This is a genomic window from Bacillus sp. hwrm1 (assembly GCF_040207805.1).
GTDB classification, from domain to species: Bacteria; Bacillota; Bacilli; order Bacillales; family Bacillaceae; genus Bacillus; species Bacillus velezensis.
The window spans coordinates 3,960,853-4,017,600 of record NZ_CP157943.1; the positions used below are offsets into that span (position 1 = coordinate 3,960,853).

The 56,748-nt window shown below is 46.3% G+C and carries 61 protein-coding genes, 5 tRNA genes, 6 rRNA genes and 1 pseudogene (2 of these 73 cut by a window edge); 8 read left to right on the forward strand and 65 right to left on the reverse strand.

All coding sequences use genetic code 11. The features are described from left to right. The 4 genes in view from ABK447_RS19835 to ABK447_RS19850 are tightly spaced (at most 19 nt apart) and all read left to right on the forward strand, a layout consistent with a single transcriptional unit that may run on beyond the window. Positions 1-636, forward strand: the 3' portion of a protein-coding gene (locus ABK447_RS19835) for an ABC transporter substrate-binding protein (protein ID WP_094031446.1). Its footprint begins 321 nt before the window's first position; the window shows 636 of its 957 coding nt (coding positions 322-957); its start codon lies beyond the left edge, outside the window; the stop codon is at positions 634-636. A 19-nt stretch (positions 637-655) separates the two neighbouring features. Continuing rightward, entirely contained in the window at positions 656-1,663 is a 1,008-nt protein-coding gene (locus ABK447_RS19840) for an iron ABC transporter permease (protein WP_007408022.1), read from the forward strand. 1 nt (position 1,664) lies between these two features. Further along, complete coding sequence (gene feuC / locus ABK447_RS19845) at positions 1,665-2,675, forward strand: iron ABC transporter permease FeuC (RefSeq protein WP_032870282.1); 1,011 nt, start codon at positions 1,665-1,667, stop codon at positions 2,673-2,675. Then, entirely contained in the window at positions 2,672-3,424 is a 753-nt protein-coding gene (locus ABK447_RS19850; protein WP_032870174.1) for an alpha/beta hydrolase, read from the forward strand. Before feuC ends, ABK447_RS19850 begins: the two co-directional genes overlap by 4 nt. Here the strand turns inward: ABK447_RS19850 and ABK447_RS19855 are convergent. From ABK447_RS19855 to ABK447_RS19875, 5 genes are all read right to left on the reverse strand, one after another. After that, complete coding sequence (locus ABK447_RS19855; protein ID WP_094031904.1) at positions 3,413-4,354, reverse strand: bile acid:sodium symporter family protein; 942 nt, start codon at positions 4,352-4,354, stop codon at positions 3,413-3,415. The two genes, ABK447_RS19850 and ABK447_RS19855, sit on opposite strands and share 12 nt — an antisense overlap. Before the next feature lie 150 nt (positions 4,355-4,504). Next, positions 4,505-5,938, reverse strand: a complete 1,434-nt coding sequence (locus ABK447_RS19860; protein ID WP_043021532.1) for a SulP family inorganic anion transporter — start codon at positions 5,936-5,938, stop codon at positions 4,505-4,507. 231 nt (positions 5,939-6,169) lie between these two features. After that, positions 6,170-7,216 (reverse strand): zinc-binding dehydrogenase, encoded by a 1,047-nt coding sequence (locus tag ABK447_RS19865; RefSeq protein WP_076425732.1) that lies wholly within the window; start codon positions 7,214-7,216, stop codon positions 6,170-6,172. Then, positions 7,191-8,141 (reverse strand): inositol monophosphatase family protein, encoded by a 951-nt coding sequence (locus ABK447_RS19870; protein ID WP_043021534.1) that lies wholly within the window; start codon positions 8,139-8,141, stop codon positions 7,191-7,193. The genes ABK447_RS19865 and ABK447_RS19870 overlap by 26 nt, the downstream gene beginning before the upstream one ends. Beyond that, positions 8,138-9,406: an aspartate aminotransferase family protein gene (locus ABK447_RS19875; protein WP_007408029.1), complete on the reverse strand. Its 1,269-nt coding sequence runs from the start codon at positions 9,404-9,406 to the stop codon at positions 8,138-8,140. The genes ABK447_RS19870 and ABK447_RS19875 overlap by 4 nt, the downstream gene beginning before the upstream one ends. A gap of 228 nt (positions 9,407-9,634) precedes the next feature. Here ABK447_RS19875 and ABK447_RS19880 point away from each other — a divergent pair, with 228 nt between their 5' ends. Continuing rightward, positions 9,635-10,846 (forward strand): MFS transporter, encoded by a 1,212-nt coding sequence (locus ABK447_RS19880; protein WP_170919562.1) that lies wholly within the window; start codon positions 9,635-9,637, stop codon positions 10,844-10,846. Between the two features lie 95 nt (positions 10,847-10,941). Here the strand turns inward: ABK447_RS19880 and rrf (ABK447_RS19885) are convergent. The 11 genes from rrf (ABK447_RS19885) to ABK447_RS19935 all read right to left on the reverse strand — a co-directional run bounded on the left by rrf (ABK447_RS19885) (position 10,942) and on the right by ABK447_RS19935 (position 21,701). Further along, positions 10,942-11,057: ribosomal RNA gene (gene rrf / locus ABK447_RS19885) — 5S ribosomal RNA — on the reverse strand. Positions 11,058-11,107: 50 nt separating this feature from the next. Then, positions 11,108-14,037, reverse strand: a 23S ribosomal RNA gene (locus ABK447_RS19890). Positions 14,038-14,212: 175 nt separating this feature from the next. Next, positions 14,213-15,762: ribosomal RNA gene (locus ABK447_RS19895) — 16S ribosomal RNA — on the reverse strand. A gap of 302 nt (positions 15,763-16,064) precedes the next feature. Further along, positions 16,065-16,141, reverse strand: a tRNA-Pro gene (locus ABK447_RS19900). 16 nt (positions 16,142-16,157) lie between these two features. Further along, positions 16,158-16,234: transfer RNA gene (locus tag ABK447_RS19905), tRNA-Arg, on the reverse strand. A gap of 32 nt (positions 16,235-16,266) precedes the next feature. Continuing rightward, positions 16,267-16,341, reverse strand: a tRNA-Gly gene (locus ABK447_RS19910). Between the two features lie 343 nt (positions 16,342-16,684). Then, positions 16,685-16,757: transfer RNA gene (locus tag ABK447_RS19915), tRNA-Thr, on the reverse strand. Positions 16,758-16,759: 2 nt separating this feature from the next. Next, positions 16,760-16,834: transfer RNA gene (locus tag ABK447_RS19920), tRNA-Asn, on the reverse strand. A 46-nt stretch (positions 16,835-16,880) separates the two neighbouring features. Then, positions 16,881-16,996 (reverse strand): 5S ribosomal RNA (gene rrf, locus ABK447_RS19925). Positions 16,997-17,046: 50 nt separating this feature from the next. Continuing rightward, positions 17,047-19,976, reverse strand: a 23S ribosomal RNA gene (locus tag ABK447_RS19930). A gap of 175 nt (positions 19,977-20,151) precedes the next feature. Beyond that, positions 20,152-21,701: ribosomal RNA gene (locus ABK447_RS19935) — 16S ribosomal RNA — on the reverse strand. Together the 16S, 23S and 5S rRNA genes with 5 tRNA genes alongside form the textbook arrangement of a ribosomal RNA operon. A 339-nt stretch (positions 21,702-22,040) precedes the next feature. Between ABK447_RS19935 and pdaB the strand changes: the two genes are divergently transcribed. Beyond that, positions 22,041-22,805, forward strand: a complete 765-nt coding sequence (gene pdaB, locus ABK447_RS19940) for a polysaccharide deacetylase family sporulation protein PdaB (protein WP_007410421.1) — start codon at positions 22,041-22,043, stop codon at positions 22,803-22,805. On the opposite strand, the gene kbaA is transcribed toward pdaB, so the two are convergent. Next, a complete protein-coding gene (gene kbaA, locus ABK447_RS19945) occupies positions 22,806-23,402 on the reverse strand; it encodes a KinB-signaling pathway activation protein (RefSeq protein ID WP_007410420.1) in 597 nt (198 codons plus the stop codon). A 107-nt stretch (positions 23,403-23,509) separates the two neighbouring features. Between kbaA and gerD the strand changes: the two genes are divergently transcribed. After that, on the forward strand, positions 23,510-24,067 hold the full coding sequence (gene gerD / locus ABK447_RS19950; RefSeq protein ID WP_007410419.1) for a spore germination lipoprotein GerD: 558 nt from the start codon (positions 23,510-23,512) through the stop codon (positions 24,065-24,067). A 32-nt stretch (positions 24,068-24,099) separates the two neighbouring features. Here the strand turns inward: gerD and ABK447_RS19955 are convergent, their stop codons facing one another. The 3 genes from ABK447_RS19955 to ABK447_RS19965 all read right to left on the reverse strand — a co-directional run bounded on the left by ABK447_RS19955 (position 24,100) and on the right by ABK447_RS19965 (position 26,449). Beyond that, positions 24,100-25,152, reverse strand: coding sequence for an Mrp/NBP35 family ATP-binding protein (locus tag ABK447_RS19955; RefSeq protein WP_007410418.1), 1,053 nt, complete (start codon positions 25,150-25,152; stop codon positions 24,100-24,102). 79 nt (positions 25,153-25,231) lie between these two features. Then, positions 25,232-25,945 (reverse strand): N-acetylmuramoyl-L-alanine amidase CwlD, encoded by a 714-nt coding sequence (cwlD, locus tag ABK447_RS19960; RefSeq protein ID WP_007410417.1) that lies wholly within the window; start codon positions 25,943-25,945, stop codon positions 25,232-25,234. Between the two features lie 60 nt (positions 25,946-26,005). Further along, on the reverse strand, positions 26,006-26,449 hold the full coding sequence (locus tag ABK447_RS19965; RefSeq protein WP_011996201.1) for a DUF2521 family protein: 444 nt from the start codon (positions 26,447-26,449) through the stop codon (positions 26,006-26,008). 130 nt (positions 26,450-26,579) lie between these two features. On the opposite strand from ABK447_RS19965, the gene ABK447_RS19970 reads away from it, so the two are divergent. After that, positions 26,580-27,053: a DinB family protein gene (locus ABK447_RS19970; protein WP_025284101.1), complete on the forward strand. Its 474-nt coding sequence runs from the start codon at positions 26,580-26,582 to the stop codon at positions 27,051-27,053. 13 nt (positions 27,054-27,066) lie between these two features. Here ABK447_RS19970 and ABK447_RS19975 read toward each other — a convergent pair whose 3' ends face one another. From ABK447_RS19975 to rpoC, 45 genes and pseudogenes are all read right to left on the reverse strand, one after another. After that, positions 27,067-27,834 (reverse strand): class I SAM-dependent methyltransferase, encoded by a 768-nt coding sequence (locus ABK447_RS19975; RefSeq protein ID WP_007410414.1) that lies wholly within the window; start codon positions 27,832-27,834, stop codon positions 27,067-27,069. Positions 27,835-27,971: 137 nt separating this feature from the next. Then, a complete protein-coding gene (gene rpsI, locus ABK447_RS19980; protein ID WP_003225846.1) occupies positions 27,972-28,364 on the reverse strand; it encodes a 30S ribosomal protein S9 in 393 nt (130 codons plus the stop codon). Positions 28,365-28,384: 20 nt separating this feature from the next. Beyond that, positions 28,385-28,822, reverse strand: a complete 438-nt coding sequence (gene rplM / locus ABK447_RS19985; RefSeq protein ID WP_003225844.1) for a 50S ribosomal protein L13 — start codon at positions 28,820-28,822, stop codon at positions 28,385-28,387. A gap of 159 nt (positions 28,823-28,981) precedes the next feature. Next, entirely contained in the window at positions 28,982-29,725 is a 744-nt protein-coding gene (gene truA / locus ABK447_RS19990) for a tRNA pseudouridine(38-40) synthase TruA (RefSeq protein WP_076425820.1), read from the reverse strand. Between the two features lie 12 nt (positions 29,726-29,737). Next, positions 29,738-30,535: an energy-coupling factor transporter transmembrane protein EcfT gene (locus tag ABK447_RS19995; protein WP_059366897.1), complete on the reverse strand. Its 798-nt coding sequence runs from the start codon at positions 30,533-30,535 to the stop codon at positions 29,738-29,740. Continuing rightward, on the reverse strand, positions 30,532-31,401 hold the full coding sequence (locus ABK447_RS20000; RefSeq protein ID WP_094031444.1) for an energy-coupling factor ABC transporter ATP-binding protein: 870 nt from the start codon (positions 31,399-31,401) through the stop codon (positions 30,532-30,534). The genes ABK447_RS19995 and ABK447_RS20000 overlap by 4 nt, the downstream gene beginning before the upstream one ends. Continuing rightward, entirely contained in the window at positions 31,377-32,222 is an 846-nt protein-coding gene (locus ABK447_RS20005) for an energy-coupling factor ABC transporter ATP-binding protein (RefSeq protein WP_007615256.1), read from the reverse strand. Before ABK447_RS20005 ends, ABK447_RS20000 begins: the two co-directional genes overlap by 25 nt. 131 nt (positions 32,223-32,353) lie before the next feature. Beyond that, positions 32,354-32,716: a 50S ribosomal protein L17 gene (rplQ, locus tag ABK447_RS20010; RefSeq protein WP_003156550.1), complete on the reverse strand. Its 363-nt coding sequence runs from the start codon at positions 32,714-32,716 to the stop codon at positions 32,354-32,356. A 77-nt stretch (positions 32,717-32,793) separates the two neighbouring features. Then, complete coding sequence (locus ABK447_RS20015) at positions 32,794-33,738, reverse strand: DNA-directed RNA polymerase subunit alpha (protein ID WP_003156549.1); 945 nt, start codon at positions 33,736-33,738, stop codon at positions 32,794-32,796. Between the two features lie 176 nt (positions 33,739-33,914). Next, positions 33,915-34,310, reverse strand: a complete 396-nt coding sequence (gene rpsK / locus ABK447_RS20020; protein WP_007410409.1) for a 30S ribosomal protein S11 — start codon at positions 34,308-34,310, stop codon at positions 33,915-33,917. Positions 34,311-34,330: 20 nt separating this feature from the next. Next, positions 34,331-34,696, reverse strand: coding sequence for a 30S ribosomal protein S13 (gene rpsM / locus ABK447_RS20025; RefSeq protein WP_003156545.1), 366 nt, complete (start codon positions 34,694-34,696; stop codon positions 34,331-34,333). A gap of 22 nt (positions 34,697-34,718) precedes the next feature. Beyond that, positions 34,719-34,832, reverse strand: a complete 114-nt coding sequence (rpmJ, locus tag ABK447_RS20030; RefSeq protein ID WP_003156543.1) for a 50S ribosomal protein L36 — start codon at positions 34,830-34,832, stop codon at positions 34,719-34,721. A 33-nt stretch (positions 34,833-34,865) separates the two neighbouring features. Continuing rightward, positions 34,866-35,084: a translation initiation factor IF-1 gene (gene infA, locus ABK447_RS20035; protein ID WP_003156508.1), complete on the reverse strand. Its 219-nt coding sequence runs from the start codon at positions 35,082-35,084 to the stop codon at positions 34,866-34,868. Further along, a pseudogene (locus tag ABK447_RS20040) lies at positions 35,062-35,386 on the reverse strand (RNA-binding protein). Before ABK447_RS20040 ends, infA begins: the two are co-directional and overlap by 23 nt. A gap of 22 nt (positions 35,387-35,408) precedes the next feature. Continuing rightward, positions 35,409-36,155 (reverse strand): type I methionyl aminopeptidase, encoded by a 747-nt coding sequence (gene map, locus ABK447_RS20045; protein WP_007410408.1) that lies wholly within the window; start codon positions 36,153-36,155, stop codon positions 35,409-35,411. Then, positions 36,152-36,805: an adenylate kinase gene (locus ABK447_RS20050; RefSeq protein WP_094031443.1), complete on the reverse strand. Its 654-nt coding sequence runs from the start codon at positions 36,803-36,805 to the stop codon at positions 36,152-36,154. The genes map and ABK447_RS20050 overlap by 4 nt, the downstream gene beginning before the upstream one ends. A gap of 51 nt (positions 36,806-36,856) precedes the next feature. Continuing rightward, entirely contained in the window at positions 36,857-38,152 is a 1,296-nt protein-coding gene (gene secY, locus ABK447_RS20055; protein WP_007615246.1) for a preprotein translocase subunit SecY, read from the reverse strand. 1 nt (position 38,153) lies between these two features. After that, on the reverse strand, positions 38,154-38,594 hold the full coding sequence (gene rplO / locus ABK447_RS20060; protein ID WP_007410405.1) for a 50S ribosomal protein L15: 441 nt from the start codon (positions 38,592-38,594) through the stop codon (positions 38,154-38,156). A gap of 30 nt (positions 38,595-38,624) precedes the next feature. Continuing rightward, positions 38,625-38,804: a 50S ribosomal protein L30 gene (gene rpmD / locus ABK447_RS20065; RefSeq protein WP_003156497.1), complete on the reverse strand. Its 180-nt coding sequence runs from the start codon at positions 38,802-38,804 to the stop codon at positions 38,625-38,627. A gap of 13 nt (positions 38,805-38,817) precedes the next feature. Beyond that, entirely contained in the window at positions 38,818-39,318 is a 501-nt protein-coding gene (gene rpsE / locus ABK447_RS20070; protein ID WP_003156493.1) for a 30S ribosomal protein S5, read from the reverse strand. A 24-nt stretch (positions 39,319-39,342) separates the two neighbouring features. Beyond that, complete coding sequence (rplR, locus tag ABK447_RS20075; protein WP_003156492.1) at positions 39,343-39,705, reverse strand: 50S ribosomal protein L18; 363 nt, start codon at positions 39,703-39,705, stop codon at positions 39,343-39,345. Between the two features lie 34 nt (positions 39,706-39,739). Further along, on the reverse strand, positions 39,740-40,279 hold the full coding sequence (rplF, locus tag ABK447_RS20080; RefSeq protein WP_003156490.1) for a 50S ribosomal protein L6: 540 nt from the start codon (positions 40,277-40,279) through the stop codon (positions 39,740-39,742). Positions 40,280-40,309: 30 nt separating this feature from the next. Continuing rightward, positions 40,310-40,708, reverse strand: a complete 399-nt coding sequence (rpsH, locus tag ABK447_RS20085) for a 30S ribosomal protein S8 (protein ID WP_003156489.1) — start codon at positions 40,706-40,708, stop codon at positions 40,310-40,312. Between the two features lie 31 nt (positions 40,709-40,739). Beyond that, entirely contained in the window at positions 40,740-40,925 is a 186-nt protein-coding gene (rpsN, locus tag ABK447_RS20090; RefSeq protein ID WP_003156488.1) for a 30S ribosomal protein S14, read from the reverse strand. 22 nt (positions 40,926-40,947) lie between these two features. Then, a complete protein-coding gene (gene rplE / locus ABK447_RS20095; RefSeq protein WP_003156487.1) occupies positions 40,948-41,487 on the reverse strand; it encodes a 50S ribosomal protein L5 in 540 nt (179 codons plus the stop codon). 26 nt (positions 41,488-41,513) lie between these two features. Next, complete coding sequence (gene rplX, locus ABK447_RS20100) at positions 41,514-41,825, reverse strand: 50S ribosomal protein L24 (RefSeq protein WP_003156486.1); 312 nt, start codon at positions 41,823-41,825, stop codon at positions 41,514-41,516. A gap of 36 nt (positions 41,826-41,861) precedes the next feature. Beyond that, entirely contained in the window at positions 41,862-42,230 is a 369-nt protein-coding gene (gene rplN / locus ABK447_RS20105; RefSeq protein ID WP_007410404.1) for a 50S ribosomal protein L14, read from the reverse strand. 40 nt (positions 42,231-42,270) lie between these two features. Beyond that, positions 42,271-42,534 (reverse strand): 30S ribosomal protein S17, encoded by a 264-nt coding sequence (rpsQ, locus tag ABK447_RS20110; RefSeq protein ID WP_003156484.1) that lies wholly within the window; start codon positions 42,532-42,534, stop codon positions 42,271-42,273. A 22-nt stretch (positions 42,535-42,556) separates the two neighbouring features. Then, complete coding sequence (gene rpmC, locus ABK447_RS20115; RefSeq protein WP_003156482.1) at positions 42,557-42,757, reverse strand: 50S ribosomal protein L29; 201 nt, start codon at positions 42,755-42,757, stop codon at positions 42,557-42,559. Further along, the gene (gene rplP, locus ABK447_RS20120; RefSeq protein WP_003156478.1) at positions 42,747-43,181 is read right to left on the reverse strand and encodes a 50S ribosomal protein L16; all 435 of its coding nucleotides are present in this window, start codon (positions 43,179-43,181) and stop codon (positions 42,747-42,749) included. Before rplP ends, rpmC begins: the two co-directional genes overlap by 11 nt. Position 43,182: 1 nt before the next feature. Beyond that, on the reverse strand, positions 43,183-43,839 hold the full coding sequence (gene rpsC, locus ABK447_RS20125; protein WP_003156476.1) for a 30S ribosomal protein S3: 657 nt from the start codon (positions 43,837-43,839) through the stop codon (positions 43,183-43,185). 3 nt (positions 43,840-43,842) lie between these two features. Further along, complete coding sequence (rplV, locus tag ABK447_RS20130; RefSeq protein ID WP_003156475.1) at positions 43,843-44,184, reverse strand: 50S ribosomal protein L22; 342 nt, start codon at positions 44,182-44,184, stop codon at positions 43,843-43,845. Positions 44,185-44,200: 16 nt separating this feature from the next. Then, the gene (rpsS, locus tag ABK447_RS20135; protein ID WP_003156472.1) at positions 44,201-44,479 is read right to left on the reverse strand and encodes a 30S ribosomal protein S19; all 279 of its coding nucleotides are present in this window, start codon (positions 44,477-44,479) and stop codon (positions 44,201-44,203) included. 57 nt (positions 44,480-44,536) lie between these two features. Then, positions 44,537-45,370 carry a 50S ribosomal protein L2 gene (gene rplB / locus ABK447_RS20140; RefSeq protein WP_003156470.1) on the reverse strand — a complete coding sequence of 278 codons (834 nt, stop codon included), beginning with the start codon at positions 45,368-45,370 and terminating at the stop codon, positions 44,537-44,539. Between the two features lie 31 nt (positions 45,371-45,401). Then, positions 45,402-45,689 carry a 50S ribosomal protein L23 gene (gene rplW, locus ABK447_RS20145; RefSeq protein ID WP_003156467.1) on the reverse strand — a complete coding sequence of 96 codons (288 nt, stop codon included), beginning with the start codon at positions 45,687-45,689 and terminating at the stop codon, positions 45,402-45,404. Further along, positions 45,689-46,312: a 50S ribosomal protein L4 gene (rplD, locus tag ABK447_RS20150; RefSeq protein WP_007615239.1), complete on the reverse strand. Its 624-nt coding sequence runs from the start codon at positions 46,310-46,312 to the stop codon at positions 45,689-45,691. Before rplD ends, rplW begins: the two co-directional genes overlap by 1 nt. 27 nt (positions 46,313-46,339) lie before the next feature. Then, entirely contained in the window at positions 46,340-46,969 is a 630-nt protein-coding gene (gene rplC, locus ABK447_RS20155; RefSeq protein ID WP_007410402.1) for a 50S ribosomal protein L3, read from the reverse strand. Positions 46,970-47,008: 39 nt separating this feature from the next. Then, the gene (gene rpsJ / locus ABK447_RS20160) at positions 47,009-47,317 is read right to left on the reverse strand and encodes a 30S ribosomal protein S10 (RefSeq protein ID WP_003156464.1); all 309 of its coding nucleotides are present in this window, start codon (positions 47,315-47,317) and stop codon (positions 47,009-47,011) included. 248 nt (positions 47,318-47,565) lie between these two features. Then, positions 47,566-48,531, reverse strand: a complete 966-nt coding sequence (locus tag ABK447_RS20165) for an alpha/beta fold hydrolase (RefSeq protein ID WP_085341675.1) — start codon at positions 48,529-48,531, stop codon at positions 47,566-47,568. A 103-nt stretch (positions 48,532-48,634) separates the two neighbouring features. Beyond that, positions 48,635-49,825 carry an elongation factor Tu gene (gene tuf / locus ABK447_RS20170; RefSeq protein ID WP_007410400.1) on the reverse strand — a complete coding sequence of 397 codons (1,191 nt, stop codon included), beginning with the start codon at positions 49,823-49,825 and terminating at the stop codon, positions 48,635-48,637. Between the two features lie 119 nt (positions 49,826-49,944). After that, complete coding sequence (fusA, locus tag ABK447_RS20175; RefSeq protein ID WP_007410399.1) at positions 49,945-52,023, reverse strand: elongation factor G; 2,079 nt, start codon at positions 52,021-52,023, stop codon at positions 49,945-49,947. 52 nt (positions 52,024-52,075) lie between these two features. Further along, positions 52,076-52,546, reverse strand: a complete 471-nt coding sequence (rpsG, locus tag ABK447_RS20180) for a 30S ribosomal protein S7 (protein ID WP_003156447.1) — start codon at positions 52,544-52,546, stop codon at positions 52,076-52,078. 39 nt (positions 52,547-52,585) lie between these two features. Beyond that, positions 52,586-53,002: a 30S ribosomal protein S12 gene (gene rpsL / locus ABK447_RS20185; protein WP_003156445.1), complete on the reverse strand. Its 417-nt coding sequence runs from the start codon at positions 53,000-53,002 to the stop codon at positions 52,586-52,588. Between the two features lie 115 nt (positions 53,003-53,117). Next, complete coding sequence (locus tag ABK447_RS20190) at positions 53,118-53,366, reverse strand: 50S ribosomal protein L7ae-like protein (RefSeq protein WP_003156443.1); 249 nt, start codon at positions 53,364-53,366, stop codon at positions 53,118-53,120. 168 nt (positions 53,367-53,534) lie between these two features. Further along, positions 53,535-56,748: the 3' portion of a DNA-directed RNA polymerase subunit beta' gene (gene rpoC, locus ABK447_RS20195; protein ID WP_007410398.1), read on the reverse strand. The gene runs 386 nt beyond the window's last position; the window shows 3,214 of its 3,600 coding nt (coding positions 387-3,600); its start codon lies off the right edge, out of view; it ends in the stop codon at positions 53,535-53,537.

Genomic DNA, 56,748 nt, shown 5'->3' on the forward strand with positions numbered 1-56,748 from the left:
AATATGGAAAAAATTCTTGAGCTGCAGCCGGACGTCATTCTGGCATCAACCAAATTCCCGGAAAAAACGTTGAAAAAATTGAGCGGCACCGCTGAAACGATCCCTGTCTCTCATATCTCATCAAACTGGAAAGAAAACATGATGCTGCTCGCCCAGCTTACAGATAAAGAGAAAAAAGCGAAAAAAATCATCGCAGATTACGAACAGGACCTGAAAAAGACAAAAACAAAGATCAACAGCAAAGCGAAACAGTCAAACGCGCTGGTCATCAGAATCAGACAAGGCAATATTTATATTTATCCTGAACAAGTATATTTCAACTCCACGCTTTACGGTGATTTAGGCCTGAAGGCGCCGGACGAAGTCAAAGCGGCGAAAGCGCAGGAACTGATTTCTCTTGAAAAATTAAGCGAAATGAACCCTGACCACATCTTCGTACAATACTCTGATGACGAAAACGCAGATAAGCCGGGCGCTTTGAAAGACTTAGAGAAAAATCCGATCTGGAAGAGCCTGAAGGCAGTCAAAAAAGACCATGTATACGTCAATACGATTGATCCATTAGCCCAAGGCGGAACCGCGTGGAGTAAAATCAGCTTCTTACAGGTTGCGGCTGACAAATTGACTCAAGACTAATAAAGAGTAGGTTTTTCACATGTATGCAAAACGGCGGACACACATGATTATCATTGCTTCACCGATTGCCATTGTTCTGTCACTGCTGCTTTCCGTTTTATACGGCGCAAAGCAGCTTGACATCCATACCGTGTTCTCCGCATTGCTGCACTTTAATCCGGAGAATACCGACCATCAGATCATATGGCATTCAAGAATCCCGAGGGCTGCCGGCGCTATGTTTATCGGCGCCGCCCTTGCTGTTTCCGGAGCGCTCATGCAGGGAATCACACGGAACTATCTGGCCTCGCCTTCGATCATGGGTGTGTCGGACGGCTCCGCTTTTATCATCACCCTTTGCATGGTATTGCTCCCTCAATCGACATCCATTGAAATGATCATATACTCGTTTATCGGTTCCGCATTCGGCGCCGCTCTTGTTTTCGGGCTGGCCTCCATTCTTCCCGGCGGTTTTACCCCGGTGCAGCTTGCCATCATCGGAACGGTGACCAGTATGCTTCTCAGCAGTCTGTCGGCTGCGCTTTCGATTTATTTTCAAATTTCGCAGGATCTCAGTTTTTGGTACAGTGCGAGACTGCATCAAATGAACCCTGATTTTTTGAAACTGGCCGTCCCGTTTTTTGCGATCGGAATCATCACGGCCATGATTCTCAGCAAAAAGGTCACTGCCGTATCATTAGGAGACGACATTTCAAAAAGTCTGGGACAGCAGAAAAGAACCATCAAACTCATGGCGATGGCGGCCGTTGTCATATTGACCGGAAGCTCGGTGGCACTCGCCGGAAAAATTGCATTTGTCGGTTTGGTCGTTCCGCACATCACACGTTTTCTCGTCGGATCGGACTACAGCAGGCTGATCCCATGCGCGTGCATCATCGGCGGCGTCTTCCTGACCCTTTGCGATCTTGCCAGCCGATTCATCAATTATCCGTTTGAGACGCCTATTGAAGTTGTCACTTCTATCATCGGTGTTCCTTTCTTTCTTTATTTGATTAAAAGAAAAGGAGGGGATCAGCGTGGTGCGTAAAATGGCCGGAATTTATATCATTCTGATTGCTCTCATATTGCTCGTAAGCTATTTCAGCATGACAAGCGGTTCTTTTTCCGCAAAGCCGGGTGAACTGCTCAGTACCCTTTTCCGCATCCATCCGAATCCGCAATATGACATTTTGCTGTTTCAGCTGAGGCTGCCGCGCATTGTCATGGCTGCTGCCATCGGGCTCGGATTGGGGATAGCCGGAGCCGTTATTCAGGCCATTACCAAAAACGGTCTTGCCGATCCCGGTATTTTGGGCATTAATGCAGGAGCCGGAGCCGGAATCGTCACGTTTATGCTTCTGTTTCAGGGACAATCTGAAGCGACGGCACTTGCCTCTGCGATGGGTATGCCTGTCTTCGGCCTCATCGGAGGATTGATGGCGGCCGTGCTGATCTATATTTTCGCCTGGCACCGGGGGCATCTGGAATCGGGCAGAATTATTCTCGTCGGGATCGCCATGAATTCCGGATTCAGCGCGCTGTCTTTATTTCTTTCATTAAAAATGGACCCGCAGGATTATGAGATGGCGATGGTTTGGAAAAACGGCAGCATCTGGTCGGCAAACTGGATGACCATTACGGCGATCCTTCCGTGGCTGATCGTGTTCATTCCTCTGCTTATGGCGAAAACGTCATTGCTGGATACCATTCGTTTCGATGAGGACACGGTGAAAAGCCTCGGTGTTTCAACCAATAAAGAAAAAACGATTTTACTCATTGCCTGCATCGCTTTGATCAGCGCATGTGTAACCGCAGCGGGCAGCATGGCATTTGTCGGACTGATCGCGCCCCATATTTCCCGCAGGCTCGCCGGGATTGAGCACAGATACTCATTACCGGTCAGCGGATTGGTCGGTATGCTCCTCGTCATATCCGCCGACTTTGCGGGCAAATTGTTCTTTCAGCCTTCAGAAGTGCCGGCGGGAATTATTCTTGCGATTCTCGGCGTTCCTTATTTCTTTTTTCTTCTGTTTAAGCAAAAGAAGGGGCTGGATGCATGAGAGGCACCCTTACAGAACACCGGATAAACGGAAAGGAATGCACTGTGTATCTTCCTCCCTCCTATTCGGTTCAAACAGGGGCTTTACCCTGTGTGTACGTACTGGACGGGGGTTCTTTGTTTTTAGAACAGATGGATAAGCTTGAATCCCAATTTGCGAACGGAACACTTCCCGAATTGATTTTCATCGGCATCAAACCGGCTGACAGGCTCGATGAGTACACGCCGTGGCCCGCGCCTTCCCTGAGCCCTGCGTTTCATGATTTCGGCGGCAAAGGGAGGCTCTTTCTCGAGGAGCTGACAAATGTCATCATTCCCACTGTTGAAGATATGCATCACATTTCTGCACATCCGGAAACGAGAGGACTGATCGGCGCGTCATTAGGCGGACTGTTTTCGATATACGCGATGCTACAAAAGCCTGAAATATTCGGCAGAATCGGTTGTATTTCCGGTTCCTTCTGGTATGAAAAATCAGCAGATTATGTCCGCTCCGCATCTTTGCGTCCGGCACGGCGGCGTATCTATATGTCTGTCGGCAGCCGCGAAGCTGAGCATAAAAACAACATCCAAAACAACATGATCCGACAAAATAAAGACGTGCATGAAAGCCTGAGGGAAAAAGGCTTTTCTCAATCTCAGCTCTCTTTCACTGTTGAAGAGGACGCCGTGCACCATCAAGAAGCATTCAAACGACAATTCAATGCAGCACTAAGCTGGCTGTACGGAAAAAACCGCTCACGTAGCTGAGCGGTTTTTTTCATACTTCATCACGACCGGCTTAAGTTCAAAGCGTCTCAGCAAATAGCCGAACAAAGCTGCAAGGATTTGCTGAAAAAGCATCCCGATGACGACCGGAACCGCCACTTGAGACGGAAAAAAAGACACGGCGAGAACGGCTCCAGCGCTGATATTGCGCATGCCCCCCGTATAAATCAGAGACACAATTTCATCCTGGCTCCGCTTCATCAGCCTTCCGATCAGCCATGCCACGGCATAACCCGTCATGGCAATAAAAAATACCATGCCTGCGATGCCCGCAAATTTGATATCCACGTGCGTGACATACGGCGCGATTTCCGAACTGTTAATGGCAATGACAATCATCAGACAGATTTTTGAAAAAGGAGACAGCGACCGGCTTATTGCCTGAGTCCTTACCGGCGGGGAAAACTGGTTGACTATCATCCCTGCGATGGATGGAATCACCACCATCTCCGCCAGCCCTTTCATCATTCCCCACACATCCATCTGAACATTCGCCCCGGCCAGGACAGACAGGCTTAACGGTACGATAAAAGGAGAAAGCACGGTATCAACCAGGATAATAGACAGCGTCAATCCGACATTCCCCTTATACATCGCAGCCCAAATCAAACTCGTAATTCCGGTCGGAATCACCACACCCATAATCAGCCCCGTCACAGTTAAAGGGTCACCGCTGAAAATCAGATGACCGCTTCCCCATGCAAAAACAGGCATGAAAATATGCAGAACAAACAATGCCATGATCATCGGTAGCGGCTTCTCAATACTGCGCTTCAGCGAATGAAAATTGGCACTCAGACTGCCCGTAAATGTAATAAATGCAAATATCCACGGCACAGCGCCGGCCATCCAGCTGATATGCTGAGATAACAGCACACCCGCCGCCACACTTGACGGAGTCAAAAGCGGCATGATTCTCCCCAACACTTGGTTCAACTTCTGAAGCCACATCATATGCAAGTCTCCTATATACGGTTTTCAAGTCTCATTCATTATAACAATGCACCCCGGCAAATTTAACCGAAAAAAAGCCCGGATATATTCATCCGGACTTCACAAATTCTATGCCATTTGTTTCATTAAATCTCGGCTTTTCTGATTTAATCCCTTTAATTCAGCCTCAATTCCGTATTCTTTACATTTGGCGACAATTTTCTCAAGAGCCGCCGCTCCCGAATCATCCCACACGTGGGCGTCGGTCAAATCAATGACAATCCGTTTCACGTCTTCATCATAAACGATGGCATTCATCAGTTCAGACACGGAAGCAAAAAAGATCTGTCCCGTTACCTTATAAGTTCTGACATCTTTCTGTTCGGAATGTGACACAATCTTCAGCTTAGAAATTTTAGCCGTAAAGAAGATCGCGCTTAATAGCACACCCGCGAAGACACCCTTTGATAAATCATTTGTCAGGACGACCGTCACGACGGTAATAACCATAACGATCGAATCAGTAAGGGGCGCTTTCCGCAAACCTTTAATCGATGACCAGTCGAACGTGCCGATAGACACCATAACCATCACGGCCACCAGCGCAGCCATCGGAATTTTCACGACGATACCGCTTAATACGGCAATTAAAAACATTAAAAACGCGCCGGCGGTAAAAGCCGATAACCGGCCGCGTCCGCCGGCTTTCGTATTAATGACAGACTGGCCGATCATGGCGCATCCGGCCATGCCTCCGAAAAATCCGTTCACAATATTGGCGATGCCTTGTCCGCGGCTTTCTTTGTTCTTATCACTATCCGTATCCGTCATTTCATCAATGATCTGGGCTGTCAGCAATGACTCAAGCAATCCGACGAAAGCAAGCGCCAGAGAATACGGGAAAATAATCCGCAATGTCTCAAACGTCCACGGAACATCCGGTATCAAGAAATGCGGAAGTGAACTTGTGATCCCGCCCATATCACCGACCGTGCGGACATCCGCATGGAAGACCACCGCAATGATCGTCATGACAAAAATCGCCACCAGCGGAGACGGCACAGCCGTCGTAACCTTCGGCAATAGATATATGATAGCCAGTGATCCGGCAAGCATGGCGTACATGACCCATGAAGCTCCTTTGAACTGGGGCAGCTGCGCAGAAAAAATCAAGATCGCCAAAGCATTCACAAATCCGATCATGACCGAACGCGGAATAAATTTCATCAATTTCGCTATCTTACTGACACCAAGAATAAATTGAATAATACCTGTCAAAATGGTTGCCGCAAACAAATACTGCAGCCCGTAATCAGCCACCAATGTCACCATGACAACCGCCATTGAACCCGTAGCGGCTGAAATCATTCCCGGTCTGCCGCCGAAGATAGAAATAATAATCGCGATACAAAATGATGCATAAAGGCCGACCATCGGATCGACACCTGCAATAATTGAAAATCCGATCGCCTCAGGGATCAGAGCGAGGGCAACCAGAATACCGGCCAGAATGTCTTTACGGACATTCCCGAACCATTGCTGCTGTAACGTATAATCTTTCAAATGATAACGACTCCTTTTCACTATAAAAATCCGCACCCTATCAGTTGGAAACATTGATTTTCATCTGGGGAATATGAGGCAAGCTTACGGGGAAAAAGAGGACACGCTCAGAGTATAATGTCGTTGAGGAAAGGAATTGTGAACAAAGAGTATCATATTAAACTTTAAAGAAATGTGCAAGACCGTATAAATAAGAAAAGAAAACGACTCTCACTGGAGCCGTTTCCGCTTTTATAAAAGTTCCGGATCAGACACAAGAATCGTTTTTATTGCGCTGATATCCTTTCTTTCTTTTGTCACCGGGTCGATGCCCATGAGATGATCAATGGCTTCTTCATAATTCTTCAGTTCCGTCTTTTCCGTAATAAAATCATAGAGCTGCGGAAGGTCGGACGCGCATGCTAACGCGGCTTCCATGATCTGGCGGGCTTCACCTGTGCCCACAATCGTTACGCCGTTTGACAGCAGCTGGTACGGCCTGACCGTCATCTCATACGTATCATCAAAGCCCATCGGCACGATTCTTCCTCCCTTTTCAATAAAAGGATAAGCCCAATCAAGCTGGTTGCCGATCGCGTCAAAAATCACATCAAATTTTCTTCCTTGATTAATCCGTTTCACTTCATCCACGGTTAATGCTTCAGGGTGGTAGACATAATCAGATATCCGGCTTGCCGCCTCGCTTCGGAAACTGCCTATTTCAGTCGCAACCGTCAATCGCGCCATTTTTTTCACCATCATTTGCACAAGCAGTCCGATCGGTCCGGATCCCAAAACCAAGACCGAGTCCTCCGGCTGAATCGAAGCCTTGTCCACAACATTCAGCACACAGGAGAGAGGCTCAACCAATGTGGCCCGCTCCCATTCCATTGAATCCGGAATTCTGTACATGAACCTGTCTTCCCCCACGTAATATTCCGCAAACGTTCCGTGCGCCCCGATTCCGAGCTGCCAATCCTCGAAGGTTTCGCAATAACACGTCAGCCCTCTCCGGCAATAATGACATTTCCCGCAAAACTGCGTAGGATCTATCACGACGCGGTCTCCGACTTTTACATTTGTCACGTCCGGTCCGATTTCCACGACCGCTCCCACCGATTCATGCCCCATAATCATATGATGGGTTGCATTCATTTTTCCTTTCAGCACATTTAAGTCCGTTCCGCAGATACCGGTGCCGAAAATTTTCACTTTCACATCATTGGATTTCCGAATTTGAGGCTCGTCCACCTCTTGGTATTCAAGCTTATCATTAGGAGTCCAGACCAACGCCTTCATATTTCTCTTCCTTTCTGCCCCAGCGGATTTGGTCTAACAATGTTTGATGAAGCTCCTTCGTTGATGCCGCAATACATGATTGCTGATTCTGATAACTTAAATCTGTCAGAAGCGTTTCGTCCAAAGACCGGCCGTACGCATCCGTGATGACCACTCCCGCCTTCTTCGCCAAAAAGACGCTTGCGGCAATATCATAAGGAAACAAATGCAGCACCTGTCCGTTCCCGACCTGCTGAAAATCTGAAAGCAGCTTCGGATCATCTTTCAGCAGACGATTGCCGATATCCACATAAGCATCCATCTGCCCCGTGATAATTCGTGAAATCGAATAAGAAGCGCTGTTGAAAACAAAAACCCCGCCATTATTGGCCGACTGGTCAATCAGATGGCCGTATGCGTCCGTCATCAGCTGCGCCGGATGCCCGTTAAATTCAAGGCTCCAAAACATATTTTTAATATCCCGCACTTCGCTCAAATTCGGCAATTCTCCATGATACCCTTCAAAATGAATGGCATCGCTGTATACATCACCGTACATATAAGCGCCTGATTTCAATTCAAGTAAAAAAGCAAACTCGATATCCTTAATCTTTGCGTTTGGCTTATACGAAGCAAGCGCAATCGAAATACACGACATTTCAAGTCCCGCGGCGGCCGGGCGCGTTCCGTCTATCGGATCTACAATTAAAATATATTGCGGATCTTCTCCAATCAGCTTCAGGCCGCCATCCTCCGTGTAAAAAGCAACCGGATGGCCCTTTTCTTGAATATAATCCAGCACCGCCTCCTCAGCAGCGGCGTCTATGTTAAATTGGGCGTCGCCTCCCGGAGAATAGCCGTTTACGAGCCGGTTTTTCAGCGTGCCTTTTTGATTTTTCACCTTTTGATAAACAAATTGTCCAAGCTCAATGATATAGTCTCTCACTTGATTTCCTCCAATAGCTTGCGAAGTCTGTAGCAGAGCACTTCGGCTTCACTAAGTGTTATGGTTAAAGGCGGACGGATTTTAAATACATTTCCGAATCCGTAACGGGATGTCCGGAGAATCAGCCCGTAATCCATTGCCCGTTTAGCAATATAATTGGTCAGCTCCACATCCGGTTCATTGTTCTCTTTAACAATCTCCACACCGATCATAAGACCGACGCCTCTTACCTCAGAAATAAAAGCGAAATCCTCTTTCATCGTTTCTAAGCGATCCATAATATAATGACCGACCGTCGTTACATTTTCCAAAAATCCCGGTCGCTGCATGATATCTATGGTTTTACAAGCGGCAGCGGCGGCCATCACATTTGAGCCGTATGTGAAGGAGTGCGTATACCCCGGAAGCCCGGTATACTTGTCCTCCGTCAGAGTGGCGGCGACTTGAAAGCCTGTGCCCCCGAGCCCCTTTGCTACCGTCATCATATTAGGTTTCACATCGAAGTGGTCCGCGGCAAACATTTTACCCGTCCGTCCGAACCCGGTCTGAATTTCATCAAAAATCAGAGCGATATCATGTTCATCACAAAGCTTTCTCAACTGTTTAAAATACTCTTTAGGCGGAACGACGTTTCCACCGTTTCCGGATATCGGTTCAATAATCATGGCGGCAATTTTTCCATTGCTCGCATACTCAATAAAATCATTAATTCTTTCTACGCACAGCATACCGCATGAATCAGGTTTCTGATTATAAAAACAGCGGCTGCAATAGGGATCGGGGACTTGCAGGCCAAAAGAAATTTGCGGCGGGAAAGGTTCTTTTCTGAATGAGTTGCCGGACAAAGCGGAAGTCATATACGTTTGTCCGAGGTGGCTTCGAAATAAGGAGATGACATCGGTTTTTCCGGAGTAATACTGAGCCATTTTAATAGCTCCTTCATTTGCACCGGAACCGCTGCTGACTTTAGGGTGTACTTTTGTGAGATTATCGGGGGCGATTTCTACTAGTTTTTCTGCCAGTTTATTTACGGCGTCTGTTTGAAAAGATGATGTTACATGGATGAGCTTATCGGCTTGTTCTTTAACCGTATCAATGACCTCTTTGTTACCGTATCCTAAATTCAAGTTAAACGTGGCAGAGGCGCAATCAATGTACTCATTTCCCTCTTGATCGTACAGGTAAATCCCTTCTCCGCGCTCCATTACTACATCGTCAACACTGTAATACAAGCTGTCTGGATTCGTGATTTCCTTCGTTCCCACAAATACCACCCCTATGAAATTATTAGAATTTCGCTTTTTATCGTATAAATTATTGAAAATAATGTCAACGATCTTTCTTGTAAAAAATGTTAACAATTTGTTAACGTTACCATAATGGATGTACGAGAAAAAGTTATGTGATATAGTAACAATACTTGGATTTTTTGTAAAAACATCATGTCATACGAGTAGAGAGAAATATGATTTTACCAATAAGGAGATAAAATGATGAAAACTCGTCTGCTGTGGATAAGCTGTTTTTCTTATGGATCGATTGCTTTTACACTTGTTATTCTGGGAGCCGTACTGCCTGAGTTACTCACACATTATTCACAAAGCTACAGTAATGGCGGTGTATTAGTATTCTCTCAGTTCATGGGCTTTCTCATCGGAGTTATTGGCATGCCATACATGGTGAAAAAGCTTGGGCGCAAAAACGTCGTTATCTTTGGCCTGGCACTCATCAGCTGTGAAATGTTCATCACCTTCCTGCCGCCCTGGCCGCTGCTCTTTCTTCTCGTCAGCATCGCGGGGCTTGGCGCCGGATTGGTGGAATCCTGTGTAGGCACGATCATCCTCACCGCTATTAAAGAAAGACAGGCTGTGGCCATGAGCAAGATGGAAGTGGCCTACGGATTAGGTGCGCTGTTCATGCCTCTGCTCTCAGGCTTTCTTATCAACAACCACATGTGGACAATTGCTTTTTTAGTATTAGGGTTATCCAGTTTTGCACTCTTAATCGCATGGAAGCAGATGAGTTTCGGCAGTATTGATCAGCTTCTCATCCGCAAAGAGGTCTCTTCCGATGACACTAAAAAAGAAAGCACCGGTTATCGGTCACACGGATTGCTGTTTATTGCCTTGGCGGGTGCTTATTTCTTCTTTTACGGCGGCAGTGAAGTTTCCATTGTACATTTTATCCCCTCCATCTTCGCTGAGAAATGGGATATCCCCAACTCTTTGGCAACGATAACAGTTACAGTGTATTGGACGGGGATGATTATCGGTAGGTTATTAACAGGCCCGGTATCAGAAAAGCTGACATATCACCGTTATCTCCGTCTCATAAGCATTGGCGGTCTGGCTGCACTTACCGTATTAGCATTAAGCAAAAACGTATGGTTCGGTTTTGCCCTTTGCTTCTTTTTAGGGCTGTTCATGGCAGGCATGTTTGCAATAGCCCTAATCATCACGAATCATTTTTATCCCGGAAAGACAGAAACAACTACCAGTATTCTGCTCGCTTCAAACGGATTAGGAGGTTCACTCCTTCCGATCGCCGTCGGCTGGAGCTTAGATGAATATCCCGTACAAACTGCGTTCTGGCTGTTTACTGCACTGATGCTCCTTATGCTGCTGATTGTGTTCAGTTTAAGAATGCTCGAGACAATAAAGTCAAACAATCTTCAACATCACAACAGCAAAGCAAAATCAATGTAAACAAAAAAGCTAATGCCTTTCAAAGGCATTAGCTTTATATATCTATACGATCTTTCATATAAAAAACCCAGTTCATCATGAACTGGGTTAAGACAGCTTGGCGGCGTCCTACTCTCACAGGGGGAAACCCCCGACTACCATCGGCGCTGAAGAGCTTAACTTCCGTGTTCGGCATGGGAACGGGTGTGACCTCTTCGCTATCGCCACCAAACCATTGAGAGTGTTCTCTCAAAACTAGATAACAGTAAGCATACATTCAAATTGGTTAAGTCCTCGATCGATTAGTATCTGTCAGCTCCATGTGTCGCCACACTTCCACCTCAGACCTATCAACCTGATCATCTTTCAGGGATCTTACTTCCTTGCGGAATGGGAAATCTCATCTTGAGGGGGGCTTCATGCTTAGATGCTTTCAGCACTTATCCCGTCCGCACATAGCTACCCAGCGATGCCCTTGGCAGAACAACTGGTACACCAGCGGTGCGTCCATCCCGGTCCTCTCGTACTAAGGACAGCTCCTCTCAAATTTCCTGCGCCCGCGACGGATAGGGACCGAACTGTCTCACGACGTTCTGAACCCAGCTCGCGTACCGCTTTAATGGGCGAACAGCCCAACCCTTGGGACCGACTACAGCCCCAGGATGCGATGAGCCGACATCGAGGTGCCAAACCTCCCCGTCGATGTGGACTCTTGGGGGAGATAAGCCTGTTATCCCCGGGGTAGCTTTTATCCGTTGAGCGATGGCCCTTCCATGCGGAACCACCGGATCACTAAGCCCGACTTTCGTCCCTGCTCGACTTGTAGGTCTCGCAGTCAAGCTCCCTTGTGCCTTTACACTCTGCGAATGATTTCCAACCATTCTGAGGGAACCTTTGGGCGCCTCCGTTACCTTTTAGGAGGCGACCGCCCCAGTCAAACTGCCCACCTGACACTGTCTCCCCGCCCGATAAGGGCGGCGGGTTAGAAGGTCAATACAGCCAGGGTAGTATCCCACCGATGCCTCCACCGAAGCTGGCGCTCCGGTTTCCAAGGCTCCTACCTATCCTGTACAAGCTGTACCAACATTCAATATCAGGCTGCAGTAAAGCTCCACGGGGTCTTTCCGTCCTGTCGCGGGTAACCTGCATCTTCACAGGTACTATAATTTCACCGAGTCTCTCGTTGAGACAGTGCCCAGATCGTTGCGCCTTTCGTGCGGGTCGGAACTTACCCGACAAGGAATTTCGCTACCTTAGGACCGTTATAGTTACGGCCGCCGTTTACTGGGGCTTCAATTCGCACCTTCGCTTACGCTAAGCGCTCCTCTTAACCTTCCAGCACCGGGCAGGCGTCAGCCCCTATACTTCGCCTTACGGCTTCGCAGAGACCTGTGTTTTTGCTAAACAGTCGCCTGGGCCTATTCACTGCGGCTCTCTCGGGCTTGCACCCTAACAGAGCACCCCTTCTCCCGAAGTTACGGGGTCATTTTGCCGAGTTCCTTAACGAGAGTTCTCTCGATCACCTTAGGATTCTCTCCTCGCCTACCTGTGTCGGTTTGCGGTACGGGCACCTCTCACCTCGCTAGAGGCTTTTCTTGGCAGTGTGGAATCAGGAACTTCGCTACTATAATTCGCTCGCCATCACAGCTCAGCCTTCACGGGAAACGGATTTGCCTATTTCCCAGCCTAACTGCTTGGACGCGGATATCCAATACCGCGCTTACCCTATCCTCCTGCGTCCCCCCATTGCTCAAATGGTGAGGAGGTGGTACAGGAATATCAACCTGTTATCCATCGCCTACGCCTTTCGGCCTCGGCTTAGGTCCCGACTAACCCTGAGCGGACGAGCCTTCCTCAGGAAACCTTAGGCATTCGGTGGAGGGGATTCTCACCCCTCTTTCGCTACTCATACCGGCATTCTCACTTCTAAGCGCTCCACAAGTCCTTCCGGTCTTGCTTCACAGCCCTTAGAACGCTCTCCTACCACTGTTCGAAGAACAGTCCGCAGCTTCGGTGATACGTTTAGCCCCGGTACATTTTCGGCGCAGAGTCACTCGACCAGTGAGCTATTACGCACTCTTTAAATGGTGGCTGCTTCTAAGCCAACATCCTGGTTGTCTAAGCAACTCCACATCCTTTTCCACTTAACGTATACTTTGGGACCTTAGCTGGCGGTCTGGGCTGTTTCCCTTTCGACTACGGATCTTATCACTCGCAGTCTGACTCCCAAGGATAAGTCATCGGCATTCGGAGTTTGACTGAATTCGGTAACCCGGTAGGGGCCCCTAGTCCAATCAGTGCTCTACCTCCGAGACTCTTACCTTGAGGCTAGCCCTAAAGCTATTTCGGAGAGAACCAGCTATCTCCAGGTTCGATTGGCATTTCACCCCTACCCACACCTCATCCCCGCACTTTTCAACGTGCGTGGGTTCGGGCCTCCATTCAGTGTTACCTGAACTTCACCCTGGACATGGGTAGATCACCTGGTTTCGGGTCTACGACCACGTACTCAATTCGCCCTATTCAGACTCGCTTTCGCTGCGGCTCCGCATCTTCTGCTTAACCTTGCACGGGATCGTAACTCGCCGGTTCATTCTACAAAAGGCACGCCATCACCCATTAACGGGCTCTGACTACTTGTAGGCACACGGTTTCAGGATCTCTTTCACTCCCCTTCCGGGGTGCTTTTCACCTTTCCCTCACGGTACTGGTTCACTATCGGTCACTAGGGAGTATTTAGCCTTGGGAGATGGTCCTCCCGGATTCCGACGGAATTTCACGTGTTCCGCCGTACTCAGGATCCACTCAGGAGAGAACGAAGTTTTGACTACAGGGCTGTTACCTCCTATGGCGGGCCTTTCCAGACCTCTTCATCTACCTCGTTCCTTTGTAACTCCGTACAGAGTGTCCTACAACCCCAAGAGGCAAGCCTCTTGGTTTGGGCTGGTCCCGTTTCGCTCGCCGCTACTCAGGGAATCGCATTTGCTTTCTCTTCCTCCGGGTACTTAGATGTTTCAGTTCCCCGGGTCTGCCTTCTCATATCCTATGTATTCAGATATGGATACCACTCCATTACGAGTGGTGGGTTTCCCCATTCGGAAATCTCCGGATCAAAGCTTGCTTACAGCTCCCCGAAGCATATCGGTGTTCGTCCCGTCCTTCATCGGCTCCTAGTGCCAAGGCATCCACCGTGCGCCCTTTCTAACTTAACCGTTAAAAAGAATCACTACGTGATATCTTGCATTACTAATTGAATGTGAATTACTTCTGTTATCTAGTTTTCAAAGAACAACATCTCGAAGAATCGAATGATCCTTCAAAACTAAACAAGACAGGGAACGTTCTGTTTATAAGACCCAAGGTCTTATATTCCGTTAAAATCCTTAGAAAGGAGGTGATCCAGCCGCACCTTCCGATACGGCTACCTTGTTACGACTTCACCCCAATCATCTGTCCCACCTTCGGCGGCTGGCTCCTAAAAGGTTACCTCACCGACTTCGGGTGTTACAAACTCTCGTGGTGTGACGGGCGGTGTGTACAAGGCCCGGGAACGTATTCACCGCGGCATGCTGATCCGCGATTACTAGCGATTCCAGCTTCACGCAGTCGAGTTGCAGACTGCGATCCGAACTGAGAACAGATTTGTGGGATTGGCTTAACCTCGCGGTTTCGCTGCCCTTTGTTCTGTCCATTGTAGCACGTGTGTAGCCCAGGTCATAAGGGGCATGATGATTTGACGTCATCCCCACCTTCCTCCGGTTTGTCACCGGCAGTCACCTTAGAGTGCCCAACTGAATGCTGGCAACTAAGATCAAGGGTTGCGCTCGTTGCGGGACTTAACCCAACATCTCACGACACGAGCTGACGACAACCATGCACCACCTGTCACTCTGCCCCCGAAGGGGACGTCCTATCTCTAGGATTGTCAGAGGATGTCAAGACCTGGTAAGGTTCTTCGCGTTGCTTCGAATTAAACCACATGCTCCACCGCTTGTGCGGGCCCCCGTCAATTCCTTTGAGTTTCAGTCTTGCGACCGTACTCCCCAGGCGGAGTGCTTAATGCGTTAGCTGCAGCACTAAGGGGCGGAAACCCCCTAACACTTAGCACTCATCGTTTACGGCGTGGACTACCAGGGTATCTAATCCTGTTCGCTCCCCACGCTTTCGCTCCTCAGCGTCAGTTACAGACCAGAGAGTCGCCTTCGCCACTGGTGTTCCTCCACATCTCTACGCATTTCACCGCTACACGTGGAATTCCACTCTCCTCTTCTGCACTCAAGTTCCCCAGTTTCCAATGACCCTCCCCGGTTGAGCCGGGGGCTTTCACATCAGACTTAAGAAACCGCCTGCGAGCCCTTTACGCCCAATAATTCCGGACAACGCTTGCCACCTACGTATTACCGCGGCTGCTGGCACGTAGTTAGCCGTGGCTTTCTGGTTAGGTACCGTCAAGGTGCCGCCCTATTTGAACGGCACTTGTTCTTCCCTAACAACAGAGCTTTACGATCCGAAAACCTTCATCACTCACGCGGCGTTGCTCCGTCAGACTTTCGTCCATTGCGGAAGATTCCCTACTGCTGCCTCCCGTAGGAGTCTGGGCCGTGTCTCAGTCCCAGTGTGGCCGATCACCCTCTCAGGTCGGCTACGCATCGTCGCCTTGGTGAGCCGTTACCTCACCAACTAGCTAATGCGCCGCGGGTCCATCTGTAAGTGGTAGCCGAAGCCACCTTTTATGTCTGAACCATGCGGTTCAGACAACCATCCGGTATTAGCCCCGGTTTCCCGGAGTTATCCCAGTCTTACAGGCAGGTTACCCACGTGTTACTCACCCGTCCGCCGCTAACATCAGGGAGCAAGCTCCCATCTGTCCGCTCGACTTGCATGTATTAGGCACGCCGCCAGCGTTCGTCCTGAGCCAGGATCAAACTCTCCGATAAAGTAGTTTGACTGACTACGCACATCGCTGTGCGATTTATTTAAAACTTTGAATTAACAGGTACGTTTTGTCTTGTTTAGTTTTCAAAGATCATTACCGCTTGTTGAAGCAGCTTTATTATCTTACCACTCAGCTTCTTTTATGTCAACAACTTTTTTTAAGTTGTTTCCGAAGCTTTTTGTTGTTGTCTGCTGTTCATCAGCGACGTTTAATAATATACCACGGTGTCTCTCTATAAATCAAGCATTTTTTTTAAAAAGGAGAAAAAAAGAAAATCAGTATATTATCTTTAAAGTTTGAGAATGGTCGGGAAGACAGGATTCGAACCTGCGACCCCATGGTCCCAAACCATGTGCTCTACCAAGCTGAGCTACTTCCCGATTTTTAAATATATTATGGCGCGCCCGAGAGGAGTCGAACCCCTAACCTTTTGATCCGTAGTCAAACGCTCTATCCAATTGAGCTACGGGCGCAATCAATTTCACAATATCCCGTTGGGATAAAATGGAGCGGAAGACGGGATTCGAACCCGCGACCCCCACCTTGGCAAGGTGATGTTCTACCACTGAACTACTTCCGCAAGTAAAAATGTAATGTACAGCCAGAATACAGCATCAGATAACCCCAAAACTGTATTGTTATTTATTCAGTAAAACTCCAAACGGTATAACCCGCAGATTAATCTAAAGCATACTGTTCATTATGACAAAAGTAATTATATCAAGGTTTTGATAAAAGTCAATACCGTTTAACAATTAATTATGTTAATCTCTTTTGCATCCTTGAAGAAAGGGTTCATCAGAAGACGCGCTAAACACCTATACCTTAACTGGTACAATCAGTAACAGATTTTTACTGAACTGAACAAAAAAATAACAGTTCCATAACATGCGGAAACTGCTTCAGATCAACGTATTTAGATAAGCTTCCAAGCGGGCTCGAACCGCTGACCTCTTCCTTACCATGGAAGTGCTCTACCTGCTGAGCTATGGAAGCAATGGCTCCGCAGGTAGGACTCGAACCTACGACCGATCGGTTAACAGCCGATAGCTCTACCACTGAGCTACTGCGGAATATTATAAGCTTCATAAACAAAAACATGGTAGATAAAATAAAAAAGCTTGGCGGCGTCCTACTCTCACAGGGGGAAACCCCCGACTACCATCGGCGCTGAAGAGCTTAACTTCCGTGTTCGGCATGGGAACGGGTGTGACCTCTTCGCTATCGCCACCAAACTATTGAGAGTGTTCTCTCAAAACTAGATAACAGTAAGCATACATTCAAATTGGTTAAGTCCTCGATCGATTAGTATCTGTCAGCTCCATGTGTCGCCACACTTCCACCTCAGACCTATCAACCTGATCATCTTTCAGGGATCTTACTTCCTTACGGAATGGGAAATCTCATCTTGAGGGGGGCTTCATGCTTAGATGCTTTCAGCACTTATCCCGTCCGCACATAGCTACCCAGCGATGCCCTTGGCAGAACAACTGGTACACCAGCGGTGCGTCCATCCCGGTCCTCTCGTACTAAGGACAGCTCCTCTCAAATTTCCTGCGCCCGCGACGGATAGGGACCGAACTGTCTCACGACGTTCTGAACCCAGCTCGCGTACCGCTTTAATGGGCGAACAGCCCAACCCTTGGGACCGACTACAGCCCCAGGATGCGATGAGCCGACATCGAGGTGCCAAACCTCCCCGTCGATGTGGACTCTTGGGGGAGATAAGCCTGTTATCCCCGGGGTAGCTTTTATCCGTTGAGCGATGGCCCTTCCATGCGGAACCACCGGATCACTAAGCCCGACTTTCGTCCCTGCTCGACTTGTAGGTCTCGCAGTCAAGCTCCCTTGTGCCTTTACACTCTGCGAATGATTTCCAACCATTCTGAGGGAACCTTTGGGCGCCTCCGTTACCTTTTAGGAGGCGACCGCCCCAGTCAAACTGCCCACCTGACACTGTCTCCCCGCCCGATAAGGGCGGCGGGTTAGAAGGTCAATACAGCCAGGGTAGTATCCCACCGATGCCTCCACCGAAGCTGGCGCTCCGGTTTCCAAGGCTCCTACCTATCCTGTACAAGCTGTACCAACATTCAATATCAGGCTGCAGTAAAGCTCCACGGGGTCTTTCCGTCCTGTCGCGGGTAACCTGCATCTTCACAGGTACTATAATTTCACCGAGTCTCTCGTTGAGACAGTGCCCAGATCGTTGCGCCTTTCGTGCGGGTCGGAACTTACCCGACAAGGAATTTCGCTACCTTAGGACCGTTATAGTTACGGCCGCCGTTTACTGGGGCTTCAATTCGCACCTTCGCTTACGCTAAGCGCTCCTCTTAACCTTCCAGCACCGGGCAGGCGTCAGCCCCTATACTTCGCCTTACGGCTTCGCAGAGACCTGTGTTTTTGCTAAACAGTCGCCTGGGCCTATTCACTGCGGCTCTCTCGGGCTTGCACCCTAACAGAGCACCCCTTCTCCCGAAGTTACGGGGTCATTTTGCCGAGTTCCTTAACGAGAGTTCTCTCGATCACCTTAGGATTCTCTCCTCGCCTACCTGTGTCGGTTTGCGGTACGGGCACCTCTCACCTCGCTAGAGGCTTTTCTTGGCAGTGTGGAATCAGGAACTTCGCTACTATAATTCGCTCGCCATCACAGCTCAGCCTTCACGGGAAACGGATTTGCCTATTTCCCAGCCTAACTGCTTGGACGCGGATATCCAATACCGCGCTTACCCTATCCTCCTGCGTCCCCCCATTGCTCAAATGGTGAGGAGGTGGTACAGGAATATCAACCTGTTATCCATCGCCTACGCCTTTCGGCCTCGGCTTAGGTCCCGACTAACCCTGAGCGGACGAGCCTTCCTCAGGAAACCTTAGGCATTCGGTGGAGGGGATTCTCACCCCTCTTTCGCTACTCATACCGGCATTCTCACTTCTAAGCGCTCCACAAGTCCTTCCGGTCTTGCTTCACAGCCCTTAGAACGCTCTCCTACCACTGTTCGAAGAACAGTCCGCAGCTTCGGTGATACGTTTAGCCCCGGTACATTTTCGGCGCAGAGTCACTCGACCAGTGAGCTATTACGCACTCTTTAAATGGTGGCTGCTTCTAAGCCAACATCCTGGTTGTCTAAGCAACTCCACATCCTTTTCCACTTAACGTATACTTTGGGACCTTAGCTGGCGGTCTGGGCTGTTTCCCTTTCGACTACGGATCTTATCACTCGCAGTCTGACTCCCAAGGATAAGTCATCGGCATTCGGAGTTTGACTGAATTCGGTAACCCGGTAGGGGCCCCTAGTCCAATCAGTGCTCTACCTCCGAGACTCTTACCTTGAGGCTAGCCCTAAAGCTATTTCGGAGAGAACCAGCTATCTCCAGGTTCGATTGGCATTTCACCCCTACCCACACCTCATCCCCGCACTTTTCAACGTGCGTGGGTTCGGGCCTCCATTCAGTGTTACCTGAACTTCACCCTGGACATGGGTAGATCACCTGGTTTCGGGTCTACGACCACGTACTCAATTCGCCCTATTCAGACTCGCTTTCGCTGCGGCTCCGCATCTTCTGCTTAACCTTGCACGGGATCGTAACTCGCCGGTTCATTCTACAAAAGGCACGCCATCACCCATTAACGGGCTCTGACTACTTGTAGGCACACGGTTTCAGGATCTCTTTCACTCCCCTTCCGGGGTGCTTTTCACCTTTCCCTCACGGTACTGGTTCACTATCGGTCACTAGGGAGTATTTAGCCTTGGGAGATGGTCCTCCCGGATTCCGACGGAATTTCACGTGTTCCGCCGTACTCAGGATCCACTCAGGAGAGAACGAAGTTTTGACTACAGGGCTGTTACCTCCTATGGCGGGCCTTTCCAGACCTCTTCATCTACCTCGTTCCTTTGTAACTCCGTACAGAGTGTCCTACAACCCCAAGAGGCAAGCCTCTTGGTTTGGGCTGGTCCCGTTTCGCTCGCCGCTACTCAGGGAATCGCATTTGCTTTCTCTTCCTCCGGGTACTTAGATGTTTCAGTTCCCCGGGTCTGCCTTCTCATATCCTATGTATTCAGATATGGATACCACTCCATTACGAGTGGTGGGTTTCCCCATTCGGAAATCTCCGGATCAAAGCTTGCTTACAGCTCCCCGAAGCATATCGGTGTTCGTCCCGTCCTTCATCGGCTCCTAGTGCCAAGGCATCCACCGTGCGCCCTTTCTAACTTAACCGTTAAAAAGAATCACTACGTGATATCTTGCATTACTAATTGAATGTGAATTACTTCTGTTATCTAGTTTTCAAAGAACAACATCTCGAAGAATCGAATGATCCTTCAAAACTAAACAAGACAGGGAACGTTCTGTTTATAAGACCCAAGGTCTTATATTCCGTTAAAATCCTTAGAAAGGAGGTGATCCAGCCGCACCTTCCGATACGGCTACCTTGTTACGACTTCACCCCAATCATCTGTCCCACCTTCGGCGGCTGGCTCCTAAAAGGTTACCTCACCGACTTCGGGTGTTACAAACTCTCGTGGTGTGACGGGCGGTGTGTACAAGGCCCGGGAACGTATTCACCGCGGCATGCTGATCCGCGATTACTAGCGATTCCAGCTTCACGCAGTCGAGTTGCAGACTGCGATCCGAACTGAGAACAGATTTGTGGGATTGGCTTAACCTCGCGGTTTCGCTGCCCTTTGTTCTGTCCATTGTAGCACGTGTGTAGCCCAGGTCATAAGGGGCATGATGATTTGACGTCATCCCCACCTTCCTCCGGTTTGTCACCGGCAGTCACCTTAGAGTGCCCAACTGAATGCTGGCAACTAAGATCAAGGGTTGCGCTCGTTGCGGGACTTAACCCAACATCTCACGACACGAGCTGACGACAACCATGCACCACCTGTCACTCTGCCCCCGAAGGGGACGTCCTATCTCTAGGATTGTCAGAGGATGTCAAGACCTGGTAAGGTTCTTCGCGTTGCTTCGAATTAAACCACATGCTCCACCGCTTGTGCGGGCCCCCGTCAATTCCTTTGAGTTTCAGTCTTGCGACCGTACTCCCCAGGCGGAGTGCTTAATGCGTTAGCTGCAGCACTAAGGGGCGGAAACCCCCTAACACTTAGCACTCATCGTTTACGGCGTGGACTACCAGGGTATCTAATCCTGTTCGCTCCCCACGCTTTCGCTCCTCAGCGTCAGTTACAGACCAGAGAGTCGCCTTCGCCACTGGTGTTCCTCCACATCTCTACGCATTTCACCGCTACACGTGGAATTCCACTCTCCTCTTCTGCACTCAAGTTCCCCAGTTTCCAATGACCCTCCCCGGTTGAGCCGGGGGCTTTCACATCAGACTTAAGAAACCGCCTGCGAGCCCTTTACGCCCAATAATTCCGGACAACGCTTGCCACCTACGTATTACCGCGGCTGCTGGCACGTAGTTAGCCGTGGCTTTCTGGTTAGGTACCGTCAAGGTGCCGCCCTATTTGAACGGCACTTGTTCTTCCCTAACAACAGAGCTTTACGATCCGAAAACCTTCATCACTCACGCGGCGTTGCTCCGTCAGACTTTCGTCCATTGCGGAAGATTCCCTACTGCTGCCTCCCGTAGGAGTCTGGGCCGTGTCTCAGTCCCAGTGTGGCCGATCACCCTCTCAGGTCGGCTACGCATCGTCGCCTTGGTGAGCCGTTACCTCACCAACTAGCTAATGCGCCGCGGGTCCATCTGTAAGTGGTAGCCGAAGCCACCTTTTATGTCTGAACCATGCGGTTCAGACAACCATCCGGTATTAGCCCCGGTTTCCCGGAGTTATCCCAGTCTTACAGGCAGGTTACCCACGTGTTACTCACCCGTCCGCCGCTAACATCAGGGAGCAAGCTCCCATCTGTCCGCTCGACTTGCATGTATTAGGCACGCCGCCAGCGTTCGTCCTGAGCCAGGATCAAACTCTCCGATAAAGTAGTTTGACTGACTACGCACATCGCTGTGCGATTTATTTAAAACTTTGAATTAACAGGTACGTTTTGTCTTGTTTAGTTTTCAAAGATCATTACCGCTTGTTGAAGCAGCTTTATTAGCTTACCACTCAGCTTCTTTTATGTCAACAACTTTTTTTAAGTTGTTTCCGAAGCTTTTCGTTGTTGTCTGCTGTTCATCAGCGACGTTTAATAATATACCATGCATTCTTTAAATTTAGCAAGTGTTTTTTTCATTTTTTTAAAACGTATTTCGTTATATTCATCTCCGCCGCGGCATACGATGTAATCAAGCATGGACAAGATAAGGAGGCGTCATCAGTGAATCACTTCTACGTATGGCACATCAGAAGGATAAAACAGCTGCTTATTATTATCATTGCCGCATTTGCAGCAGCCAGCTTTTTTTATATACAGAGAGCCGTCCCCCTTCCTGTATTTTTAACTGATAGCGGCCCAAAGGCTATTTCAAAAGGGGAGACGAGAGCGGGGGAAGTCGCATTAACATTCGATATCAGCTGGGGTGATGAAAAGGCGGTTCCGATTCTGAACGCGCTAAAAGCAAACGGTATTAAAAACGCTACTTTTTTTCTATCAGCTTCTTGGGCGGAACGGCACCCGGACACAGTTGAACGTATGGTAAAAGACGGACATCAAATCGGCAGCATGGGATATGCGTATAAGAATTATACCAACCTAGAGGACAATGAAATAAAAAAAGATATCCTCCGGGCCCAGACCGCATTTAAAAAGCTGGGTGTGAAGAATGTTCATTTACTCCGCCCGCCGACCGGACAATTTAATAAAAAGGTTCTTACCATTGCACAGCAGTACCACTATTCAGTGGTTCATTACAGCGTTAACTCGCAGGATTGGACAAATCCCGGCCCTGATAAAATCATTGAAAATGTAAACAGTCATATAAAAGGCGGCGACATTGTCCTGCTGCACGCCTCTGATTCAGCAACACAGACTGAAGAAGCGCTCCCCGCCATCATTCACAATTTAAAGCAAAAAGGACTGAAAAACGTGACCGTCGGCGACCTGATCGCAAATACTGACGTCAAGTCATCAGAAGTGAAATAATTACCTCTGGGCAAACTTCGGCAGCATTAGCAGCTGAAACGCATTGCAGCCCATCAGCGGAATCAGCATCAAATAAAGCCAGTCCTCATTATTCACTCGTAGCGCAGGAACCCATTCAAGCGCTGTAATAACAACCATTAAAAATAATGATGAAACGAACGTATTTTTTGAGGACTGCTTTTGTTTTATATACGCCGTCAACAGGCCGACGGCAAGCAAAGCCAGCGGCAGCCAGACAAACCCTGCAATCGAGTCATCCCGCTCTCCGAAAAACAAAAATCTGACGTACATTAAATCAAAAGCGACAAACAGAATGATAAACAGCTGAAGCAGATTCCAAAGCGAGCTTGATCTGAGAATTTCAAGGGCAAACCGGTGCACCGTCAGAAAAACGAAGAATCCCATCTGGCTGATCACACTGAAAATCATGCCTACCCCGATAAACCAGATCAGAACGGAGAAAATCTGACCGGCCTCAAAATTCAGAAAGAACCCCTTGTACTCCCCCCACTTCAGAGCAAATCCCACGACGCTTGTAATAAGAGCGCCCACAGCTAAAATCGAAAAGAAAAATCGAACAAGCCCGCGGCTTTTCATCTCTTATTCATCCCCCTGACAATCGCGTTCAGCGATATTTTGTTATGTATAAATCCATTCCGATGAATCATATTAAAAATAAGTACAAGTAAGGAAGGAGCTTATGCATGTCAAAAGCCAAAACGCTATTGATAAGCTGTTTTGTTTTATTATCTGTAACAGCTTGTGCTCCAAAAGACCAAGCAGCGGATATGGATTATGACCAGACTAAAAAAATGGTTGTTGATATATTAAAGACCGATGATGGAAAAAAGGCAATTAAGGAAATATTAAATGATGATGCGATGAATGAGGCATTGGTGATTGATCAAAATGCCATTAAAGGCACAATAGAGAAAACCCTCACCTCTAAAAAAGGGGCGGAGTTCTGGAAAACCATCTTTGAAGACTCAAAATTCGCCGAGAGCTTTGCAAAAACTCTTCAGCCCGAGCATGAAAAAATCATAAAAAAACTGATGAAAGACCCTGATTATCAGAAAAGTTTTATGCAGATCATGCAGGACCCGGGCATGGATAAAAAATACTATGAGCTGGTGAAAAGCCAAAAGTTCCGCAGTTACTTAGAAGATGTAATTACAGAGACACTTTCCAGCCCGCTTTTCAAAAAGCAATTCGAGGATGAATTGAAAAAAGCAGCTTCAAGCTCTGAAAAAGAAAGCCAATAAAAGGCCGGGCCGTGTTGATCCCGGCCCTTTTTTTATTCAGCTGTTTTTTCAATGACTTTTTGGGCGATCCCCATATAAATTTCCCCGATCGGATGACTTCTGTCATAGACAGAAGGCGCAAACTGATCCTTGTCCCAATCAGGCTGTTTTAAAGGAATTCTGCCAAGCAGCGGCACTTGCAATTCCTCTGCAAGCTTATCTCCCCCGCCTTGGCCGAACACATATTCTCTCTCGCCGGTTTTTGCACTTTCATAGTAAGCCATATTTTCAATGACCCCTACAACTTCATGATCGGTCTTAATCGCCATAGAACCCGCTCTCGCCGCTACAAATGCGGCTGTAGGGTGCGGCGTTGATACGATAATCTCTTTGCAGCTCGGAAGCATCGTGTGTACATCGAGCGCCACATCACCCGTGCCGGGCGGCAGATCAAGAACGATATAGTCAACCTCTCCCCAGTCAACTTCATGGAAGAAGTTATTCAGCATCTTGCCCAGCATCGGCCCTCTCCACACAACCGGAGCGTTTTCTTCGACGAAAAAGCCCATCGACATAACCTTTACTCCAAATCTTTCGACAGGAAGCAGTTTTTCTCCTTCTACTGTCGGGCGAACTGTAATACCCATCATGTCCGGCACGCTGAATCCGTATATATCCGCGTCGATCAAGCCGACTTTTTTTCCGAGCCGCGCAAGAGAAATGGCCAGGTTGACGGAAACCGTTGATTTGCCGACACCGCCTTTTCCGCTTGCCACCGCAAGAAAGACCGGCGGATGTTTCCTATTCAGCAGGGTTTCGCTTTCAGCAGCCGGCCGGCTGAATTTCGCCAATGTTTCTTCCGGCAGCTCTTCAAACCGCAGTCCCACAGTTTCCGCACCCGCTTCTTTCAGAACGGATACGATTTCCTGCTGAATACCCATCTGTTCAGCCGTCCCCGTTTTTGCCAATGCAATTTTCACACTGACATGCCGTTTTTCCGGCTTGATCTTTACTTCTTTAATGGCATCCAATTCTCCCAGCGGTCTATGAAGAAAAGGTTCGCGCATGTTTCCGACTATATTTCTTACTTCATCTTCTCTTATCATCGAACCCTCACCCTTTGTGTATTCGTTTACAAATGGTATTATACCATATATTAAACATAGAATCGGCGAAAAACCCTCCTTACTCGGGAGGGTCTCCTTTCTCTGTGAAGTATCTCAATACGCCCTTATACACGGAAGAAGCGATTTTGTCCTGATATTTGGGCTGGCCGAGCCTTTTCGCTTCCGCGGGATTGGACAGAAAACCGATTTCCACCAGCGCGCCCGGTTTGGTTACATTCTGCATTAAGTAAATGCCGTGTATCCGTTTCGCCTTTCTCGTTGTATTCTCCAAATTGATTCTCAATTCGTCCTGTATATATTTTGCCACTTTTTCATTTTCTTCGTATTTTCCATAGTAGAAGCTTTGGGCGCCGCTCCATCTCGGTGACGGTATGGCGTTCAGATGAATGCTGATATAAAGCTCCGCCTCTGAACGGTTGATGATTTCCACGCGCTTTCTCAGATCTTCCGCTTTGCGTCTGCTGTAGCCTTTCGTCCCTTCAGGAGCTAAATCAGTATCCGTCTCCCGCGTCATAATGACCAAAGCCCCCTGCTCCTGCAAATAGTCTCTGACCCTGGAGGCCACTTCGAGAGTAATGTCCTTTTCAAGGTGACTGCCTCCCGTGGCGCCTCCGTCCGGCCCGCCGTGTCCCGGATCGAGATAGATGATTTTCCCGCTCAGCGGCAGACTCCACGGCCGCCAGGAATCATCATTATGGAATTGAAACCGGAATAAACACAATAATATGATAAAGCCAAGTAAAAAACCGAGCCATTTCAGCTTTTTTGTCATACCTTTCCCTCCCGCTTGTCCCCGTTATTAATAAGTATGGGACAAGGGAAGAAATTATGATTACCTCATGCGGAGCTTACATTGTTTTTCTCTTTGCAGAAATCCTTCCGTCCACCAGCTGTTGATAAACCGGCAGGACGCTTCATAGATTTCTTTTTGTTTAACGGAAGAATATTGCTCATGCGTCCAATTGCAAAGATATTCAAAAAAATCGACCGTCAGTTCTTCCTCTTCCTCAGCCGAACGGGCGTTTGCCCTCTGCAAAGACTCACCATAATAGCCAAAGACGCCGAACCGGCCGCCTAATAAATACGCTTCAATTGCAAAATCTATGCATCCTTCACTCAGAATGCCGTTTTCGTCTTGAAGAAAGGGAAACAAAGGGGTAAGACATGCTTTTACGGACTGAATGATCTGCGTCAGTGACAGCTCCTTTAGTAAACTCTTCTCAAGCTCAAAATCCTTCTGCCGTTTCACGTCTGAAAAAGATAATACTTCTGCCATTGCCAGCCACGCTCCTTTTTACTGTTATTTTGAAAGGAAAAGGGAAAAAGCATGCTTTGTTGATAGTGGAAATCCTCCCAAATGAAGGAGTTTTATGTTAACTGGAAGAATAAAGAGCTGAGGTGACGTGATGAAAAAGCTGTTTCAATACAATTGGACGGTGCGTGACGAGTGGTTTATGATATGTGAAAAGCTGAGCCGGGAGGATCTGGCGAAAACCCGGACGGGCGGAATGAAGAGCATCTTGCGGACTTTATTTCATATCATTGATGTCGAGATCAGCTGGGCTCGTGCCATTTTAGGTAAAGATGATGTTTTACCTGCTGAGTCTGACTATACAAGCATTCAGGATCTCAGAAAACTGTCTGAACAGTATCGGGAGGATGTCATTCATGCGGTCTCCCTCAAAGGACCGGATCTTGTTAAGCCGGGCTGGATGGACCAAACCTTTCCTAAAGAAGATATTCTCCGCCACATCCTTGCGCATGAGATTCACCATATGGGACAACTGTCGGTTTGGGCCAGAGACATTGGAGTAGAACCGGTTTCGGCTAATGTGATCAGCCGACCGCAGGAAAAAGCCGCAAAAAAACAGCACCTCTGACGGGATGCCGTTTTTATATTTTAATGCTTCTTGTTACGGAGTATGTATTAATGTATTCATCCAGCACGAGGCCGCCTTTGTCCTCGTAAAAACCGGCAACCATGAAGCCTGCGTCAATCTGACCTTTAATTTGATCCTCCAGCGTATGGCCGAATTCAAGTGCTTCATGATTATCAATAAGTTCCTTTACCTTTTTCTTACTCAGATCTTTTTCATCCGAAAACGGAATGGAATACTTTACTTTTAGTACGCCTTCCTGCTCTAAATCCATATCAAATAAGAACACGACGGGATTTACAAAACCGGAGACTAAAGACCCGCCTTTTTTCAATACACGATGAGCTTCTTTCCATACCGGAAGAACCGTATCAACAAAGCAATTCGATACCGGGTGCACGATAAAATCAAATGACTCATCATCAAAACAGCTCAGATCATTCATGCTGCCTTTGACAGTCCGAAGCGTAAGATCGTCCCGCTCGGCAACCATTCTGTCTTGCGCAAGCTGTTTTTCCGAATTGTCAAAGATGGTCACGTCCGCTCCTGCAGCAGCAAGGACCGGCCCTTGCTGTCCTCCTCCTGAAGCGAGACAAAGAACCTTCAGACCGTCTATGGGCGGAAACCAATCCGCCGGCACATCTTTTCCGGGGGTCATTCTGATGCTCCAATTGCCTTTTTTCGCTTCACCAATCGTATGAGAATCAACCGCAACCGTCCATTCATTGCCTGTTTCGACTTTTTTATCCCATGCCTTGCTGTTATGTATGACTAACTTATTCATTATAACTGCGCTCCTTATTGGTAATGAATAGAGTATAACAAACAATTCTAGAAAAACATCGGATAACCTCTTGAATATGAGAAAAAAATACAAAAAAACCACAACCAAGAAGTTGTGGTTTTTGCCATCCAAAACGATTAACGTTTTGAGAACTGAGGTGCACGACGAGCGCCTTTAAGACCGTATTTTTTACGTTCTTTCATACGAGCGTCACGAGTCAGAAGACCAGCACGTTTAAGTGTTGCACGGTATTCTGGATCTGCTTCAAGCAAAGCACGAGCGATACCATGACGGATTGCTCCAGCTTGACCAGATAAGCCGCCTCCATGTACGTTTACTAAAACATCATAAGTACCAGCTGTTTCAGTTAAAGTTAATGGTTGTTTGATATCTTCGATTAGAGCTGGAGATGGAATGTGCTCGCTGATTTCACGATTATTAACGACGATACGACCTTCACCTGGAACTAAGCGCACACGCGCTACAGAACTTTTACGACGGCCAGTACCGTAATATTGAACCTGTGCCAAATTGGTAACCTCCTTTTTAATTAACCGCGAAGTTCGTAAACTTCAGGTTTTTGTGCTTCATGTGGATGCTCAGAACCACGGTATACGTTCAATTTCTTGAACATTTGACGACCTAGAGAACCTTTTGGAAGCATGCCTTTGATAGCAAGCTCAAGCATTTTCTCAGGGTAGTTTGTACGCATTTCAAGAGCAGTTCTTGATTTTAATCCGCCTGGATGTTGAGTGTGACGGTAGTAGATTTTGTCAGTTAACTTTTTACCAGTTAACTCGATTTTTTCAGCGTTGATGATGATCACATGATCTCCAGTATCAACGTGCGGTGTGTAAGTCGGTTTGTGTTTCCCGCGAAGGATAGATGCAACTTCTGTAGAAAGACGTCCTAAAGTCTTGCCTGCTGCATCAACAACTAACCACTTGCGTTCAATAGTACTTGCGTTAGCCATAGGTGTTGTACGCATTGAATTTCCCTCCTAAATGATCTGTCATTTTCAATAATCTTCGATTACGTTCTATTTCACAACACAATAAGTTCCGGGGCTTATCGTGGGGTTGAAATACATACCATATGATATCTTATAACTTTATGCAGACTCTGTCAAGAAAATGTTACACCTGGTTTAGTTGTCATAGCAAACGCTCCATAAATACAGCCCGTGCCCCGGTGCGGTGCGCCCCGCGGCTTCGCGATCCTTCGCTTCGAGCATTGCTTTTACATCATCGGGAGAAAATTTTCCAGCTCCTGTATCCAATAATGTTCCGGCAATGATTCTGACCATATTATAGAGAAAACCGTTACCGGTGATCCGCATCTGCAGGCCGTCTCCGGTCTCAGTCCAATCCAGCTCGTAAATCGTTCTGACTTTATCCTGAACCGCGGTATCAGCCGCACAAAAGCTTGTGAAATCATGTGTCCCGATGAGGTGCCTTGAAGCTTCCCTCATTTTCTGCACATTAAGCTGATATGCAAAATGGTAAGCGTAATGTCGTTTAAATACGTCCGGGTGTTTCTCCGTATATACAAAGTAGCGATATTCCTTTTGGACCGCGCTAAATCGTGCATGGAACCCATCATCCGCAATCTCTGCTGTTTTGACGGCAATATCATCAGGCAGCAGGGCATTGAGCGCAAACGGCCATTTCTCAGCCGGGATGGACAGCGGCGTATCAAAATGAATGACCTGCCCGGCAGCATGAACATCGCTGTCCGTGCGGCCGGATGAGTACACAGGCACTCTGCCGTCCGTTTTATGGATGACGGCCAGCGCTTTTTCCAATTCACTTTGAACGGTCCGTTTTCCAGGCTGAACCTGATATCCGTTAAATAAATGCCCGTCATAAGCAATGGTACATTTCACTCTCATTCAGCAGCACCTCTAACTTCTTAAGAAAAACAATAACACGGCTAATACGATGATGAGCAGAATAGCTCCGGTATCCTTTCCGGTCCAGACGAGCTTTCTGTATTTCGTTCTCCCCTCACCGCCCTGGTAGCCTCTCGCCTCCATGGCGACCGCGAGCTCTTCCGCGCGTTTAAAGGCGCTGACAAACAGCGGGACAAGCAGCGGAACAACCGCTTTGATTCTGTCTTTCACCGGGCCGCTTGTAAAGTCCGCACCCCTCGCCATTTGCGCCTTCATGATTTTATCTGTCTCTTCCATCAATGTCGGGATAAATCGCAATGATATCGACATCATCAATGCGAGTTCGTGTACGGGCAGCTTCACCTTTTTAAAAGGATTCAGGATCTGCTCCATTCCATCCGTTATTTCAATCGGCGTTGTTGTCAGCGTCAGCAGCGTCGTCATAAAGATAAGGTAAACGAAACGGAGAGAGATAAAAATCCCCTGTATAAGTCCGCCCTCATACACTTTAAACCAGCCAAGCTGAAAGATGACAGATCCTTCATGCGTCATGAAAATGTGTAATAAAAAGGTAAACGCCACAATCCAGATAATCGGCTTAAGCCCCTTCAGCAAAAAGCTGAACGGCACGCGAGTCAAGGCGATCACCCCGAATGTAAACAAACCGAGCAAAGCATACGTCTGTACGTTGTTTGCCAAAAAGACGATACATACAAAAAGAAAAATGCTGACAAGTTTTGTTCGCGGGTCCAATCGGTGAATAAGCGATGATCCCGGAACATACTTTCCGATAATCATGCTGTCCATCATTGGTCCTTTTCCTCCTGAAAGAAAGCCTTAATTTCACTGGCGGCATCCTGCAGGGTCAGCATGGGTTTTTCATACTTGACTTCGAGAGCCTTCTCAAGCCGTCTCTGAAACTTCACCGATTCAGGAAGATCCAGTCCCATTTCGGCCATCTCTTCACCTTTTACAAACAAGTCACGCGGACTCCCCGTCGCTTTAATGGTTCCTTTGTGCATGACGATCATTTCGTCAGCATAGCGGGCGGCGTCCTCCATGCTATGGGTGACGAGAACGGTAGTCAGGTTTCCCCGCTGATGAAGCGCATAGAACATGTCCATAATGTCCTGGCGCCCTCTCGGATCAAGACCGGCCGTCGGTTCATCCAAAACCAGCACTTCCGGCTCCATCGCGAGAACGCCGGCAATCGCCACTCTGCGCATCTGGCCGCCGCTGAGCTCAAATGGTGAACGATTCAAAATGTCTTCCGGAAGGCCCACAAGCCCCAGCATTTCTTTTGCTTTCCGTTCAGCGTCTTCTTTTTTTACACCGAAATTCATCGGTCCGAATGCGATGTCCTTCAGCACAGTCTCTTCAAACAGCTGATGTTCGGGAAATTGGAAAACGATTCCGACTTTTTTTCGCAAAGTCTTAAGGTCTTTATTCTTTTTACCGGCTGCCAGAATCGTGCTCCCGAGTTCAAGCTGTCCTTTAGTCGGTTTCAGCAAACCGTTTAAATGCTGCAGGAGCGTCGATTTGCCCGACCCTGTATGCCCGATGACGGCAACGTAGCTGCCCTCTTTTATCACGGCATTGATATCATACAGAGCCAGCCGTTCAAACGGTGTCTTCATTTGATAGCGGTGTTCTACATCTTTGATTTTAATGTCCACAGCTCATTCACCAGCCCTTCCTGAGTCAGATGGTTTTTCGTTAACGCCAGTCCGCTTTCTTTCAAAAGCAGGCTGAGCTGGAATGAGAAAGGCAAATCAAGACCGATGCGAACCAAGTCTTCGTTTAATTTAAAAATCTCTTCAGGCGTGCCCTCTGCATATTTCCTGCCGCCGTTCATCACAATGATCCTGTCCGCCCTTGCGGCTTCTTCCAGGTCATGTGTTATCGAAATGACGGTGGCCATGCCCTGATCTTTTAAGCGTCTGACAGTATCAAGGACTTCTTCTCTCCCAATCGGGTCAAGCATGGATGTCGCTTCATCCAAAATCATAATATCAGGACGCGCGGCAATAATCCCCGCGATCGCCACTCTTTGTTTTTGACCTCCGGAGAGATGGTGCGGCTCTTGATCAAGAAAATCCTGCATATTGACTTGTGTGACAGCCCAATCTACTCTCTCAATCATTTCTTCGCGCGGAACACCATTGTTTTCTAAACCAAAAGCCACATCATCGCGAACAGTCGTTCCGACAAATTGGTTATCGGGATTCTGAAAGACCATCCCTATTTTTTTTCGCACATCCCACACGGTATCCTCAGTCAGTTTGATGCCGCCGACTTCAATTTCTCCGGCCTCAGGCAAAATCAGTCCGTTCAGCGCTCTGGCCAAAGTCGACTTCCCTGAACCGTTGTGGCCTACGATAGCAAGCCATTCTCCTTCGTATACCTCCAGACTCACACCGTCCAGCGCCGGTCTTTCTGCATCTTTGCGGTAGCGGAATAGAATGTCTTTTACGGATATAAGCTGTTTTTGATCCACGGGCGCCTGACCTCCTCTCAGCTATAGCTCTGCTTTTCTGTCTCATGATAAAAAGTTCTGATATCTAAAAAAAGGGCATAGATCCAGTTAGAAACTGTCCCGCCCTTCTTTAGATACACAAAAATATGTGATTAAACCAATTCGATGATTGCCATTGGTGCACCGTCACCACGGCGAGGACCAAGCTTCATAATACGTGTGTATCCGCCTTGGCGCTCCTCGTAACGAGTTGCAATGTCAGAGAACAATTTTTGAAGTGCATCTTGGTTATTTTCTTCATTAGCAACCTCGTTGCGAATGTATGCAGCAGCTTGACGACGAGCATGCAAGTCACCGCGCTTACCAAGAGTGATCATCTTTTCAACAACAGAGCGAAGTTCTTTCGCACGTGTTTCAGTTGTTTCAATTCTTTCGTTGATGATCAAATCTGTTGTAAGATCACGAAGCATAGCTTTACGCTGTGAACTCGTACGTCCTAGTTTTCTGTATGACATGTGATGTCCCCTCCTTTAATGGAATGCTGTTTCTAAATAAAAAACACACGAAAATCCTAGTTCACATGGAAACTAGATCAATCGTCTTTGCGAAGGCCGAGTCCAAGTTCTTCTAGTTTCGCTTTCACTTCTTCAAGTGATTTGCGTCCCAGGTTGCGAACTTTCATCATATCTTCTTCCGTCTTGTTCGCAAGTTCTTGAACCGTGTTAATGCCCGCACGCTTCAAGCAGTTGTAAGAACGGACAGAAAGGTCAAGTTCCTCAATCGTCATTTCAAGAACTTTTTCTTTTTGATCCTCTTCTTTTTCAACCATGATTTCAGCATGCTGAGCTTCGTCAGTTAAACCGACGAATATATTAAGGTGTTCAGTTAAAATCTTTGAACCGAGAGCAATTGCTTCCTTCGGTCCAGTGCTTCCGTCAGTCCAAACATCAAGTGTAAGTTTGTCATAGTTTGCAACCTGGCCTACACGAGTGTTTTCTACCTGATAAGATAAACGAGAAACTGGCGTAAAGATTGAATCGATCGGAATCACGCCGATTGGCTGATCGTCTCTTTTGTTCGAATCAGCAGGTGTATACCCACGTCCTCTTTGTGCAGTAAGGCGAACTCGGAAACTCGCATTCTCACCAAGAGTCGCGATATGAAGATCCGGATTAAGGATTTCAACATCGCTGTCGTGTGTAATATCAGCTGCTGTGACAGTTCCTTCGCCCTGTACATCAATTTCAAGCGTCTTCTCTTCATCAGAGTAGATTTTCAATGCAAGCTTTTTAATGTGCAAGATTATCGTTGTAACATCTTCCACAACGCCTTCGATTGTCGAGAATTCGTGCAGTACACCATCTATCTGGATCGATGTTACAGCGGCACCAGGGAGTGAGGATAAGAGGATACGACGTAAGGAGTTACCCAGAGTTGTACCATATCCACGCTCAAGCGGCTCTACGACAAACTTACCAAATTTGGCATCGTCGCTGATTTCAACCGTTTCGATTTTTGGTTTTTCAATCTCGATCATTACTTAAAACCCTCCTTCAAAACGTCGAAACCTCGAATAGAATCATATGAGATTCCATCCGAAATTCCCCATTGTTTAGTCCCGTATGTGCTCAGGCAACGAGTCGGTGCATTCGTTTCATAAATAACTGTATCATAACCCATTATTGACAGGGACACAAAATCTATACAAACAAATTACACGCGGCGACGTTTTGGTGGACGGCATCCATTATGAGGAACAGGAGTTACGTCTCTGATAGCTGTAACTTCAAGTCCGGCAGCTTGTAAAGCACGGATTGCAGCTTCACGGCCAGAACCTGGTCCTTTAACAGTTACTTCAAGAGTTTTAAGTCCGTGTTCGATTGAACCTTTAGCAGCTGTTTCAGCAGCCATTTGCGCAGCAAAAGGAGTAGATTTACGAGAACCTCTGAATCCTAGAGCTCCGGCACTTGACCAAGAAAGAGCATTACCATGAGTATCAGTGATCGTAACGATCGTGTTGTTGAAAGTTGAACGAATATGAGCGATTCCTGACTCAATATTCTTTTTCACGCGACGTTTACGCGTGTTTTGTTTACGAGCAGCAGCCATTGTTTAGGTACCTCCCTTACTTATTTTTTCTTGTTAGCTACAGTACGACGCGGACCTTTACGAGTACGCGCATTGTTTTTAGAGTTTTGTCCGCGAACAGGCAAACCTCTGCGATGGCGGATTCCGCGGTAGCTTCCGATTTCGATCAGACGCTTGATGTTAAGAGAAACTTCACGGCGAAGGTCACCTTCTACTTTCAGTTTGTCAATAACATCACGGATTTTACCAAGTTCTTCTTCAGTAAGATCACGCACACGAGTATCTTCAGAAACACCAGCCTCTTTCAAGACTTGCTGAGCCGTTGTGCGGCCAATTCCGAAGACATATGTTAAAGAAATAACAACACGTTTGTCACGTGGGATATCTACACCAGCAATACGAGCCATTCTCTGGGCACCTCCTTATTAATTATCCTTGTTTTTGTTTATGCTTTGGATTTTCACAGATCACCATTACTTTTCCTTTTCTGCGAATAACTTTACATTTCTCGCAGATTGGTTTAACTGATGGTCTCACTTTCATGTGTTTCCAACCTCCTTCAGTTTCCGGAGTGCTTTATTTGTAACGGTACGTAATCCTGCCACGAGTTAAGTCATATGGAGATAATTCTACCGTAACTTTGTCTCCAGGTAAAATGCGAATGAAGTGCATGCGGATTTTACCAGATACGTGAGCCAAAACCGTATGGCCATTTTCGAGTTCAACTTTGAACATCGCGTTTGGCAGTGTTTCGACAATCGTACCTTCCACTTCAATTACATCGTCTTTCGCCATTCAAGTGTTCTCCCTTCTTCAAATCAGTAACTTGCTCTCTGACAAATTTCAAAAGAGAAAATCTCAGTTATCCGTTTGTCACACGCCCTGTTTCGTTTATACTGTTCTGAACTTCCGGAGATACGCAATCATAAAGGGTGAATGATTGATATTCTTTTTCTAAGGAGAATGAAATGTACGCTTTTCTCCGTCTGCTTTAGTACACGATGATGAATCTTCATTCCGGTGACAGCAGCTAGCCGGTTTTTCTTCCGACCAATTGTAAACCTACAATCTGCCCAGGTGCGGAATGAAAAACATATGTCATGGAATTCATTTCATCATCTAGACTTTTGTCAGTATATCAAAACCCGTTTCCGTAATCGCAATCGTATGTTCAAAATGAGCACACTTTTTCCCATCTACCGTTACAACCGTCCAGTTATCAGCCAATGTTTTCACATATCGGCTGCCAGCGTTAACCATCGGTTCTATAGCGAGAACCATACCAGGCTTCAGCCTAGGTCCTTTGTTTGGCGGACCGTAATGAGGAATTTGCGGATCCTCATGCAAGTCTTGACCAACACCATGTCCGACATACTCCCTAACAACTGAAAACTGCTCATTTTCGACATACGTTTGTATTGCGTGGGAAATATTCGACAAACGTTCACCTGGTTTTGCTTCCTTCAAGCCTTTATATAAAGACTCCTCTGTTACTTCCAGCAGTCGTTTATCATCATCACTGATGTTTCCTACCGGATATGTCCAAGCAGAGTCACCATGATAACCATTTAATTTAGCACCGATATCAATGCTGATAATGTCACCGTCACGCAAAACCCTTTTACCGGGTATTCCGTGAACGAGTTCTTCATTAACTGATACACAGATGCTCCCGCGAAACCCATTATACCCCTTAAAAGATGGGATTGCACCCTGCTTCTCAATAAAACGTTCGGCAATTTGATCCAATTCTTTTGTCGAGATTCCTGGTTTAATGTGCTTTTTCATCTCTTCATGAGTCAAAGCCACGATTCGCCCTGCTTCCCGCATGATGCCAAGCTCACGAGGGGTCTTACAGATAATCATTTGCTCAATCCTCCAAGAAGCTCTTTCACATCTTGGTACACGTCGTTAATGTCCTGCTGGCCATTGACGTTGACAAGATACCCTTTCTCAGAATAAAAATCGAGTAAAGGCTGAGTCTGCTTCATGTTGACCTCAAGCCGTTTTGAGACGGTTTCCTCATTATCATCTGCCCGTTGATAAAGGTCTCCTCCGTCTTTATCACAAACACCCGGCGTTTTCGGCGGATTGAAAACCAAATGATAGGTTGTGCCGCAAACACTGCAAATTCTGCGTCCAGTCAAACGTTCCATTAAAGAGTCTTTGTCTACTTTAATGTTAATGACATAATCAATCGGCTTGCCGTATTCCTCAAGAATGTTTTCAAGAGCTTCAGCCTGAGCGACTGTTCGCGGAAATCCGTCCAGAAGAAAACCTCTTTCACAATCATCTTTGCCGAGTCTTTCTTTGACAATGCCGATTGTGACTTCGTCCGGTACGAGCTCGCCTTTATCAATATAAGACTTTGCTTCGAGTCCGAGTGGTGTTTCTTCTTTCATAGCAGCACGGAACATATCTCCCGTTGAGATATGAGGTATCCCATAATCCTCAACAATTCGTTCTCCCTGTGTGCCTTTACCGGCTCCAGGAAGTCCCATTAAGACTAAGTTCATTCGGATTTCCCCCGTCCTCTCTTATTTAGAGGAATGGTTAAAACCAGTCCTCTAATTTTTCATAAATCCTCGGTAATTACGTTTCACTAACTGGCTCTCCAGCTGCTTCATTGTCTCCAAGGCTACCCCGACGACAATTAACAATGATGTTCCGCCAATCTGTGCACTTTGAGGCAATCCAGCGAATTGAATGAAAAAGATAGGAAGAATGGAAATCACGGCTAAGAATATAGAACCCACAAACGTAAGTCGATACAAAATGCTCGTAATTCTATCTTGAGTCATTTTCCCTGGACGAACCCCCGGGATATAGCCACCCTGTTTTTTTAGGTTATCAGCCATTTGTTCAGGGTTTACCTGCACAAAAGCATAGAAGTACGTAAAGGCGATAATTAATGCGACATAAACCGCCATGCCCACCGGATGTGTATTGTCAAAGTTGGCTTGAATCCACTTTGTCACATTGTTTTCTCCGAAAAATGACGCGATAGTACGCGGCGTAATAAGAAACGCAACCGCAAAGATTACCGGAATAACCCCTGCCGGATTCACTTTAAGCGGAAGGTGAGTTGACTGGCCTCCGCCAACAGGTGAACGACCTTGCCCTTTTGCATATTGAATCGCGATTTTGCGTACGGCCTGCTGAATGAAAATAACACCAACAATAACGGCCAAAATCGCAATCACCAGTAAAGCGATTTTTACAATATGAATAAACAGCTGATCGCTGCTGCCGACAAATTGAGTCTCATAAATCTGCCCAACAGTTTTCGGAATACTAGCCACAATCCCCGCGAAGATGATGATCGAAATTCCGTTACCTACTCCATTGGAAGTAATTTGTTCTCCCAGCCACATTAAAAAAGCAGTTCCTCCAGTGAGTACTAAAGCAATAATCAGATATGTCGATATGCCGGATTTTTCAATCAGCATACCGTTTGCCAGGTTGTTAAACCCGTAAGACATACCTAATGCCTGGATAAAACCAAGCACAATCGTAAAATATCTCGTGAACTGAGCTAATTTACGGCGGCCGACTTCACCTTGCTTAGACCACTCGGTAAACTTCGGCACAACATCCATCTGAAGCAGCTGAATGATGATTGAAGCAGTGATGTAAGGCGTAATTCCCATCGCAAAAATGGAGAACTGATAAAGCGCACCGCCGCCAAATGTATTAAGGAGATCAAAAACCCCCATCGAACTTTGTGTCTGCAACGCCTGAGCATTTACATATGGCACAGGGATAAATGCACCTATGCGAAAGACGATAAGCATGAGTAATGTAAAAATGATTTTATTCCGAATATCACTCACACGCATAAAGTTGGAGATTGTCTTAAACAAGTTAGATCACCTCAGCTGTACCGCCAGCAGCTTCAACAGCTTCTTTCGCAGAAGCAGAGAATTTATTGGCTTTTACAGTTAATTTTTTCTCTAATTTACCGTTGCCAAGAATCTTTACTCCTGCATTAAGTTTGCTAATAACACCAGTCTCAAGAAGAAGTTCAGGAGTGACTTCCGTTCCTTCCGCAAAACCGTTCAATTTGTCTACGTTCACAATAGCGTAATCCTTACGGTTGATGTTTGTAAAACCGCGTTTAGGAAGACGTTGGAATAAAGGCATTTGTCCCCCCTCGAATCCAGGGCGTACACCGCCGCCAGAACGAGCGTTTTGACCTTTGTGACCTTTACCAGCTGTTTTACCGTTACCAGAACCAATACCACGACCTACGCGATTGCGTACTTTACGTGAACCTTCTGAAGGCTTTAATTCATGAAGTTTCATTAGGACACCTCCTTAGCCTATAATTTATTTTTATTGTTCTTTAACAGAAACTAGATGAGATACTTTATTAATCATACCGCGGATCGCAGCGTTATCTTCATGAACGACAGTTTGGTTTGTTTTCTTTAAACCAAGTGTTCTTACAGTAACGCGCTGATCTTCCGGGCGACCGATTACACTGCGTTTGAGGGTAATTTCTAATTTAGCCATTAATGTTCCCTCCTTATCCTAACAGTTCTTCTACAGATTTTCCACGAAGCTTCGCAACCTCTTCGGCACGTTTAAGCTCACTTAAACCTTGAAGTGTTGCACGGATCATGTTGATCGGTGTGTTAGAACCTAAAGACTTAGAAAGGATATCAGCAACGCCAGCAAGCTCAAGTACCGCACGTACAGGGCCTCCAGCGATAACTCCAGTACCTTCAGAAGCAGGTTTCAACAAGATATTGCCTGCACCGAAACGTCCGATGATTTCGTGTGGAATCGTAGTTCCAACCATTGGTACTTCAATCAAATTCTTTTTCGCATCTTCAACAGCTTTGCGGATTGCTTCAGGTACTTCTTGTGCTTTACCAGTACCGAAACCTACGTGACCGTTTTTGTCACCGACAACGACTAGAGCTGCGAAACGGAAACGACGACCACCTTTAACAACTTTCGCTACGCGGTTAACCGTAACTAAGCGTTCTTCTAACTCTAATTTGCTTGGGTCAATACGACGCATAATCATGTGTCCCTCCTTTTTTTATTAAAATTTCAGTCCGGCTTCACGAGCTGCATCGGCCAGAGCTTTTACACGTCCATGGTATAAGTATCCACCGCGGTCAAATACTACGTCAGAAACACCTTTCTCAGAAGCGCGTTTCGCAACGAGTTCACCGACTTTAGCAGCAGCAGCGCTGTCACCAGTGCTTTCCACGTTCAAATCTTTATCGAGAGTAGAGGCACTAGCAAGTGTAACGCCATTTACATCATCGATGATTTGAGCATAAATGTGTTTGTTTGAACGGAACACATTCAGACGAGGTCTTTCAGCTGTGCCTGAAAGTTTAGCACGAACACGGGCATGTCTTTTTTGACGAGCAGCATTTTTGCTAGTTTTCGTAATCATCCTTAGGTCACTCCTTTCTTCACTTTAAGCGGTCTTACTTAGCAGATTTACCTTCTTTACGGCGAACAACTTCACCTTCGTAGCGAATTCCTTTACCTTTGTAAGGCTCTGGAGAACGTACAGCGCGGATGTTAGCAGCGATAGCTCCTACACGCTCTTTGTCTGTACCTTTTACAACTACTTTAGTTTGAGAAGGAACTTCGATTTCGATGCCCTCTTCAGGAACGATCTCAACAGGGTGAGAGTATCCAACGTTTAAAACAAGTTTGTTTCCGGATTTAGCCGCACGATAACCGACACCGACTAATTCCAAACCTCTTTCAAATCCTTTAGATACGCCTTCAACCATGTTTCCAAGCAGACTGCGAGTCGTACCATGCAGCGCACGGTGCTCTTTGTGATCAGAAGGACGAGTAACTGTAAGCACGTTGTCCTCAATTTTGATTTCCATATCAGGATGGAAAGTACGAGTTAATTCTCCTTTTGGTCCTTTTACAGCTACAGTGTTGCCTTCGTTCAGCGTTACTGTAACTCCAGAAGGGATCTCAAGCAGTTTTTTTCCTACACGAGACATACTAAAACACCTCCATTCTTGTTAAACTTCTTACCAAACGTATGCTAGAACTTCTCCACCAGCTTGTTTTGCACGGGCTTCTTTGTCCGTTAAAACACCTTGTGATGTAGAAATAATCGCGATTCCAAGACCGTTAAGTACGCGAGGTACTTCATTTGATTTAGCGTATACACGCAAACCTGGTTTGCTGATTCTTTTAAGACCAGTGATAACGCGCTCGTTGTTTTGTCCGTATTTCAAGAAAACGCGGATGATACCTTGTTTGCTGTCTTCTACGAACTCAACGTCACGAATGAAACCTTCACGCTTTAAAATGTCAGCAATTTCTCTTTTCAATTTAGAAGCAGGAATTTCAAGCTTCTCATGACGTACCATGTTTGCATTGCGAATACGAGTCAGCATATCTGCAATTGGATCTGTCATAACCATTATATAATTACCTCCTTCCCATTCTTGGGGATTACCAGCTGGCTTTTTTCACGCCAGGAATTTGTCCTTTATATGCAAGCTCACGGAAACAAATACGGCAAAGTTTAAATTTACGAATGACTGAGTGCGGACGTCCGCAGCGTTCACAGCGAGTGTACTCTTGCACTTTAAACTTTGGTGTACGTTGTTGTTTCGCAATCATTGACTTTTTAGCCACGATTTCGCCTCCCTTTCATTGATTATTTCTGGAACGGCATACCTACTTGAGTTAATAGCTCACGAGCCTCTTCGTCAGAGTTAGCAGTCGTTACGATAACGATGTCCATTCCGCGAACCTTTGTTACTTTATCGTAGTCAATTTCAGGGAAGATTAACTGTTCTTTGATACCAAGAGTGTAGTTTCCGCGACCGTCAAAAGATTTCTTAGAAATCCCGCGGAAGTCACGTACACGCGGTAAAGATACAGAAATAAGTTTATCAAGGAAATCATACATGCGCTCTCCGCGAAGAGTTACTTTCGCACCGATAGGCATTCCCTCACGAAGACGGAATCCAGCAATTGATTTCTTCGCACGAGTAACGACAGGTTTTTGACCTGCGATAAACGTTAATTCTTCAACAGCACTGTCGATTGCTTTTGCGTTTTGAACAGCATCACCGACACCCATGTTGATTACGATTTTTTCGATTTTTGGCACCTGCATAACAGAGTCGTAGTTGAACTTCGTCATTAAAGCAGGTGAAATTTCTTTATTGTACTTTTCTTTAAGGCGGTTCATGAGATAGACCTCCCTTCCTTTAAATACTATTTATCTAAGACTTGCCCAGATTTTTTTGCAACACGAACTTTTTTGCCATCTTCCACTTTGTATCCTACGCGAGTCACTTCACCTGTTTTAGGATCGAGCGGCATAACGTTTGATACATGAATTGGCGCCTCTTGATTAGAAATACCGCCTTGAGGGTTTGCTTGAGTTGGTTTAGAGTGCTTCTTCACCATGTTTACGCCCTCAACTAGAACGCGGTCCTTTTTAGGGAAAGCAGCAAGGATCGTACCTTGTTTGCCTTTATCTTTACCAGAGATAACCATTACTTTATCGCCTTTTTTCACATGCATCCTGATCGCACCTCCTTGAGTAAGGCATTTATTTCATTAGATAACTTCTGGAGCCAGAGAAACAATTTTCATGAAGTTGTTTTCACGTAATTCACGGGCAACCGGTCCGAAGATACGAGTTCCACGCGGGCTCTTGTCGTCACGGATGATAACACATGCATTCTCATCGAAGCTGATGTATGATCCGTCAGTTCTGCGTGCTCCGCTTTTTGTGCGAACGATAACAGCTCTTACGACTTCACCTTTTTTGACAACGCCTCCTGGTGTTGCTTGTTTAACCGTGCAAACAATTACATCACCAATGTTAGCCGTTTTACGTCCAGAACCGCCAAGAACTTTAATAGTAAGTACCTCACGCGCACCGGAGTTGTCAGCAACTTTTAAACGAGTCTCTTGTTGAATCATTATTTGTTACCTCCCTTCGGAAAAAGAATTCCGAACTTTATTAGATAATAACAGCTTCTTCGACAACTTCTACTAGACGAAAACGCTTAGTTGCAGATAATGGACGAGTTTCCATGATCTTTACGATGTCTCCGATTTTAGCTTGGTTATTTTCATCATGTGCTTTGAATTTCTTTGAGTATTTTACGCGTTTACCGTAAATAGGATCCTTTTTGTATGTTTCAACAACAACAGTGATGGTTTTATCCATTTTGTCAGAAACAACACGGCCTTGGTAAACTTTGCGTTGGTTACGTTCGCTCATGCTCACGACCTCCCCTCAGTGATTATTTGTTGGCAGCAATTTCTCTTTCACGAATCACAGTTTTCATGCGCGCGATAGCTTTGCGCACTTCACGAATGCGAGCAGTATTTTCAAGTTGTCCTGTCGCTAATTGAAAGCGAAGATTGAAAAGTTCTTCTTTAAGAGACTTTACTTTTTGTTCAATTTCAGCAGTGGTAAGGTCACGAATTTCATTAGCTTTCATTTGATTCACCACCAATTTCTTCACGTTTTACGAACTTCGTTTTAATTGGCAATTTGTGAGATGCAAGACGAAGAGCTTCACGAGCTACCTCTTCAGACACACCAGAAATTTCAAATAAAACTTTGCCCGGTTTTACAACAGCTACCCAGCCTTCAGGAGCCCCTTTACCGGAACCCATCCGTACCTCAAGCGGTTTAGCAGTGTAAGGTTTTGAAGGGAAAATTTTAATCCAAACTTTACCGCCACGTTTCATGTAACGAGTCATCGCAATACGTGCAGCTTCGATTTGGCGGTTTGTGATCCAAGAAGCTTCAAGAGCCTGGATACCGTACTCACCAAAATGTACTTCAGTACCGCCTTTAGCGCGACCGCGCATTTTTCCGCGATGCTCTCTGCGATATTTAACGCGTTTTGGTAATAACATATTATTTTCCTCCTTCCTCAGTTTTCTTCTTAGTAGGAAGAACCTCTCCACGATAGATCCAGACTTTTACACCAAGCTTACCGTAAGTTGTGTCAGCTTCAGATGTTGCATAGTCGATGTCAGCACGTAAAGTGTGCAATGGAACAGTTCCTTCACTGTAGTATTCAGAACGAGCAATGTCAGCTCCGCCAAGACGGCCGGAAACCATTGTTTTCACACCTTGTGCTCCAGCACGCATAGTGCGTTGGATTTGTTGTTTCTGCGCACGGCGGAAAGAAATACGGTTTTCTAGTTGACGAGCGATGTTGTCAGCTACAAGCTGAGCATCAAGATCTGCTCTTTTGATTTCAAGAATGTTAATGTGTACACGCTTGCCAGTAAGGCTGTTAAGGGCTTTACGAAGTGCTTCAACTTCAGATCCGCCTTTACCGATTACCATACCAGGCTTAGCAGTGTGGATCGTAATGTTAACGCGGTTTGCTGCGCGCTCGATTTCTACTTTAGAAACAGAAGCGTCAGAAAGGCGTTTGCTAATGAATTCACGAATTTTTAAATCTTCGTGCAGGAAGTCAGCGTAATCTTTACCAGCGTACCACTTAGATTCCCAATCACGAATGACTCCGATACGAAGACCGACTGGATTTACCTTTTGACCCACTACTTATCCCTCCTTCTTTTCTGATACAACGATTGTAATGTGGCTCGTACGTTTGTTGATTTGGCTCGCACGTCCCATAGCACGCGGGCGGAATCTTTTTAACGTTGGGCCTTCGTCAACAAATGCCTGAGAAATAACCAGATTGTTAGCGTCCATCTCGTAGTTGTGCTCAGCATTTGCGATAGCAGATTTTAAAACTTTTTCGATGATCGGAGAAGCAGCTCTCGGAGTTAAGTTCAGGATAGATACTGCTTCGCCTACTTGCTTACCTCGAATCAGGTCCATTACTAGACGTGCTTTACGAGGAGCAATACGGACTGTTCTTGCAACAGCTTTAGCTTGCATTTAAAAGCCTCCTCTCTTAGCGTCTTGTTTTTTTATCGTCACTGGCGTGGCCTTTGTAAGTACGAGTCGGTGCGAATTCGCCCAACTTGTGGCCTACCATGTCTTCAGAAATGAATACAGGCACGTGTTTACGTCCGTCATATACTGCGATAGTGTGACCGATAAATTGTGGGAAAATAGTTGAACGGCGAGACCAAGTTTTTACAACTTGTTTCTTGTCCGTTTCATTTAATTTCTCGATTTTTGTCATCAAGTGTCCATCGACAAATGGTCCTTTTTTCAAGCTGCGAGCCATTTTGGAACCTCCCTTCGTGATTGCACTACGGTCCGAAATGAACCGTAGACAACCCCGTTATTTATTTTTACGACGACGTACGATAAATTTATCAGATTTGTTCTTTTTCTTACGTGTCTTGAATCCAAGAGTCGGTTTGCCCCAAGGAGACATTGGTGATTTACGTCCGATTGGCGCGCGACCTTCACCACCACCATGCGGGTGATCGTTAGGGTTCATTACAGAACCGCGGACTGTAGGGCGGATGCCTTTCCAGCGAGAGCGTCCTGCTTTACCAACGTTGATAAGTTCGTGCTGCTCGTTACCTACTTGACCGATAGAAGCGCGGCAAGCAGAAAGGATCATGCGAACTTCACCAGAGTTAAGACGTACAAGAACGTATTTGCCTTCTTTACCAAGAACCTGAGCAGATGTACCAGCTGAACGTACAAGCTGTCCACCTTTACCAGGTTTTAATTCAATGTTATGCACAACTGTACCAACAGGAATGTTGATAAGCGGAAGTGCGTTACCTACTTTGATGTCAGCTTCAGGGCCGGACATGATTTCAGTACCTACTTGAATTCCTTTTGGTGCAAGAATGTAACGTTTTTCTCCGTCTACATAGTTGATTAGTGCAATGTTAGCTGAACGGTTTGGATCGTACTCAACTGTAGCAACGCGTCCAGGTATACCATCTTTATCGCGTTTGAAGTCGATAACACGGTATTGGCGTTTGTGTCCGCCACCTTGGTGACGTACAGTCAATTTACCTTGGTTGTTACGTCCGCCTTTTTTGTGAAGGGGCGCAAGCAAGGATTTTTCCGGCTGGTCAGTCGTGATTTCAGCAAAATCTGAAGTTGTCATGCCACGACGTCCGTTAGAGGTCGGTTTATACTTTTTAATCGCCATTTTGAATTTCCCTCCTTCTTTTTACAGATAATTAAGCTTCAAAAATTTCGATTTCTTTGCTGTCTGCAGTAAGTTTTACGATCGCTTTTCTGCGACGGCTAGTCATACCAGTGTAGCGGCCGACACGTTTTGATTTCCCTTTGTAGTTCATGATGTTGACTTTGTCAACTTTCACTCCAAAGATACTTTCAACTGCATCTTTCACTTCTGTTTTGTTAGCTCTTACATCAACTTCAAAAGTATATTTTTTTTCAGTCATTAAATCAGCAGAACGTTCAGTAATGACGGGGCGCTTAAGAACATCACGAGGATCTTTCATTATGCAAGCACCTCCTCTACTTTTTCAACCGCAGCTTTTGTAATCAGAAGCTTCTCGTGGTTGACAACGTCTAACACGTTGATTCCGTTAGCTTGAACAACTGTAACTCCAGGGATGTTGCGTGCAGAAAGAGATACTGCTTCGTTTGCATCCGCAGTTACGATTAAAGCTTTTTTCTCAACAGATAATCCTTTAAGGATAGCTGCCATTTCTTTTGTTTTAACCGTATCAAGAGTAAGATCTTCAAGAACAATAATGTTGTTGTCGTTCACTTTAGAAGACAATACTGATTTGATTGCCAAGCGGCGAACTTTTTTAGGTAATTTGTAAGAATAGCTGCGTGGTGTTGGGCCGAATACGACACCACCTCCGCGCCATTGCGGTGAACGGATTGAACCTTGACGGGCACGACCTGTACCTTTTTGACGCCATGGTTTGCGACCTCCGCCGCGTACTTCAGAACGATTTTTTACTTTGTGAGATCCTTGACGTAAGGAAGCTCTTTGCATAAGAATAGCGTCGAATACTACGCTCTCATTTGGCTCAATTCCAAATACAGACGCGTTTAATTCGATATCACCAGCAGTAGAACCGTTTTGGTTGTATAATGCTACTTTTGGCATGATCAATTTCCTCCTTTCCTAAGAGACTTATTTAGATTTAACAGCACTTTTAACAGTGATTAAAGTTTTTCTCGCACCAGGTACGTTACCTTTAATCAAAAGAAGATTGCGCTCAGCATCTACTTTTACGATTTCAAGGTTTTGGACAGTGATTTGATCTCCGCCCATGCGTCCAGGTAATAGTTTACCTTTGAATACACGGTTAGGATCTACAGGTCCCATTGAACCAGGACGACGGTGGTAGCGTGAACCGTGAGACATAGGTCCGCGAGATTGTCCGTGGCGCTTGATTGCACCTTGGAAACCTTTACCTTTAGATACTCCTGTTACATCTACGATTTCTCCTGCAGAGAAAATTTCAACCTTGACTTCCTGACCAATTTCATACGCATCCATATCCACGCCGCGTAATTCTTTAACGAAGCGCTTAGGAGCAGTTTCCGCTTTTGCAACGTGTCCTTTTTCCGGTTTGTTTGAAAGCTTTTCACGCTTATCGTCAAAACCAAGCTGGATCGCTTCATAGCCATCATTTTCAGCTGTTTTCTTTTGAAGAACAACGTTTGGAGCTGCTTCAATAACAGTTACCGGGATAAGATCACCGTTCTCTGCGAATACTTGCGTCATACCAATTTTTCTTCCTAAGATTCCTTTGGTCATTCGTCACACCTCCTATTAAGATCATTCTATATTTTAGAATTAAAGTTTGATTTCGATATCGACACCAGATGGTAAGTCTAATCGCATGAGAGCATCAACAGTTTGTGGTGTTGGGTTCACAATGTCGATTAAACGTTTATGTGTACGCATTTCAAATTGCTCACGAGAATCTTTGTATTTGTGCACCGCACGAAGGATTGTGTAAACTGATTTTTCAGTTGGCAACGGAATCGGACCAGATACGCTGGCACCAGAACGTTTTGCCGTTTCAACAATCTTCTCTGCAGATTGATCAAGGATTCTATGATCATATGCTTTTAAACGAATACGAATTTTTTGTTTTGCCATTATTTTCCCTCCTTTTCGCCTACATCACGTTAGACAGTTCTCCGCGAGAAAAACCTGATCACCTTGCCATGGCAAAGCGGCCGGGTGTGTCAGCAACCTCTCACTTCATCGCAGTCAAAGACCAACATACACTATTATACAGAAAATAGACGCATGTTGCAAGGTTTATTTAAAGAACCTTGTGGTTTTCACACTTTGATTATTATACAGGTGATACCATGATTAATCAAGGATATGCCTGTTTTCTTTCAGAGATGGAACGATGCGAACCGGCTGACAACTTCGGCAAAGCGATCCGGTTCCTCCAAGTGAGGCGAATGGGCTGAGTTCTCAAACCAATGCCATTCTTTATACGGCGCATCAACCTTCTGATAATATTCATAAGACGTCGTCCCCGGGACCGTCAAATCGTATCTCCCTGACATAAAACAGCACGGTATTATAATAGAAGAAACTGATTCTCCGGCATCAAAGAAAATGAGATCCTCCCACAGGTGTTTCAGGCTGAACATTTGTCCCCGCGCGGCTAAGAAACTCCCTCTCACACCGTACGGTTCACCAAACAGCATTCGCCCCCCTGCTTTAAGAGCACCGATCGGATGATGGGTAAAGCCCCCTCCCCTCATCTCGATACAAAGCAGAAACAACGTTCGCTGCAGCTGTTTCTCCCATGGAGGCGCTCCGATAAAGCTCAGCGTCTTTTCCAGCAGGAAATGTTTGCGTTGCCTGCTCCATTCCATCATCAGCCGGTAAGCTTCCGTTTCTTCCTTTTGAATATTAACCACCTGACTGATACCGATATACGCATAATACAAATCAGGCCTCTCTTGAAGAACATGAAGCGCCAGAACTGAACCCCACGAATAGCCGGCGATATATATTTTTTGCCTGCTGAATTGCTTGCATAGGCGTTCGGTCAAATGAATGGTATCGGCTGTCAGCTGATCCAAGGTCATAGATGAACCCGGAATTTCCTTTGAATAAGAGAGACCCGCCCCTCTCTGATCCCAGTTCACAACGGTGAAATGCTTTTCCAGCTTATTCTGGTATTTTCTCGCATAGCCGATTTGGGGCGTGCCGGGACCGCCGTGCAAAAACAAAAGCAGCGGATTACTCCTGTCATCACCATTAATCATAATGGTTTGTTCACTGCCATTAATCAGCAATTGCTGAAGCATTGAAATACGATTGGTTTTCTTGAAGTTATCGTTCATCGGTCTGCTCCTAAAATTTGTATACGTTCTATTATACATGGAATCAGCGGGGAAACAAAAAAACGAGGCCCCATAAGGGACCCCGCATTAATGAACGAGTCGATTACTCAGTGATTGTAGAAACAACGCCTGAACCAACTGTACGTCCGCCTTCACGAATAGAGAAACGAGTTCCTTCTTCGATAGCGATTGTAGAGATAAGTTCAACGATCATTTCAGTGTTATCTCCAGGCATAACCATTTCTACGCCTTCTGGAAGATTGATGATACCAGTTACGTCAGTTGTACGGAAGTAGAACTGAGGACGGTAGTTAGAGAAGAATGGAGTATGACGTCCACCCTCTTCTTTAGAAAGAACGTAAACTTCAGCTTTGAATTTGCTGTGTGGAGTGATTGTACCTGGTTTAGCAAGTACTTGTCCACGTTGGATGTCTTCACGAGCTACACCGCGAAGAAGTGCACCGATGTTGTCTCCAGCTTCAGCATAGTCAAGAAGCTTACGGAACATTTCAACACCTGTAACAGTTGTTTTGCTGTTTTCTTCTTGAAGACCGATGATTTCAACTTCGTCACCGACTTTAACTTGTCCGCGTTCTACACGGCCAGTAGCAACTGTACCACGACCAGTGATTGAGAATACGTCCTCAACTGGCATCATGAATGGTTTGTCAGTGTCGCGTTCTGGAGTTGGGATGTACTCGTCAACTGCAGCCATAAGTTCAAGAATTTTTTCTTCGTACTCAGCGTCACCTTCAAGAGCTTTAAGAGCAGAACCTTTAACAACTGGTACATCATCACCAGGGAAGTCGTATTCGCTAAGAAGATCGCGAACTTCCATTTCAACAAGCTCAAGAAGCTCTTCGTCGTCTACCATGTCGCATTTGTTAAGGAATACTACGATGTATGGTACACCAACGTTTTTAGAAAGAAGGATGTGCTCACGAGTTTGTGGCATTGGGCCATCAGCAGCAGATACTACAAGGATAGCTCCGTCCATTTGCGCAGCACCAGTGATCATGTTTTTAACATAGTCAGCGTGTCCTGGGCAGTCAACGTGTGCATAGTGACGAGTGTCAGTTTCGTACTCAACGTGTGCAGTAGAGATTGTGATACCGCGCTCACGTTCTTCTGGAGCACCATCAATTTGATCGTACGCCATAGCTGTACCTTTACCAGATTTCTTATGAAGTACTGTTGAGATAGCAGCAGTTAATGTTGTTTTACCATGGTCAACGTGTCCAATTGTACCGATATTGGCATGTGATTTGGAACGGTCGAATTTTTCTTTAGCCATTCTAAAATCCTCCTTAAGAGCTTTTAATTAGTAATGTATAGAGTGATAGAAAGTGAAAGCAAGCTCTCACTTCCTCATCTTACAATAGTAGTTATACTTGAGTTAAGTGGCAAAATCAATTATTCGCCTTTATTTTTTTTGATAATTTCTTCAGCGATGCTCTTCGGCACTTCTTCGTAGTGATCCATGAACATTGTGAACGTACCGCGTCCTTGCGTGTTAGAACGAAGGGCAGTAGCGTAACCGAACATTTCAGCAAGAGGTACCATCGCACGCACAACTTGAGCGTTACCGCGAGCTTCCATACCTTCTACGCGTCCGCGACGAGAAGTAACATCACCCATGATGTCTCCCATGTATTCTTCAGGAATAACAACTTCAACTTTCATGATTGGTTCAAGAAGAACTGGGTTACATTTGCTGACTGCATTTTTCAATGCCATAGAAGCAGCGACTTTAAACGCCATTTCGTTTGAGTCAACATCATGGTAAGATCCATCAAAAAGTTTCGCCTTGATGTCGATTAGCGGGAATCCGGCTAGGACACCATTTTCAAGAGAGTCTTCAAGACCTGCTTGTACGGCTGGGATGTATTCACGAGGAACAACACCACCGACGATTGCGTTTTCGAATTCAAAGCCAGCGCCTTCTTCGTTCGGTTCAAATTCGATCCAAACGTGACCGAACTGACCGCGTCCGCCTGATTGACGTACGAATTTACCTTCAACTTTTGCACCGGTACGGAATGTCTCACGGTACGCAACTTGAGGAGCACCAACGTTAGCTTCAACTTTGAACTCACGCTTCATACGATCAACAATGATATCAAGGTGAAGCTCACCCATACCAGAGATGATTGTTTGACCCGTTTCAGGGTTTGTTTGTGTACGGAATGTAGGATCTTCTTCAGCAAGTTTCGCTAAAGCGATACCCATTTTATCTTGGTCAGCTTTTGATTTAGGCTCAATCGCTACGTCGATAACAGGCTCTGGGAATTCCATTGATTCAAGGATTACAAGATCCTTCTCATCACATAGAGTATCTCCAGTAGAAGTATCTTTTAGACCTACAGCAGCTGCGATGTCTCCAGCGTAAACAGTAGAGATCTCTTCACGGCTGTTAGCGTGCATTTGAAGGATACGTCCTACGCGCTCACGCTTGCCTTTTGTAGAGTTCTTTACATATGAACCGGAATCAAGTGTACCGGAATATACGCGGAAGAATGTCAGCTTACCGACATAAGGGTCAGTCATAACTTTAAATGCAAGTGCAGAGAACGGCTCTTCATCAGAAGAATGACGAACAATCTCTTCATCTGTGTCAGGACGTACACCTTTGATTGCAGCAACATCAGTTGGCGCAGGAAGGTAGTCAAGAACAGCATCAAGTACAAGCTGAACACCTTTGTTTTTGAAAGCAGATCCAACAAGTACAGGGTAGAATTCAACATTCAGTGTACCTTTACGGATAGCAGCTTTCAGTTCAGGGATAGTGATTTCTTCACCTTCAAGGTACTTTTCCATAAGCTCTTCATCAAGCTCAGCTACAGCTTCAATCAGGCTGCTGCGAAGCTCTTCAGCTTGCTCTTTGTACTCTTCAGGGATTTCTTTCGCATCTGAACGAGTTCCAAGGTCATCTTCGTAGAAATACGCAACGTTTTCTACTAAGTCAATGATACCTTCGAAGTTGTCTTCAGCGCCGATCGGCAATTGAATTGCGTGAGCGTTAGCTTGAAGACGGTCTCTTAAAGTGCCTACAGAGTAAAGGAAGTCTGCGCCGATTTTGTCCATTTTGTTGACAAATACAACGCGCGGTACTCCGTAAGTTGTTGCTTGGCGCCATACTGTTTCTGTCTGAGGCTCAACACCTGATTGAGCATCAAGTACGGCAACCGCACCATCAAGTACACGGAGTGAACGTTCAACTTCAACTGTGAAGTCTACGTGTCCCGGTGTATCGATGATGTTTACACGGTAACCTTTCCACTGTGCAGTCGTTGCTGCAGAAGTGATTGTGATACCGCGTTCTTGTTCCTGCTCCATCCAGTCCATTTGCGAAGCACCTTCGTGAGTTTCGCCAATTTTGTGGATACGGCCTGTGTAGAACAAGATCCGTTCTGTAGTAGTCGTTTTACCGGCATCGATGTGAGCCATGATCCCGATATTACGAGTTTTTTCTAAGGAGAACTCTCTTGCCATTGGGTAATTTCTCCTTCCTTATTAGGGAATTATTATTTTGATTATATGAATCCTACCAGCGGTAGTGAGCAAATGCTTTGTTCGCTTCTGCCATCTTGTGAGTGTCTTCACGTTTCTTAACGGCAGCACCAGTGTTGTTAGCTGCATCAAGAATTTCGTTAGCCAGGCGCTCTTCCATTGTTTTTTCTCCGCGAAGACGCGCATAGTTAACCAACCAGCGAAGACCAAGAGTTGTACGGCGTTCAGGACGAACTTCTACAGGCACTTGGTAGTTAGCTCCACCTACACGGCGTGCTTTTACTTCAAGTACAGGCATGATGTTTTTCAATGCTTGTTCGAAAACCTCCATTGCATCATTGCCAGTGCGTTCTTTAATGATATCGAATGACTTGTATAGGATTGTTTGAGATTTACCTTTTTTACCGTCGATCATCATTTTGTTGATCAGGCGGGATACCAGCTTAGAGTTGTAAAGCGGATCAGGTAAAACATCTCTTTTTGCTACAGGACCTTTACGTGGCATCTGAATATCCTCCCTTCATAGTTTTAATGATTTATTTGATTACTTTGCTTTAGGACGTTTCGTACCGTATTTAGAACGGCCTTGCGCACGGTTTTCAACTCCGGCAGTATCAAGCGCGCCACGAACGATGTGGTAGCGTACCCCCGGTAAGTCTTTTACACGTCCGCCGCGGATCAGTACAACGCTGTGCTCTTGCAGGTTGTGACCGATACCAGGAATGTAGGCAGTAACCTCGATTCCGTTAGTCAAACGAACACGAGCATATTTACGAAGTGCTGAGTTCGGTTTTTTCGGTGTCATTGTACCCACACGAGTACATACCCCGCGTTTTTGTGGAGAAGATACGTTAGTGTGCTCTTTTTTAAAGCTGTTGTATCCTTTGTTTAGTGCAGGTGACTTAGAGTTTTCAACTTTGCTCACGCGTCCCTTGCGAATTAGCTGATTAATTGTAGGCATGTTGTGTTCCTCCCTTCATTACGTTTTATAACCCACATACCCAGGTGGTTCATCATTAGGCAAAAAACAATGTCTTTACACAAGATTGATATCTTATATAAAAACAAAAAGTACGCTATAACATAATGGCAACAGCTGCTGCTCCCACTTCAATTCCGCAGGCTTTGCCGAGCTTTTTCATGGAATCCACCATACAGACAGCGGTATTTTGGTTCTTTGCAAGCTGGATAACGCCAGCTGTAAGAACTGAATCCGCGTCTTTTGCCACGACGACTTCCTTCACTGAACCTCGTTTTAGAGCTTTCACTGTTTGCTTCGTACCAATAATAATTGATTTGGCCTGTGATACTTTATCATAAGACATAAACATATCCTCCAAAGTAACAGGTTTTATTTCGAGCACCTTGGTTATATTATCACTCTGCGGGACGGATGTCAACAACGTATGACATTTTTTAGTGCAGGCCACCGCCAGAATAATTCTAATACTGAGGAAAAGCTGTCGAAACAGCCTTTCCTGCAGCAGTTTCTATTATTCAGCCGGAACCATATCTTCCGAAGGCTGAACGTTTGAAACAGGTTTTACTTTTCTGTAATTCATCATACCGGTACCGGCCGGAACCAGCTTACCGATGATAACATTCTCTTTCAGGCCGAGAAGTTCATCGCGCTTGCCTTTAATCGCAGCATCTGTAAGAACGCGTGTTGTTTCTTGGAATGATGCGGCAGACAAGAATGAATCCGTCTCGAGTGAAGCTTTTGTGATACCGAGAAGAACAGGACGTCCTGTAGCAGGTCGATTGCCTTCAAGCAGCACTTTTTTGTTCGCTTCTGTGAATTGGTGAATATCAAGCAATGTGCCAGGGAGAACATCAGTATCTCCGGCATCGATCACACGGACTTTGCGAAGCATCTGGCGAACCATTACTTCTACGTGTTTATCGCCGATTTCAACCCCCTGCATACGGTAAACTTTCTGAACCTCATGCAGAAGATATTCCTGAACCGTTGTCAGGTCAGTGACTTTAAGAAGTTCTTTCGGATCGATTGAACCTTCTGTCAGCACTTGACCGCGGGTAATCTGATCACCCTCAGCCACTTTCAGGCGTGAGTTGTAAGGTGCCGTGTATGAACGTGTCTCAACAGCGCCCTGAACAACAATCTCCTGCTGTTTGTCGCGGACTTCATTGATTTCGGCAATTGTACCGTCAATCTCAGAAATCGTCGCTTGACCTTTCGGATTACGCGCTTCGAAAAGCTCTTGGATACGCGGAAGACCTTGTGTGATATCGTCTCCGGCAACCCCGCCTGTGTGGAACGTACGCATTGTTAACTGTGTTCCAGGCTCACCGATAGATTGAGCGGCGATAATACCTACTGCTTCGCCGACTTCAACATCAGTTCCGGTTGCAAGGTTACGTCCGTAGCATCGTTTACATACACCATGAGGAGTGTTACATGTGAACGCGGAACGGATCCACACTTCTTCGATTCCGGCTTCAACGATTTCCAGCGCTTTATCTTCATCGATCAATTCATTTTCGTTAATGAGCACAGCACCCGTTTCAGGATGTTTGATCTGTTTTCTGGCGAAACGTCCGATCAGACGCTCTTCCAGACGCTCGATGATTTCCGTGCCTTCTTTGAGCGGTTTTGCAAGAATACCGCGGTCTGTTCCGCAATCAGTTTCACGAATGATAACATCCTGCGCAACATCAACAAGACGGCGTGTAAGGTAACCTGAGTCAGCTGTTTTCAGGGCGGTATCGGCAAGACCTTTACGCGCACCGTGAGTGGAGATAAAGTACTCCAATACTGTCAGACCTTCACGGAAACTTGATTTAATCGGCAATTCAATGATTCGTCCAGCCGGGTTGGCCATCAGACCGCGCATACCCGCAAGCTGTGTAAAGTTAGATGCGTTACCACGGGCTCCTGAGTCACTCATCATGTAGATCGGGTTGACTTCGTCTAATGATTTCATCAGTTTGCCTTGGATAACATCTTTCGCTGAACTCCAAATTGAAATGACTCTTTCATAACGTTCTTCTTCGGTGATTAAACCGCGTCTGAACTGTTTCAGGACATTATCAACTTTGCTTTGTGCTTCTTCAAGGATTTCCTGTTTGTCATCGAGAACGACGATATCAGAAACCCCTACTGTGATGCCGGCTTTCGTTGAATATCTGAAACCTAGGTTTTTCATGCGGTCAAGCATTTTAGACGTTTCCGTGATATGGAATCGTTTAAAGATTTCCGCGATGATTTTACCGAGAATGCCTTTTTTAAACGGTGCGTTGATCGGCTGCTCAGCAATCACAGCTTTTACGTCAGCACCTTTATCTAAGAAGAAACGGTCAGGTGTCTTCTCTTCAATGTTGCTCTTCGTTGGTTCATTCATGTAAGGGAATGATTCCGGAAGAATTTCATTGAAGACGAGCTTACCGACAGTTGTAATTAACAATTTTGAACGCTGTTCTTCAGTAAATGTCACATTCTTAAGGGAGTTCGCTGCAACAGCAACTCTCGTATGAAGGTGAACATAACCGTTTTGATAAGCAAGAAGCGCTTCGTCCGTATTTTTGAAAACCATACCCTCGCCGACTGCTCCGGCGCGCTCAAGCGTCAGGTAGTAGTTTCCTAATACCATATCCTGAGACGGCGTAACAACCGGTTTACCATCTTTAGGGTTCAAGATGTTTTGGGCCGCAAGCATCAGAATGCGCGCCTCAGCTTGAGCCTCAGCTGATAAAGGTACGTGAACCGCCATTTGGTCACCGTCAAAGTCAGCGTTATAAGCTGTACATACTAACGGGTGAAGACGGATGGCGCGTCCTTCAACAAGCGTCGGTTCGAAAGCCTGGATACCTAATCTGTGAAGAGTAGGGGCACGGTTCAGTAAGACCGGATGCTCCTTAATGACAGATTCAAGTACATCCCATACTTCAGGCTGCACGCGTTCGATTTTGCGTTTTGCGCTCTTGATATTGTGAGCAAGGCCTTTTTCAACAAGCTCTTTCATGACGAAAGGCTTGAAGAGCTCAAGCGCCATTTCCTTCGGCAAACCGCACTGATACATTTTCAGATGCGGACCTACGACGATAACGGAACGTCCTGAGTAGTCTACACGTTTACCGAGAAGGTTCTGACGGAAACGCCCTTGTTTCCCTTTCAGCATGTGAGAAAGAGATTTAAGCGGACGGTTACCCGGTCCGGTAACCGGACGGCCGCGGCGTCCGTTGTCAATCAGAGCATCGACTGCTTCCTGAAGCATACGTTTTTCGTTCTGAACGATGATGCTTGGCGCGCCGAGGTCTAACAGACGTTTTAAACGGTTATTACGGTTGATGACACGACGGTAAAGGTCGTTCAGGTCAGACGTTGCGAAACGTCCGCCGTCAAGCTGAACCATCGGTCTTAATTCAGGCGGAATAACCGGAAGCACGTCGAGGATCATCCAAGACGGCTTGTTTCCTGAATTACGGAAGGCTTCAAGCACTTCAAGGCGTTTGATCGCACGTGTACGGCGCTGTCCTTGAGAAGTCTTCAGCTCTTCTTTTAACATATCAACTTCTTTGACAAGGTCGATGTCCTGCAGAAGTTTATTAATGGCTTCCGCACCCATAGAGGCTTGGAATTTGTTTCCGTACTTATCCAGATACGCACGGTATTCCTTTTCAGATAAAAGCTGTTTCTTTTCGAGCGGTGTATTGGCCGGGTCAGTTACGACGTAAGAAGCAAAGTAA

Bases quoted from the DNA above. Each gene is read 5' to 3' on its own strand.
- ABK447_RS19855 (WP_094031904.1), bottom strand. From the start codon at position 4,354: ATGCCGCTTTTGACTCCGTCAAGTGTGGCGGCGGGTGTGCTGTTATCT.
- infA (WP_003156508.1), bottom strand. From the start codon at position 35,084: ATGGCGAAAGACGATGTAATTGAAGTGGAAGGTACGATTGTCGAAACA.
- ABK447_RS19970 (WP_025284101.1), top strand. From the start codon at position 26,580: ATGAAAAAGCTGTTTCAATACAATTGGACGGTGCGTGACGAGTGGTTT.
- rpsQ (WP_003156484.1), bottom strand. From the start codon at position 42,534: ATGAGCGAACGTAACCAACGCAAAGTTTACCAAGGCCGTGTTGTTTCT.
- ABK447_RS19975 (WP_007410414.1), bottom strand. From the start codon at position 27,834: ATGAATAAGTTAGTCATACATAACAGCAAGGCATGGGATAAAAAAGTC.
- feuC (WP_032870282.1), top strand. From the start codon at position 1,665: ATGGCCGGAATTTATATCATTCTGATTGCTCTCATATTGCTCGTAAGC.
- kbaA (WP_007410420.1), bottom strand. From the start codon at position 23,402: ATGAAAAGCCGCGGGCTTGTTCGATTTTTCTTTTCGATTTTAGCTGTG.
- rplQ (WP_003156550.1), bottom strand. From the start codon at position 32,716: ATGTCATACAGAAAACTAGGACGTACGAGTTCACAGCGTAAAGCTATG.
- rpsM (WP_003156545.1), bottom strand. From the start codon at position 34,696: ATGGCTCGTATTGCTGGTGTAGATATCCCACGTGACAAACGTGTTGTT.
- ABK447_RS19850 (WP_032870174.1), top strand. From the start codon at position 2,672: ATGAGAGGCACCCTTACAGAACACCGGATAAACGGAAAGGAATGCACT.
- rplB (WP_003156470.1), bottom strand. From the start codon at position 45,370: ATGGCGATTAAAAAGTATAAACCGACCTCTAACGGACGTCGTGGCATG.
- ABK447_RS20190 (WP_003156443.1), bottom strand. From the start codon at position 53,366: ATGTCTTATGATAAAGTATCACAGGCCAAATCAATTATTATTGGTACG.
- tuf (WP_007410400.1), bottom strand. From the start codon at position 49,825: ATGGCTAAAGAAAAATTCGACCGTTCCAAATCACATGCCAATATCGGT.
- rplP (WP_003156478.1), bottom strand. From the start codon at position 43,181: ATGTTATTACCAAAACGCGTTAAATATCGCAGAGAGCATCGCGGAAAA.
- rpmC (WP_003156482.1), bottom strand. From the start codon at position 42,757: ATGAAAGCTAATGAAATTCGTGACCTTACCACTGCTGAAATTGAACAA.
- rpsG (WP_003156447.1), bottom strand. From the start codon at position 52,546: ATGCCACGTAAAGGTCCTGTAGCAAAAAGAGATGTTTTACCTGATCCG.
- rplF (WP_003156490.1), bottom strand. From the start codon at position 40,279: ATGTCTCGTGTAGGAAAAAAACTGCTTGAGATCCCTTCTGGAGTTACA.
- ABK447_RS20165 (WP_085341675.1), bottom strand. From the start codon at position 48,531: ATGAACGATAACTTCAAGAAAACCAATCGTATTTCAATGCTTCAGCAA.
- ABK447_RS20015 (WP_003156549.1), bottom strand. From the start codon at position 33,738: ATGATCGAGATTGAAAAACCAAAAATCGAAACGGTTGAAATCAGCGAC.
- rplD (WP_007615239.1), bottom strand. From the start codon at position 46,312: ATGCCAAAAGTAGCATTATACAACCAAAACGGTTCTACTGCTGGTGAT.
- rpmJ (WP_003156543.1), bottom strand. From the start codon at position 34,832: ATGAAAGTGAGACCATCAGTTAAACCAATCTGCGAGAAATGTAAAGTT.
- rpsH (WP_003156489.1), bottom strand. From the start codon at position 40,708: ATGGTTATGACAGATCCAATTGCAGATATGCTGACTCGTATTCGCAAT.
- cwlD (WP_007410417.1), bottom strand. From the start codon at position 25,945: ATGACAAAAAAGCTGAAATGGCTCGGTTTTTTACTTGGCTTTATCATA.
- rplX (WP_003156486.1), bottom strand. From the start codon at position 41,825: ATGCATGTGAAAAAAGGCGATAAAGTAATGGTTATCTCTGGTAAAGAT.
- ABK447_RS19880 (WP_170919562.1), top strand. From the start codon at position 9,635: ATGAAAACTCGTCTGCTGTGGATAAGCTGTTTTTCTTATGGATCGATT.
- ABK447_RS19965 (WP_011996201.1), bottom strand. From the start codon at position 26,449: ATGGCAGAAGTATTATCTTTTTCAGACGTGAAACGGCAGAAGGATTTT.
- ABK447_RS20050 (WP_094031443.1), bottom strand. From the start codon at position 36,805: ATGAACTTAGTCTTAATGGGACTTCCTGGAGCCGGTAAAGGCACACAG.
- rpsJ (WP_003156464.1), bottom strand. From the start codon at position 47,317: ATGGCAAAACAAAAAATTCGTATTCGTTTAAAAGCATATGATCATAGA.
- rplM (WP_003225844.1), bottom strand. From the start codon at position 28,822: ATGCGTACAACACCTATGGCTAACGCAAGTACTATTGAACGCAAGTGG.
- ABK447_RS19995 (WP_059366897.1), bottom strand. From the start codon at position 30,535: ATGATGGACAGCATGATTATCGGAAAGTATGTTCCGGGATCATCGCTT.
- rpmD (WP_003156497.1), bottom strand. From the start codon at position 38,804: ATGGCTAAATTAGAAATTACCCTCAAACGCAGTGTAATCGGTCGCCCG.
- truA (WP_076425820.1), bottom strand. From the start codon at position 29,725: ATGAGAGTGAAATGTACCATTGCTTATGACGGGCATTTATTTAACGGA.
- rplO (WP_007410405.1), bottom strand. From the start codon at position 38,594: ATGAAACTTCATGAATTAAAGCCTTCAGAAGGTTCACGTAAAGTACGC.
- rplC (WP_007410402.1), bottom strand. From the start codon at position 46,969: ATGACCAAAGGAATCTTAGGAAGAAAAATTGGTATGACGCAAGTATTC.
- rpsE (WP_003156493.1), bottom strand. From the start codon at position 39,318: ATGCGTCGTATTGACCCAAGCAAATTAGAGTTAGAAGAACGCTTAGTT.
- rplV (WP_003156475.1), bottom strand. From the start codon at position 44,184: ATGCAAGCTAAAGCTGTTGCAAGAACAGTCCGTATTGCTCCTCGTAAA.
- map (WP_007410408.1), bottom strand. From the start codon at position 36,155: ATGATTATCTGTAAGACCCCTCGTGAGCTTGGCATCATGCGGGAAGCA.
- gerD (WP_007410419.1), top strand. From the start codon at position 23,510: ATGTCAAAAGCCAAAACGCTATTGATAAGCTGTTTTGTTTTATTATCT.
- ABK447_RS19955 (WP_007410418.1), bottom strand. From the start codon at position 25,152: ATGATAAGAGAAGATGAAGTAAGAAATATAGTCGGAAACATGCGCGAA.
- ABK447_RS19840 (WP_007408022.1), top strand. From the start codon at position 656: ATGTATGCAAAACGGCGGACACACATGATTATCATTGCTTCACCGATT.
- rplW (WP_003156467.1), bottom strand. From the start codon at position 45,689: ATGAAAGATCCTCGTGATGTTCTTAAGCGCCCCGTCATTACTGAACGT.
- rpsK (WP_007410409.1), bottom strand. From the start codon at position 34,310: ATGGCTGCTGCTCGTAAACAAAACACGCGTAAACGTCGCGTGAAAAAG.
- rpsS (WP_003156472.1), bottom strand. From the start codon at position 44,479: ATGGCTCGCAGCTTGAAAAAAGGACCATTTGTCGATGGACACTTGATG.
- rplN (WP_007410404.1), bottom strand. From the start codon at position 42,230: ATGATTCAACAAGAGACTCGTTTAAAAGTTGCTGACAACTCCGGTGCG.
- rplE (WP_003156487.1), bottom strand. From the start codon at position 41,487: ATGAACCGCCTTAAAGAAAAGTACAATAAAGAAATTTCACCTGCTTTA.
- ABK447_RS19865 (WP_076425732.1), bottom strand. From the start codon at position 7,216: ATGAAGGCGTTGGTCTGGACTCCTAATGATAAGCTTGAATACCAAGAG.
- rpsL (WP_003156445.1), bottom strand. From the start codon at position 53,002: ATGCCTACAATTAATCAGCTAATTCGCAAGGGACGCGTGAGCAAAGTT.
- fusA (WP_007410399.1), bottom strand. From the start codon at position 52,023: ATGGCAAGAGAGTTCTCCTTAGAAAAAACTCGTAATATCGGGATCATG.
- rplR (WP_003156492.1), bottom strand. From the start codon at position 39,705: ATGATTACGAAAACTAGCAAAAATGCTGCTCGTCAAAAAAGACATGCC.